The organism is Nocardia amamiensis, from assembly GCF_015477605.1.
GTDB lineage: Bacteria > Actinomycetota > Actinomycetes > Mycobacteriales > Mycobacteriaceae > Nocardia > Nocardia amamiensis_A.
In genome coordinates, this window is the sequence record NZ_JADLQX010000001.1 from 345,618 (window position 1) to 403,288 (window position 57,671).

At 69.3% G+C, this 57,671-nt stretch carries 46 protein-coding genes and 1 pseudogene (2 of these 47 cut by a window edge); 25 read left to right on the top strand and 22 right to left on the bottom strand.

The features are described 5' to 3' along the window. On the top strand, window positions 1-1,264 hold the 3' portion of the coding sequence (locus IU459_RS01590; protein ID WP_228837170.1) for an NTF2-like N-terminal transpeptidase domain-containing protein. The gene continues 365 nt to the left of window position 1, outside the view; only the last 1,264 of its 1,629 coding nucleotides appear in the window; its start codon lies off the left edge, out of view; its stop codon occupies window positions 1,262-1,264. Here the strand turns inward: IU459_RS01590 and IU459_RS01595 are convergent. Genes IU459_RS01595 through IU459_RS01605 form a run of 3 tightly spaced genes read right to left on the bottom strand, consistent with a single transcriptional unit; the run spans window position 1,235 to window position 4,281 of the window. Further along, entirely contained in the window at window positions 1,235-1,636 is a 402-nt protein-coding gene (locus tag IU459_RS01595; RefSeq protein WP_195127608.1) for a DUF3054 domain-containing protein, read from the bottom strand. The two genes, IU459_RS01590 and IU459_RS01595, sit on opposite strands and share 30 nt — an antisense overlap. Window positions 1,637-1,667: 31 nt before the next feature. Then, window positions 1,668-2,756: a lysylphosphatidylglycerol synthase transmembrane domain-containing protein gene (locus IU459_RS01600; RefSeq protein WP_195127609.1), complete on the bottom strand. Its 1,089-nt coding sequence runs from the start codon at window positions 2,754-2,756 to the stop codon at window positions 1,668-1,670. A gap of 4 nt (window positions 2,757-2,760) precedes the next feature. Then, window positions 2,761-4,281: an adenylate/guanylate cyclase domain-containing protein gene (locus IU459_RS01605; protein ID WP_195127793.1), complete on the bottom strand. Its 1,521-nt coding sequence runs from the start codon at window positions 4,279-4,281 to the stop codon at window positions 2,761-2,763. Between the two features lie 197 nt (window positions 4,282-4,478). Here IU459_RS01605 and IU459_RS01610 point away from each other — a divergent pair, with 197 nt between their 5' ends. From IU459_RS01610 to IU459_RS01625, 4 genes are all read left to right on the top strand, one after another. Beyond that, window positions 4,479-5,744: an AI-2E family transporter gene (locus IU459_RS01610; RefSeq protein WP_324198709.1), complete on the top strand. Its 1,266-nt coding sequence runs from the start codon at window positions 4,479-4,481 to the stop codon at window positions 5,742-5,744. Next, entirely contained in the window at window positions 5,722-6,897 is a 1,176-nt protein-coding gene (gene macS / locus IU459_RS01615; RefSeq protein ID WP_195127611.1) for a MacS family sensor histidine kinase, read from the top strand. Before IU459_RS01610 ends, macS begins: the two co-directional genes overlap by 23 nt. Window positions 6,898-6,916: 19 nt before the next feature. Then, window positions 6,917-7,582 carry a response regulator gene (locus IU459_RS01620; RefSeq protein ID WP_195127612.1) on the top strand — a complete coding sequence of 222 codons (666 nt, stop codon included), beginning with the start codon at window positions 6,917-6,919 and terminating at the stop codon, window positions 7,580-7,582. Window positions 7,583-7,731: 149 nt separating this feature from the next. Next, entirely contained in the window at window positions 7,732-8,376 is a 645-nt protein-coding gene (locus tag IU459_RS01625; protein WP_195127794.1) for a DUF1707 SHOCT-like domain-containing protein, read from the top strand. Window positions 8,377-8,628: 252 nt separating this feature from the next. Here the strand turns inward: IU459_RS01625 and IU459_RS01630 are convergent, their stop codons facing one another. Beyond that, a complete protein-coding gene (locus tag IU459_RS01630; protein WP_195127613.1) occupies window positions 8,629-9,819 on the bottom strand; it encodes a helix-turn-helix domain-containing protein in 1,191 nt (396 codons plus the stop codon). A 374-nt stretch (window positions 9,820-10,193) separates the two neighbouring features. Between IU459_RS01630 and IU459_RS01635 the strand changes: the two genes are divergently transcribed. Further along, complete coding sequence (locus tag IU459_RS01635) at window positions 10,194-10,646, top strand: hypothetical protein (protein ID WP_195127614.1); 453 nt, start codon at window positions 10,194-10,196, stop codon at window positions 10,644-10,646. 161 nt (window positions 10,647-10,807) lie between these two features. Next, the gene (locus tag IU459_RS01640) at window positions 10,808-13,015 is read left to right on the top strand and encodes a DUF2339 domain-containing protein (RefSeq protein ID WP_228837172.1); all 2,208 of its coding nucleotides are present in this window, start codon (window positions 10,808-10,810) and stop codon (window positions 13,013-13,015) included. Window positions 13,016-13,196: 181 nt separating this feature from the next. On the opposite strand, the gene IU459_RS01645 is transcribed toward IU459_RS01640, so the two are convergent. Genes IU459_RS01645 through IU459_RS01660 form a run of 4 tightly spaced genes read right to left on the bottom strand, consistent with a single transcriptional unit; the run spans window position 13,197 to window position 19,136 of the window. Further along, a complete protein-coding gene (locus IU459_RS01645; protein ID WP_195127615.1) occupies window positions 13,197-16,193 on the bottom strand; it encodes an MMPL family transporter in 2,997 nt (998 codons plus the stop codon). Next, window positions 16,193-16,921, bottom strand: coding sequence for an NYN domain-containing protein (locus IU459_RS01650; protein ID WP_195127616.1), 729 nt, complete (start codon window positions 16,919-16,921; stop codon window positions 16,193-16,195). Before IU459_RS01650 ends, IU459_RS01645 begins: the two co-directional genes overlap by 1 nt. Beyond that, a complete protein-coding gene (trmB, locus tag IU459_RS01655) occupies window positions 16,918-17,730 on the bottom strand; it encodes a tRNA (guanosine(46)-N7)-methyltransferase TrmB (protein WP_195127617.1) in 813 nt (270 codons plus the stop codon). Before trmB ends, IU459_RS01650 begins: the two co-directional genes overlap by 4 nt. A gap of 59 nt (window positions 17,731-17,789) precedes the next feature. Then, the gene (locus IU459_RS01660; RefSeq protein WP_195127618.1) at window positions 17,790-19,136 is read right to left on the bottom strand and encodes a lipase family protein; all 1,347 of its coding nucleotides are present in this window, start codon (window positions 19,134-19,136) and stop codon (window positions 17,790-17,792) included. Window positions 19,137-19,284: 148 nt separating this feature from the next. On the opposite strand from IU459_RS01660, the gene IU459_RS01665 reads away from it, so the two are divergent. The 4 genes from IU459_RS01665 to IU459_RS01680 all read left to right on the top strand — a co-directional run bounded on the left by IU459_RS01665 (window position 19,285) and on the right by IU459_RS01680 (window position 24,944). Then, complete coding sequence (locus IU459_RS01665) at window positions 19,285-20,067, top strand: SDR family oxidoreductase (protein ID WP_195127619.1); 783 nt, start codon at window positions 19,285-19,287, stop codon at window positions 20,065-20,067. A gap of 64 nt (window positions 20,068-20,131) precedes the next feature. Beyond that, complete coding sequence (locus tag IU459_RS01670; protein ID WP_195127620.1) at window positions 20,132-21,265, top strand: hypothetical protein; 1,134 nt, start codon at window positions 20,132-20,134, stop codon at window positions 21,263-21,265. Between the two features lie 106 nt (window positions 21,266-21,371). Next, a complete protein-coding gene (locus tag IU459_RS01675) occupies window positions 21,372-22,892 on the top strand; it encodes a hypothetical protein (protein WP_324198697.1) in 1,521 nt (506 codons plus the stop codon). Window positions 22,893-23,111: 219 nt separating this feature from the next. Then, complete coding sequence (locus tag IU459_RS01680) at window positions 23,112-24,944, top strand: phosphoenolpyruvate carboxykinase (GTP) (protein WP_195127621.1); 1,833 nt, start codon at window positions 23,112-23,114, stop codon at window positions 24,942-24,944. Window positions 24,945-25,047: 103 nt separating this feature from the next. Here the strand turns inward: IU459_RS01680 and IU459_RS01685 are convergent, their stop codons facing one another. After that, a complete protein-coding gene (locus IU459_RS01685; RefSeq protein ID WP_195127622.1) occupies window positions 25,048-25,800 on the bottom strand; it encodes an HD domain-containing protein in 753 nt (250 codons plus the stop codon). A gap of 115 nt (window positions 25,801-25,915) precedes the next feature. On the opposite strand from IU459_RS01685, the gene IU459_RS01690 reads away from it, so the two are divergent. Beyond that, window positions 25,916-26,866, top strand: a complete 951-nt coding sequence (locus IU459_RS01690; protein WP_195127797.1) for a GlxA family transcriptional regulator — start codon at window positions 25,916-25,918, stop codon at window positions 26,864-26,866. A 334-nt stretch (window positions 26,867-27,200) separates the two neighbouring features. Continuing rightward, a complete protein-coding gene (locus IU459_RS01695) occupies window positions 27,201-27,404 on the top strand; it encodes a hypothetical protein (protein WP_195127813.1) in 204 nt (67 codons plus the stop codon). Here IU459_RS01695 and IU459_RS01700 read toward each other — a convergent pair whose 3' ends face one another. Further along, entirely contained in the window at window positions 27,405-28,850 is a 1,446-nt protein-coding gene (locus tag IU459_RS01700; RefSeq protein WP_195127623.1) for an aldehyde dehydrogenase, read from the bottom strand. Window positions 28,851-29,060: 210 nt separating this feature from the next. Here IU459_RS01700 and IU459_RS01705 point away from each other — a divergent pair, with 210 nt between their 5' ends. After that, window positions 29,061-29,363, top strand: coding sequence for a hypothetical protein (locus tag IU459_RS01705; protein ID WP_195127624.1), 303 nt, complete (start codon window positions 29,061-29,063; stop codon window positions 29,361-29,363). 5 nt (window positions 29,364-29,368) lie between these two features. On the opposite strand, the gene IU459_RS01710 is transcribed toward IU459_RS01705, so the two are convergent. Then, window positions 29,369-30,154, bottom strand: coding sequence for a class I SAM-dependent methyltransferase (locus IU459_RS01710; protein ID WP_324198710.1), 786 nt, complete (start codon window positions 30,152-30,154; stop codon window positions 29,369-29,371). Between the two features lie 112 nt (window positions 30,155-30,266). On the opposite strand from IU459_RS01710, the gene IU459_RS01715 reads away from it, so the two are divergent. Beyond that, a complete protein-coding gene (locus IU459_RS01715; RefSeq protein WP_195127626.1) occupies window positions 30,267-31,439 on the top strand; it encodes a glycosyltransferase family 4 protein in 1,173 nt (390 codons plus the stop codon). A gap of 73 nt (window positions 31,440-31,512) precedes the next feature. On the opposite strand, the gene IU459_RS01720 is transcribed toward IU459_RS01715, so the two are convergent. Next, window positions 31,513-33,393 (bottom strand): hypothetical protein, encoded by a 1,881-nt coding sequence (locus tag IU459_RS01720; RefSeq protein ID WP_324198698.1) that lies wholly within the window; start codon window positions 33,391-33,393, stop codon window positions 31,513-31,515. 510 nt (window positions 33,394-33,903) lie between these two features. Between IU459_RS01720 and IU459_RS01725 the strand changes: the two genes are divergently transcribed. Together IU459_RS01725 and IU459_RS01730 are read left to right on the top strand one after the other, a co-directional pair. Continuing rightward, window positions 33,904-35,079 carry a polysaccharide biosynthesis protein gene (locus IU459_RS01725; RefSeq protein ID WP_228837251.1) on the top strand — a complete coding sequence of 392 codons (1,176 nt, stop codon included), beginning with the start codon at window positions 33,904-33,906 and terminating at the stop codon, window positions 35,077-35,079. A 25-nt stretch (window positions 35,080-35,104) separates the two neighbouring features. Beyond that, window positions 35,105-35,218 (top strand): annotated as a pseudogene (locus tag IU459_RS01730) (VOC family protein); the annotation flags it as partial. A gap of 95 nt (window positions 35,219-35,313) precedes the next feature. Here IU459_RS01730 and IU459_RS01735 read toward each other — a convergent pair. Next, window positions 35,314-36,465 carry a DUF3068 domain-containing protein gene (locus IU459_RS01735; RefSeq protein WP_195127628.1) on the bottom strand — a complete coding sequence of 384 codons (1,152 nt, stop codon included), beginning with the start codon at window positions 36,463-36,465 and terminating at the stop codon, window positions 35,314-35,316. A gap of 203 nt (window positions 36,466-36,668) precedes the next feature. Between IU459_RS01735 and IU459_RS01740 the strand changes: the two genes are divergently transcribed. Continuing rightward, window positions 36,669-37,865: an acyltransferase family protein gene (locus IU459_RS01740; RefSeq protein WP_195127629.1), complete on the top strand. Its 1,197-nt coding sequence runs from the start codon at window positions 36,669-36,671 to the stop codon at window positions 37,863-37,865. A 14-nt stretch (window positions 37,866-37,879) separates the two neighbouring features. Here the strand turns inward: IU459_RS01740 and IU459_RS01745 are convergent, their stop codons facing one another. The 5 genes from IU459_RS01745 to IU459_RS01765 form a co-directional block, all read right to left on the bottom strand. After that, window positions 37,880-38,380: a DinB family protein gene (locus IU459_RS01745; RefSeq protein WP_195127630.1), complete on the bottom strand. Its 501-nt coding sequence runs from the start codon at window positions 38,378-38,380 to the stop codon at window positions 37,880-37,882. Between the two features lie 223 nt (window positions 38,381-38,603). Continuing rightward, complete coding sequence (locus tag IU459_RS01750; RefSeq protein WP_440446450.1) at window positions 38,604-42,980, bottom strand: alpha-(1->3)-arabinofuranosyltransferase domain-containing protein; 4,377 nt, start codon at window positions 42,978-42,980, stop codon at window positions 38,604-38,606. After that, complete coding sequence (locus IU459_RS01755) at window positions 42,961-43,131, bottom strand: DUF2613 domain-containing protein (protein ID WP_084496880.1); 171 nt, start codon at window positions 43,129-43,131, stop codon at window positions 42,961-42,963. The genes IU459_RS01750 and IU459_RS01755 overlap by 20 nt, the downstream gene beginning before the upstream one ends. 172 nt (window positions 43,132-43,303) lie before the next feature. Further along, window positions 43,304-44,398: an isochorismate synthase gene (locus tag IU459_RS01760; RefSeq protein WP_195127631.1), complete on the bottom strand. Its 1,095-nt coding sequence runs from the start codon at window positions 44,396-44,398 to the stop codon at window positions 43,304-43,306. A 70-nt stretch (window positions 44,399-44,468) separates the two neighbouring features. Continuing rightward, a complete protein-coding gene (locus IU459_RS01765) occupies window positions 44,469-44,942 on the bottom strand; it encodes a universal stress protein (protein WP_195127632.1) in 474 nt (157 codons plus the stop codon). Window positions 44,943-45,612: 670 nt separating this feature from the next. Here IU459_RS01765 and IU459_RS01770 point away from each other — a divergent pair. The 3 genes from IU459_RS01770 (at window position 45,613) to IU459_RS01780 (ending at window position 48,957) form a co-directional block, all read left to right on the top strand. Further along, complete coding sequence (locus tag IU459_RS01770) at window positions 45,613-46,773, top strand: glycoside hydrolase family 3 N-terminal domain-containing protein (protein WP_195127633.1); 1,161 nt, start codon at window positions 45,613-45,615, stop codon at window positions 46,771-46,773. A 209-nt stretch (window positions 46,774-46,982) separates the two neighbouring features. Continuing rightward, complete coding sequence (locus tag IU459_RS01775; RefSeq protein ID WP_195127634.1) at window positions 46,983-47,582, top strand: TetR/AcrR family transcriptional regulator; 600 nt, start codon at window positions 46,983-46,985, stop codon at window positions 47,580-47,582. 52 nt (window positions 47,583-47,634) lie between these two features. After that, window positions 47,635-48,957, top strand: coding sequence for a DUF5685 family protein (locus IU459_RS01780; protein WP_324198699.1), 1,323 nt, complete (start codon window positions 47,635-47,637; stop codon window positions 48,955-48,957). A gap of 78 nt (window positions 48,958-49,035) precedes the next feature. On the opposite strand, the gene IU459_RS01785 is transcribed toward IU459_RS01780, so the two are convergent. Beyond that, the gene (locus IU459_RS01785) at window positions 49,036-49,926 is read right to left on the bottom strand and encodes a MaoC family dehydratase (protein ID WP_228837174.1); all 891 of its coding nucleotides are present in this window, start codon (window positions 49,924-49,926) and stop codon (window positions 49,036-49,038) included. Beyond that, window positions 49,923-51,281, bottom strand: coding sequence for a 3-oxoacyl-ACP reductase (locus IU459_RS01790; protein WP_195127635.1), 1,359 nt, complete (start codon window positions 51,279-51,281; stop codon window positions 49,923-49,925). The genes IU459_RS01785 and IU459_RS01790 overlap by 4 nt, the downstream gene beginning before the upstream one ends. Before the next feature lie 209 nt (window positions 51,282-51,490). Here IU459_RS01790 and IU459_RS01795 point away from each other — a divergent pair, with 209 nt between their 5' ends. Continuing rightward, window positions 51,491-52,813 (top strand): acetyl-CoA C-acetyltransferase, encoded by a 1,323-nt coding sequence (locus tag IU459_RS01795; protein WP_195127636.1) that lies wholly within the window; start codon window positions 51,491-51,493, stop codon window positions 52,811-52,813. 85 nt (window positions 52,814-52,898) lie between these two features. On the opposite strand, the gene gnd is transcribed toward IU459_RS01795, so the two are convergent. Beyond that, on the bottom strand, window positions 52,899-53,927 hold the full coding sequence (gene gnd / locus IU459_RS01800; RefSeq protein ID WP_195127637.1) for a phosphogluconate dehydrogenase (NAD(+)-dependent, decarboxylating): 1,029 nt from the start codon (window positions 53,925-53,927) through the stop codon (window positions 52,899-52,901). A 476-nt stretch (window positions 53,928-54,403) separates the two neighbouring features. Between gnd and IU459_RS01805 the strand changes: the two genes are divergently transcribed. Both IU459_RS01805 and IU459_RS01810 read left to right on the top strand, forming a co-directional pair. Next, the gene (locus IU459_RS01805) at window positions 54,404-56,173 is read left to right on the top strand and encodes a VanW family protein (protein ID WP_195127638.1); all 1,770 of its coding nucleotides are present in this window, start codon (window positions 54,404-54,406) and stop codon (window positions 56,171-56,173) included. 329 nt (window positions 56,174-56,502) lie between these two features. Further along, window positions 56,503-56,700, top strand: a complete 198-nt coding sequence (locus IU459_RS01810; protein WP_195127639.1) for a hypothetical protein — start codon at window positions 56,503-56,505, stop codon at window positions 56,698-56,700. Window positions 56,701-56,813: 113 nt separating this feature from the next. Here the strand turns inward: IU459_RS01810 and IU459_RS01815 are convergent, their stop codons facing one another. Continuing rightward, window positions 56,814-57,071, bottom strand: coding sequence for a helix-turn-helix domain-containing protein (locus tag IU459_RS01815; RefSeq protein WP_195127640.1), 258 nt, complete (start codon window positions 57,069-57,071; stop codon window positions 56,814-56,816). A gap of 360 nt (window positions 57,072-57,431) precedes the next feature. Between IU459_RS01815 and IU459_RS01820 the strand changes: the two genes are divergently transcribed. Next, on the top strand, window positions 57,432-57,671 hold the 5' end (the start) of the coding sequence (locus IU459_RS01820; RefSeq protein ID WP_195127641.1) for an alpha/beta fold hydrolase. Its footprint extends 675 nt past the window's final position; only the first 240 of its 915 coding nucleotides appear in the window; its start codon is at window positions 57,432-57,434; its stop codon lies off the right edge, out of view.

The window sequence follows — 57,671 nt, forward strand, 5'->3', positions numbered from 1 at the left end:
CATGCCGCAGCTGGCGCACAACCGGACGGTCCGGTTGGTGCGTACCCTGCCCTCGCCCGCCCCTCGGGTCAACGACATGGTCGGTGAGCCGCTGATGACCGAGCAGATCATCAACGTCATCAAGCTCGACCCCGCGAAGATGCCCGACCCGGTGGCCTCGACCGATGCGCTGGCCAAGGCCATCGCGCCGGTCGCGCCACTGATCACCGGGCCGTCGCTGATGCAGCAGCTGGCCACCTCACAGGGCAAGCCGATCATCGCGGTGAACCTGCGCGAGGGTGATTTCGCCATTCTGGAACCGCGCATGGCGCCGATTCCCGGCGTGGTCATGGAGAAGCAGCCGCGGCTGATCTCGGCCGACCGCAGGGTCTGGTCGCCGATGCTGGACGCGTTGCGCAAGGTGCAGCAGGAAAGCCAGGAGGCACACTCCGGCTGGGGTGTCCAGCTGTTCGAGCGGGACGGCCGGTTCATCACGCAACTCGCCGGCCAGCAGGGACCGCCGGGACCGGACATCGCGGGCACCATGGACCAGCGCTTGCAACGCGCCGCCGAGGACGCGGTGGTCAGCGTGGGCACGCCCGCCTCGATCGTGGCGATCCAGCCGTCCAGCGGGGCGGTGGTCGCGGTCGCGCAGAACAGCTACGCCAGCGAGCACGGCCCCGTGGCGTTCACCGGGTTGTATCCGGTGGGCGGCGCCATGGAACTGTTCCGCACGGTCGCGGCGGTGGCCAAAGGCAAGGCGCCGCACGAAGTCTCGGTGCAGGACGCGGCCGAGGCGGCGACCGCACTCGGGGTCGGCATCGACTTCAAGGTGCCCGGTTTGGACGAGGTGACCGGTCGCCTGGCCATAGCCGGCCGCAGCGCCGAGCAGGTCGTGCAGGGTGCCGGTTCCGACGCGGTGCTGGCCAGCCCGTTCGGCATGGCGATCGCCGCGGCCACGATCGCGCGCGGCTCGGTGCCGCCGCCGATGATCGAGGTCGCCCGGCCGAGCACCACCGACGCCCAGCTCGGCCCGCTGTCGCCGGAGACCACCGATCGGCTGCGCGGCCTGCTGCGCGACGCCACGAACGCGCCGGAGATGGCGAGTGTGCGCCGCTACCGGGACGTCAACGCGTTCGCCGCGATCGCAGGGCGGGACGGGTGGTTGATCGGGGCCATGGGCGATCTGGTCTTCGCCGTTCACATCAAGGACGTGGACAGCAGAGACGCGACCCCGCGCATGGCGGCCAGGATGCTACAAGCGCTGTCGACCCCGGAACCGTGATGCGCTCAGCGCGCCGAACGCGGCGCGCCACCCGAGCAGGAACAGCGCGAGCACGGTACCTGCGACCAGCACGAAGCTGACCGCCGTGCCCTGACCGCTGACCACGCGCAGCAGCATGCCGCCGACCAAGGTGCTGATCCAGACCACGATGCCGGTGGGCCACAGCGCCGTACCGTCGAACTCCGCCTGGCCTGCGCTGCGCCACCGTCGGCCGGACGCGACGATGAGCCAGCCCGCGGCCAGTCCGGTGGCGAACGGCCAGAAGGTGCGCAGCAGCCCGGCCAGGACGGCTTCGTCGTGGCTGCGCCTGCCGATCGCGCAGAAGACGACGACGAGCAGTGCATCCGTGACCAGCGGCAGCAGTTTCCTCACGCGGGCAAGCGTAGTGCGGCGATCAGGCGGCTCACAGCCGCCGCTGCTCGAATTCCTTCTCGAACTCCGCGTCCTCCGCCTGCCGTGTCCGGAACAGGAACAGGAACACGATCCAGCCGACGATGGCGACCAGGATGAAGCTCACCATCCGGTAGACGAACGCCGCGGCGACCGCCTGCGCGGCGGGCAGGCCCGCGGCGGCGGTGAGGCCGTAGATCAGCGTCGCGTCGACGTAGACGATGCCGCCGGGTGCGAACGGGATGGACCCGACCGCCTTGCCGATGGCGAACGCGAGCAACAGACCCGCGATCCGCGGATCGGCGCCGACCGCATAACAGGCCGCGCCGAGACAGGCCACGTCGGCGAACCGATGGACCAGCGCCCACACCGCCACCAGGACGCCGTCGCGCTTGCCGAGATCCACCGACTCCAGCTGCTCGAGCATGTCGGCGACCTTGTTCGCGCCCTGGTCCTGCGGGCGCTTGCGCAGCCGGTTGACCAGTGCGAGCTGCCTGCGCAGCAGCGCTTCGAGCGAACCGGGATTGCGCGAGACGTAATTGCCCGCCCACACCAGCGCCACGACGGCGGCCAGCGAGAGGATCAGGTTCAGCGGGCCGACGTTCCCGCCCGCGAGCAGCGTGCCGCCGACGCCGAGCAGCGCCAGCCCCACCGCGGCGACCACACCGGAGAACACCAGCTGCCAGGAGGCGACGATCGGACTCGCGCCCCACCGCCTGGTCTGCCGATAGGTGAACGCGGTGGAGAACACCTGGCCTGCGGGCAGGCTGACCGACATCGCGGTCGCGCCGTAGACAACCGCGACGGACTTCCGCTGACTGACCCCCACCCCGCCCGCGTTGAGCAGCTGTTTCTGCACTCTGGCGAAACCGCTCATGGACACCGCCTGCAGCCAGATCGCGGCCGCGAGCCAGCCCCAGTGGATCTCGGTGAGTTTGCGCCACGATTCGTGCAGCCGGGGCCAGAGGTACACGCCCTCAGCGATCAGCAAGGCCAGCAGGGCGGCTCCGAGCACCCATTTCAGCCACCGGAACCTGCCACGGCGGGAATCCGCCGTGGGCGGCGGCGCAGGTTCTCCTGCCAGTTCCCCGTTGGCCGTCACGCCGTCAGCCTAACGAACGCGCCGTTTCGGCATCGGTACCCTCGGGCGCGTCGGCCCGTTCCCGCGGCCAGGCCAGGAGCGTTTTCCTGCGTCTGCCGCGCAGCTGTACCTCGTCGCCGGTTTCCCACTGCTCCTGCTCGCTTTCCTCGGCGAAATACAGCGCGCTGCCCGACGCCAGTGTCCGGCCGGGCCGTTCTTTGGCCAGTTCGGTCAGCCGGGATGCCTCGTTGACCGGATCTCCGATCACCGTGTACTCGAAACGGTTCGCGGCACCGATATTGCCCGCGACGGCCAAGCCCGCCGAGACGCCGATTCCGATGTCGAGGCCGGGAACTTCCCGCAGGGTCTCGCGCAGTTCCCGGGCGGCGGCCAGTGCGGCGGTCGGCGCGTCCGGGCGGTCCAGCGGCGCGCCGAAGATGGCCAGCGCCGCGTCGCCGACGAATTTGTTCACGAAACCGTGGTGGCGGTCGATCACGTCCACCACGATGCGGAAGAACTCGTTCAGCAGGCTCACCACCTCGGTGGGCGGGCGTTCGGCCGCGGTCGCGGTCGAGCCGACCATGTCGACGAACAGCACCGCGACGAACCGGGTCTCGCCGCCGAGTTCGGTGCCGTAGTCCAGCGCCCGCCGCGCCACGTCCTCGCCGACGTGCTGGCCGAACAGCTCTTGCAGCTCGCGGCGCTTGGCGGCCTCCTCCATCATCCGGTTGAAGCCGACCTGCAGCAGCCCGATGACGCTGCCGTCGAAAACCTCGACCTGCACGTCGCGCGCGCCTGCTTGCACCCGGTCTATCGCCTGGCTGAGCTGGCGCACCGGGTCGGAGATGCTGGAACCGGTGAGCATGGACAACGCGAGTGCCTGCATGATCACCACACCGCACAGCAGCAGGATGGACAACGCCAGCGACTGGGCGGAGAACTTCACATCCGAGGAGATCTGGGTGACGCACAGCAGCACGATGGCGATGGTCGGGGCGAAGGTGCCCAATCCCCAGGTCATCGCCATTCTGGTGCCGATGCCGGGGGTCAGGGTGTGGTCGAAGGTCCCCTCGGTCAGCGCCTGGGCCGCGACCGGCCGCAGGATGCGTTCGCCCAGCATGTAGGTGAACCCGAAGACGAAGGTCGCGGCCATGCACTCGGTGACCACGACCGCGCCCGCCAGCGCGGGGGTGTCCTTGATGATCAGCGCGGCGAGGACGGCTCCGCCGGAGAACCACAGCGCGAGATGCAGGATCGCCTGACGCAGCGGGGCGTGCAGCGCGGCCATCTGCTCTTGCCTGCTGGGCGGTCCGCCCCGCATCTGCCAGCGCATCACCGGTCGCAGCATCAGGGCGGAGGCGGCCATGCTGAGCAGGCCGCCGGTCAGGAAGACCAGGGCCGGGATCAGCAGGCCGGTGCGCCTGACGCCGGAGGGCTCACCCTCCGGGACGGGCAGCCCGTACTGGATGAACGCCCATACCAGAACCGCGCCGAAAGCGTTCGCCAGCAGCATCGATGTCAGGTACAGCGGCCAGCGCGTTCGCATGGTCTGTTTGACCGCTTCCAAGGGCGCCGACACGAGGACCAATCTAGCGTTTCGACAAGTCGGCATGTCCGGGTGCCGATCGGCGGCACCGCTGAAGACGGACTACGTCCGACTGCGCCCCTTAAGCTCAGGAGGTGACCGAGCCGAAGTCGAGTCCAGAGCGGAAGATCAGCCTGTCGCGGCCCGCGGTGGAGACGGTGCACCCGGTCGTGCGCGTCGCCGCGGAGTGGGGCTGGCGGCTGCTGGTGTTGTTCGCGCTGGCGATCGCGATCACGGCGATCGTGCAGAAATTGGCCACGGTGGTCATTCCGCTCGCCATCGCGCTGCTCGCGGCGGCGCTGCTCGCACCTCTGGTGGACTGGATGCAGCGGATGGGGCTACCGCGCGCGCTGGGCGTCTTCGTCGCCCTGGTCGGGTCGCTCGGTTTGGTCGCGGGCATCATGACGTTCGTCGTCGAGCAGTTCGTCGCCGGCGTCCCGCAGCTGTCCGCCAAGTTCACCGACAGCATTCATCAGATCCAGGACTGGCTGATCAATGGACGGCTGCACCTGAGCAACGAGCAGATCCGCAACGCGGGCGACGCCATCGTCAAGGCCATCCAGTCCAATCAGGACAGCCTGACCAGCGGAGCGCTCACCACCGCGACCGTGATCGGTGAGTTGCTCACCGGCACTTTCCTCACCTTGTTCATCCTGATCTTCTTCCTCTACGGCGGGGATCAGATCTGGGAGTTCGTCACCAGGGTCGTGCCCACCGAGCACCGCGAACGGGTGCGCACCGCGGGGCAGCTCGGGTTCGGCACGCTGGTCGGCTTCGTCCGCGCCACCGTGGTGGTCGCCGCGGTGGACGCCATCGGCATCGGCGCCGGATTGGCCATCCTCGGCGTGCCGCTGGCGCTTCCGCTGGCCTCCCTGGTGTTCATCGGCGCGTTCATCCCGATCATCGGCGCGTTTCTGGCCGGCTTCATCGCGGTGTTCATCGCGCTGGTGACCAAGGGTTTGGTCACCGCGCTGATCGTGCTCGGCATCATCATCGCGGTGATGCAGCTCGAGGGCCATGTGCTGCAACCGCTGCTGCTCGGCCGGGCGGTCAGCATCCATCCCCTCGCGGTCGTGCTCGCCATCACCGCGGGGGTGGTGATGGGCGGAATTGCCGGAGGTCTGCTGGCTGTGCCGTTCGTCGCGGTGATGAACACCGCGATCCGGTCGCTGCTGGAAGGTCCCGAGGAGCTGTTCGAGGAGTTGCAGACCGGCGACGACCATCACAGGTTGTATTCGGCCGAACCGGACCGACCCGATCCCGGCCGGTTCGACGTGACGGCGACATTGGTCGAGGCGGCGCACCGGCAGGCGGCGGAGCGGAAAGCCGCCGGACGAGAAGCGGGGGAAACGGCGGGCACGGCGCGGCAGCGGGCGGAGTCCGAGGAGGGCGGGGAGTCCGATGACGGCGCGGCGCACCCCTGAATTGCGCTCGGCCGACGTGGCGACCACGCCGCTGTGGCGGGCCGCCCAGGCGCTGCGGCTGGTCACGCTGCTGTACGCGGTCGGTCAGCAGATCGCCTCGGCGCCGTACTACACCAACCAGCGGTTGAGCTGGGTGCTCATCGCGCTGATGGCCGTGTGGTCGGGGGCTTCGGCGATCATGTTGTCGCAGTGGCAGTTCCCCGGCGTCGCCCGGTTGCGCACCTGGGTGGTGATCGGCGATCACGTGGTCGTGATCGGGCTGATGGCCGCCACCAGGCTGGTCGCCGACTACGGCTGGTACCACGGACACCAGACACTGCCGACCACGCTGTGGGCCACCAACGCCGTGATCGGCGCGGCCATCCTGCGCGGGCCGATCGCGGGCGTGCTCTCCGGCGCGCTGATCGCCGCGGTGTCGCTGACCGTGCGCGACCAGTGGGGCGAAGACGTGTGGACGGATGCGACGGTGCCGGTGCTCGTCTCGGTGGGCTTGGCCTTGGGGCTGGCCGCGAACACCGCGCGCCGCGCACAAGACCAGCTCGAGCACGCGGTGCGCCTGACCGCGGCCGCCGAAGAGCGCGAACGTCTTTCCCGCGAGGTGCACGACGGCGTGTTGCAGGTGCTCAGTTACATCAAGCGCCGTGGCAGCGAGATCGGCGGCCCCACCGAGGAACTGGCGCTGCGCGCCGGCGAGCAAGAGGTGGCGCTGCGCGTGCTGATCTCCGAGCAGGCCGATCACCGAGACGAAGACGGGACCGAGGTGGACCTGCGTCCGCTGCTGACCGCGCAGTCCACACCGAAAGTGTCGGTGTCGACGCCCGGCGATCCGGTGCGGGTCGGGCGCTGGATGGCGAACGAGATCGCGGCCGCCGTGGCCACGGCCCTGTCCAATGTGGAGCTGCACGCCGGACCGGATGCGAAAGCGTATGTGCTGCTGGAGGACACCGGAGACGAACTGGTGGTCAGTGTGCGCGACGATGGTGTCGGCATCCCGCCGGGCCGATTGGCCGAGGCGGAAGCCGAAGGGCGGATGGGGGTGTCGCGGTCGATCGTCGGGCGGATCGCGGCGCTCGGTGGCAGCGCGGACCTGCTCACCGAGATCGACGGAGGCGTCGGTTTCGGCACCGAATGGGAATTCCGGGTGCCGAGATGAGTGCGGACGGGAGGCGCGGATGACGGACCAGGCGGCCGAGACCATTTCGGTGATGGTGGTGGACGATCACCCGATGTGGCGGGACGGCGTCTCCCGCGATCTCACCGAGGCCGGATTCCACGTGACGGCCACGGCCGACGGTGTCGGCACGGCGACCAGGCGAGCGGCGGCGGTGCGACCGGACGTGGTGCTGATGGACATGCAGTTCCCCGACGGCAACGGGGCGCAGGCCACCGCCGAGGTGCTGCGCGTCTCCCCGCGGACCCGGGTGCTGGTGCTCTCGGCATCGGCCGAGCGCGACGACGTCCTGGACGCGATCAAGGCCGGGGCATCGGGGTATCTGGTCAAGAGCGCGTCGGCGGCGGAGCTGATCGACGCCGTCCGCGCCACCGCCGCCGGCCAGGCGGTTTTCACGCCCGGACTGGCGGGGCTGGTGCTCGGCGAGTACCGGCGTATGGCGACCGCACCCGCGCAGCCCGACGAGCCGCATCGCCCCGCCCTCACCGAACGGGAGACCGAGGTGCTGCGGATGGTGGCGAAAGGACTGTCGGCCAAGCAGATCGCGGCGCGACTGGGCCTCAGCCATCGCACGGTGGAGAACCACGTGCAGGCGACGCTGCGTAAACTGCAGCTGGCGAACCGGGTGGAATTGACTCGCTATGCCATCGAGCAGGGGCTCGAGTAGTCCGGAAATGACGTCGGGCGGATTCCGGCAATCAGGGATCGCCCTGATGCGGCCGTGGCCGCGCGCTCGGTACTCTCGACTGCATGGTCGGCCCCGAATCGGTATCCAATGCGGTCGGCTCCGATGGCGGCAACCCGGCGGCGTCGACGGTGGGTGACCGGGAACTGCGGGTGTCGGACGCGGAGCGCGAACACGTCGGTCAGCTCTTGCAGCGCGCGGTCGGCTTGGGCATGCTCTCGCTCGGTGAGTTCACCGAGCGGATGGACACCGCACTTGCCGCGAAAACCCGCGGAGAACTGAACGCCGTGCTCATCGACCTGCCCGGCGTCCGCCTGATCGGCCGTCCCGCGGCCCCGCCGTCGACCTTCGTGAACTCCCCGCCCGCCTTCGGCAAGCCGGCGCCGCCGGTTCCCGGCTCGAACACGGCGGGCAACGTGATCCGCTCGCGTATGTCCGCAGTCAATCGCCGCGGCCCGTGGCAGGTGGCGTCCAGGCTGTATCTGAACAACTGGATGTCCGGGGTGACCCTGGACTTCACCGAGGCGATCATGTCGACCCAGGTGGTCGAGGTGCGCATCGACGACTACTGCGGTTCGGTCACCCTGATCGTGCCCGCCGAGGCGACCGTCGACCTGAACGCGCTGGAGCTGATCGGCTCGAGCGTGAACAACAAGGTCCGCACCGGACCGCCGCTCGGCCCGCTGCACCTGGTGGTGCACGGCCGGATGCGGCTGGGGTCGGTGACCGCCAAGCATCCGTTCATGGCGCACTGGCGCCGGTTGACGGGTCGCTGAGTCGACTCGAAAAGCGAGGTGGCGGATGCGGATGGCGGCTCCAACGAGTACGCCACCCCGGCGCTGGTCGCCGAGCTGCGGACCGAGCGGGAGCGAATCACCCGCACGATCGATGTCCTGGTGCGCTCATGCCTGCGCCTCGCTGACGCTCGACTCCGCCATGACGGCATTGGCGGCTGTGTTGACGGTTCGCTCGCTCACTAGCGAGGTGCTGGACGAGGTGATCGACCGGGCGGCTGAGTGTTCGGCGAGCTAGGTGTTGACCCCGATGCGGCGGGCGAAGGCGCGCAGCGGCACTCGCCGGTCGTGGTCGAGCAGTTCGGAGACGATATGCCGGGGCAGCGTCTGGTACTTCAGCCAGTCCGCTCCGCCCACCCGTTCCGCGGTCAGCAGCGCGTCCAGTGCGCGCTGGTGCTGGCCGGTGCGGGTCAGCGCGACCGCGGTGTCGGCCAGGTGGCGGGCCCGCGACGCCTGCGGGAGACTCCCGTTGACCGGCATGTCCTTGGCGGCGGCCAGCGCTTCCGGGTAGCGCTCGGAGGAGACGTTCACGTCGACGGTCTGCATGACCACCTGCGAAGGGCCGAAATAGGTCTCGTAATCCTGGCGATCACCGCCGATCCGCAGCGCGACCTCGCCTGCGGTCTCGACCAGCGACAAAGCGCTGTGCACATCCTGCGCCCGGCCCGCGGCGGTCGCGCCCTGCAACACGAGCGAGCCGTAGGCGGACAGGTGGGCGGACGTGACATCGCCGGAAGGCTCCAGATTCGCCGCCGCGTTCAACGCGACGCCGCGTGACTCGTCGTAGCGGCCCTGCACCAGCAGCTGCCAGGCGACCGAGCCGCGGATGGTGGCCAGCAGCAGCCGGTCGTTGCCCAGTTCGGCCGCGCCGAGCGCTTGGCGGATCGCCAGGAAGGCCGGATCGGTCTGGCCGAGATGCACCAGTGTGCAGCCGGTTACCCAGTACATCCTGGCCAGCAGCTCGTTGGCGGGCGCGACCGAACCGTTGCGAGCGGCGTGCACGGTGGCGCGCAGCTGGGTCAGCCCGGGCGGAAGGATGGAGGTCAGCAGCTCGTAGCGGCCCGACCAGTAAGCGCCCCAGGCGTACTCGACCGCGCGGCGACCGTCGTCGAGGCTGACCGCCGCTTCCTCCTTGGTCTCGCCGAGCATGTCGTCGACCGGCGTCAGCGCGCGGCGAATGGCGACGATGCCCGCGTCCGGGTTGGCGGACGGCACGCCGTGGCGTTTGCCGATGAGGTCGGCGATGTCCACGTCCAAGGCGCGCGCGATCTTCTGCAAGCTGGCGATCGAGGCGGTCTGGCGGCCGCCCTGCTCGAGCTTGCGCACCAGATCCACGCTGACCCCGGCCTGGTCGGCGAGCTGGCGCTGGGTGAGCGCCTTCCCGCGGAACTGGCGGATCCGAACTCCGATCGACGATTCGTCCATGTACCCAAGTCCTTTTGTTAAATCTGGGTTTCAGAGTACGACGCTATGCCATCGAACTCGACCGAAGTGGGACATTGCGTACGACTAGTTGGCTGCTAGTTGGAATACCGTTGCCTTTCTGCAACTTTGACAGCAAAGGGCGGCGGCAATGATCACCATGCCGAACAACACCGTGCAGGCCGGACGCGCCGATCGCGCGTGCGGGCTCGATGCACAGACCACGCGACCGGCGCGCCACAGCACCACTCGATCGGCACGCCTCGTCAGCGCCCTACCCGCGTTCCCCAGGCGGCGGGTGCGCGACCAGCAGGAGTTGCTATGCCGAATGTCCGTTGTCAGCACCGGATCCGGCTTCTTCGGAGCGGGGTAGGGGCATGTTCGAGCGCTGTCATTCTCCGAACGAAGTCGCGCACCTGCTGCGGCATACCTACGGGCTTCCGGTTCAGCTTCTCGCCGGACGCCCGATGATCACCACGGGTTCCATCATCGGCGCGATCGTCATGCCGCCGGAATTGGGCCGTAAGGTCCTGACCCAGCTGGAACGCCACCACACCGCACCCGTGGTCGCCGATCCAGGCGAACGCAACTGGACTTTTCTGGTCACGCCGCCGAGCCCCGCTCGGCCCGTGGAGGTACCGATCCGGCGCTCCCTCGCCGGTCACCAGGTCACCGTGGTCCCGGGCGGCCGGATCATCCTGCTCCCCAGTTCCGACTCACCACTCGGCTGGCACTGGGCAGGGGAGCCCGCGCCCGGCGTCCTGCGGATGCCGCCGCGTTCCGCGGTGATCGAAGCGGTACACGAGGTTATCGGCCTGCGCGCCTACTGACCATCTGGCGGAGACCGGCCCTCACTCGGCTGCCGGGTGGGGGCCGGTCGTGTGTGGGTGCGCTCGCAGCACCGGCGATCCGGCGCCGATCAGGTAGATATCGGCTGTCTACAGGGGTTACTACTCATGCCTGCGCGCGTGGTGGCAATCAGCATGAAGTCATGACTACCTCTATCGATCCGGCGTTGCTCGCGCGGCTCTCCGGCGAGTTCACCGCGGTGGGGACGCGGCTGGGTGCGCTCGGGCGTGATCTGGAGCTGCTGCGCGCGCAGGTCGCCGCGGATTCGCCCGCAGGTCAAGGGGTTGTCGGGGAGCCGGGACGGATGTCTTCCGCGGTACCGGGTGTCTCCCCGACGCCGGATGTTCTGCGGGCGAGCACCAGCGAGGGAGCGTCGATGTCCAGCGGACCTGGCGATCCGGCACAAAGCGGCTCGGTGCCCAGCGGGACAACGGCATCCGGCGGGCCCGGCGACCTGGCTCGTAGTGGTTCGGCACCACGCGGGACCGGCGATTCGGCTTCCGATTGGGCTACCGGATCGTCCGGCTCGGCGGCACCGCCTTGGCCCGCGCATTCCCCTATGACTGGTGCAATTCCCGCGCCGCAGCCCGCGTACGTGTCTCGTTTCGCCCCGCCCCCTAGCGGAGGATGGGGTGGAGGCGCGCAGTGGGCGCCGAACGCTCGGGGGCCGATGCCGGGAGTCGCGTCGCCGATGTCGCCGCCGCGTCCGCCCGTACCACCACGCGCGGCTGGTCCGCGGGTCCCGCACACGCCATGGTGGCAGCGCGACGGCGTGATCAGCCGGATCCTTGCGTTGGCCGGTGTCGCGGTGACGCTGATCGGCGTCGCGATGTTGCTGGTGCTGGCCGCGCAGGCGGGTTTCTTCGGTCCGGTGCCCAGGGTCGTCGCCGGTGGTGTGTTCTCGGCGGCGCTGGTGGGCGCGGGCGTGCGGGTCTTCGGACGGACCGGCGGACGGGTCGGCGGCATCGCCTTGGCGGCCACCGGCATCGCCGGCGCCTACCTCGACGTGGTCGCGGTGACCGCGATCTACCACTGGCTGCATCCGGTGCTCGGACTCGCGGTCGCCTTCGGTGTCGCCGCCACCGGAGTCGGCCTCGCGATGCGGTGGCGGTCGCAGCCGTTGGCCGTGCTGGTGGTGCTCGCCGTTGCGGCGCTGTCGCCGGTGCTGACCAGCCGCCTGGTGCTGCTCGGGTTCTTGATCGTGTTGCAGGTGGCCTGCGTACCGGTTCAATTGCCGCGGAACTGGCCATATCTGCACGCGGCGCGCACGATGCCCGCGGTACTCGCGACCTTCGTGTTCCTCGTGGGTGCCGTGCTCGGCACTCCCGCGGCGGGTGAGCGGGCCTGGTTGCTCGTCGCCGCGGCGGCGGTCGCGCTGGTCGGGCTCGCCGGGACGATCGTCGTCGTCCGGCATCGTCCCGCCGACCTCACCGCCGCGCTGACGATGGCGGCGGCGCTGGTCCCGATCCTGATCGCGCCCGGCATGTACGAGGACCGGCGCGCCGCCGTACTGGTGGCGTCGGTCGCCGCCGCGGTGCTCCTGCTCGTCGCCGCGGTGCCCATGCTGCCGAAACTGGGCGCGTACCTGCGGATTCCAGGCCATACCACCGTGGTCGCCGCCGTGGCGGGTTCGATCGCCTTGCTCGAGGCGTGCGTCGGCGTGTCGGAGACCGAGACGCTGCCGATCGCTCTGCTCATGGTGGCGCTGGCGTTTCTCGGCGTGGCGGGCCAGCAGCGGTCCCGCGTCGCGGCCGGAATCGGTGCGGCATTCGCCGTATTCGGTGGACTTGCGCTGCTGAACGTCGCGGGCCCGGATGTCCTTGCCGCGCAGGCTCGTTCCGAGGCGAATCTGGGCTCGGCGACCGTGCTCGGCGCGGTGCTCGCCCTCGGGGTGGTCGCGGTGGCACTGTGGTGCGCGCGACGGCTGCCCGGTATGGCGGTCGGCGGTGAAGTGCAGTGGATCGCCGCCAGCGTCGCGGGACTCTACGCGGTGACCGCCGCGACGGTGTCCATCGGCGTCGCGACCGGCGCCCGGAACGGGTTCCTCATAGGCCACAGCGCCGCGACCATCCTGTGGATGGCGGGCGCCACCGCTGCGCTCCTGTTCGGATTACGCAGGCTTGCAGGCGCACCCGCCGTGGCGAAACTCGCCCTCGGATCCGGGTTGCTGGTCACCGCGGCCGCTTTGGCCAAACTGTTCCTCTTCGACCTGGCCACCCTGGACGGGCTCGTCCGCGTCGCCGCGTTCCTGGTCGTCGGCATCCTGCTGCTCCTGGCCGGAACCCGCTACGCCCGCGCCTTCGCCGACTCGGGAGCGGACCGCGACCCCGGTGACCCGGCCGTCGGGTGACCGCGAAGGCTTCACACCAGCCGGTGCCGACCGAATGTCTCGAACCTCGAAGTCCACGGGGTGACAGGCATTCGGTACCCAGGCGACCGGGGACAAGCCGAGCGATCCGGCGATGCGCATATCGCACGGAACTGGGCGGCTCGGCCCGGATCAGGGAAGCTGTGGCCGAGTCGGCGGCCGCTCACTCGCGTTCGCGGCGGCGCAGCAGTTCGTTCACGCTGACCGTGCGGCCCTCGCTGTCATGGTGACGCCCCTCGCTGTGCCGCACGCTCTGACGGCGCGAGGACCGGAGTTCGGCCATCCAATTCTCGATGCTGCTGCGGTTGGTGTCCGGGCCGTTGTCCGGCTCCGAAGTCGGCCCGGTCTCGGGCGCGCGATGCGCGGGACCGCCCGTCTCTCGCGAGAGCGGCCGGGGTTCGGGCGGCGTCGAGGCCTGGTGGCGAAAATCGGTGGGGTCCTGCACTCCTGAGAGATGCTGCGGCTCCGGAGGCTGGATCGGGCGCGGCGGCGGAGTGACGGACGGGACGATAGGACGCGCGCTGTGCTCTGGCAGGGCCAGAGAGGTTGGCCCGGCGTGCGATCCGCTCGGATCCCGCGGCGTGCCTGCGGACGGAGCCGATCGAGGTCCGGCGGCGTTATAGGTCGTCGCCGACATCGGCTGCGGTTGCTGATCGGCCTGGTCCGGCGGGGGCGTGAGGTGTGCAGCCTTCGGGATCTGCGCGATCCGCCGCGGCCGGATCGGATCACCCTGCCGAGCGGCGGAATTCGTCGGCGGCGTAGGACGCCTCCTGGTCGGATCGTGCGGCGCTGGCGCAGGTGCGGGCTGCGGTACAGGCGACGGCGGTGGCGTGCGGTCCAGCCGCCGCGTGGGCGCCTCGGCCTCGATCTCCGCGACAGTGCGCGGCTTGCGCCTGCGTGGCACCTTGTTGGCGGCGGTGATCGCGGGGATCTGCATGGTCACCGGGTCGGTGACCGGCGTGGTCTTGACCAGGTCGACGACGTCGCCGCCGCCGGGGCGCTCGTCGTCGAGGATGGGCTCACCGAGGCCGATCTTCTGCTGAACCTTCTTCATCCAGGCGGGGGCCCACCAGCAGTCGTCGCCGAGCAGCTTCATGGTGGCCGGCACCAGCAGCATGCGCAGAATGGTCGCGTCGATGAACAGCGCCGCGATCAGGCCGTAGGCGATGTATTGCATCATCACCAGGTCCGAGAACCCGAACGCGCCGACCACGACGAGCAGGATGAGCGCGGCCGCGGTGATGATGCGGCCGGTGTGCGCGGTGCCCGCCCGCACCGCCTCGGTGGTGGAGGCGCCCATCGTGCGCGCCTCGACCATGCGGGACAGCAGGAAGACCTCGTAGTCGGTGGACAGGCCGTAGATCACGGCGATGATCAGCACCAGCACCGGCGACATGATCGGCTGCGGTGTGAAGTTCAGCAGGCTCGCGGCGTGGCCGTCCACGAAGATCCAGGTCAGGATGCCGAGCGTGGAGCCGAGGCCGAGCGCGCTCATGAGCGCGGCCTTGATCGGCAGCACCAGCGAGCCGAAGGTGAGGAACATCAGCAGCGTGGTCACGAGCATGACCAGCGCGATCATCGCCGGCATGCGGTCGAGCAGCGCGTCGATGCTGTCCTTCTGGATCGTGGGCTGGCCGCCGACGTAGAGCTGGACATTGTCGGGCACGTCGATCGAGCGCAGGTAGTCGATGGTCGGGTCGGCGTTTTCCGAATCCTCGAGCGTCGCGCTCGTCCGATAGACGTCGGGCTGGCTGTTGGATCGGCTGGGCACATCGAATTTGCCGGTGAGTCCGGGAGCCTCGCTGGCTTGCTTCCACACCTTGCCGACCGCGTTGCTGTCTTCGGAGACCATGACCAGCTGGACCGGATCGGTCTTCTTCAGCGGGAAGACCTCGTAGAAGTTCTCCAGAGCCACGCGGGTTTTGTTGTCCGGCGGCAGGTACCGCTCGTTGATGCCGCCGAAGGCCAGGTTCTTCACCGGGATGATGAGCAGCAGCAGGCCGATGCAGATCGGGACGGCGATCTTGAGCGGGTGCTTCATCACCCACTGCGTTATCCTGCCCCAGAAGCCGTTCTCGACTTCCTCCGCGGTCTTGGTCTTGCGAAACCTCTTCAGGCCCAGCATGTCCACGCGGTGGCCGAGGACGGCGAGCATCGCGGGCAGGATGGTGATGGCGGTCAGCGCGGCCAGCGAGACCGTCGCGATGGTGCCGTAGGCCACCGATTTCAGGAAGCCCTGCGGGAACAGCAGCATGCCGCCGAGGCTGGCGATGATCATCGTCGCGGAGAACACCACGGTGCGGCCCGCCGTCATCACCGAGCGGCGGACCGCCGCGCGGGTGTCGTAGCCCTCGGCCAGTTCCTCGCGGAAACGGCTGACGATGAACAGGCCGTAGTCGATGGCGAGGCCGAGGCCGATCATCGAGACGACACCGGAGACGAACGAGTTCACCTCGGTGAACTTCGTCAGGAACATGATGATGCCGTTGGCGCCGATGACCGTGAGACCGCCGACGACCAGCGGGAGGCCCGCGGCGACCAGTCCGCCGAAGATGAAGAACAGCAGCACCGCGACCGCCGGGATGGCGAGCATCTCCATGCGCTTCTGGTCGGCGGCCATGGTGTCGTTGAGCGTGCCTGCCACCGCCTGCAAGCCGGTGACCTGGACGTCGACGCCCGGAATGTAGAAGACGTCCTTCACTTTCCGAAAGTTGCGCACCATCTCGGTGTCGTTGTCGCCGACGATGGCGATCGAGGCGAAGGTGTACTTCTTATCCTTCGAACCGAAGAGCGAAGGAGATCCCGGCCCGGTATCGGTCTGCCAGTAGGCGCCGTTGACCTTGGCGATCTGGTCCGGGTGCTCCTTGGGCAGCCGGTTGAGGCTGTCGACGATCTGCTGCCGGAACGCCGGGTCATCGATCGTCTTGCCCTCGGGCGCGGTGTAGAGCACGATCACGTCGCTGCTGTGGTCGCGCCCGAACGCCGCGTCCGAGATCCGCGCCGCCTCAGCCGATTCCGAGGTCGGGTCGTCCCATCCGCTGGAGCTGAGGTGGTGTTCCAGGCCGAAGCCGTATCCGCCCAATGCCAAGAGGGCCGCGCTGACGATCCCGATGACGGCGAAGCGCAGCCGGTAGGCCAGATCGCCCCAGCGTGTGAACACTAAGCGACTCCTTGCGCAGGGCGAGAGGTGAGCAGTGCCGACAGCGGCCGGAACGGCTGCAGCCAGGCACCCTCGTCGGGCAGCGAGTCGAGGCTCACCCGGGGCAGTGGTTCACGGAATACGCCCGGGATGTCCTCGAGGTCGATGAATTCGAGAGTATCGGATGTGACGGCCCAACTCGCGTGCTCGCGGAAGCCGAGCACTTGCACCGGTACACCCTTGGCGGCGAGTGCTTCCAGCGGTTCGCGAAACGCCTGGCCATCGGCCGACGCGACCATGATGCCTGCCAAACCGGCGCCGCGGCTGCGCAACGCGATATGCGCCAGCATGTCGGCGTCGACATCGGAGTCGTCGTCGATCTTGGGTTTGGCGAAGACCGCGTAGCCGACGTTGCGCAGCGCCTCCACCCACGGCCGCACCACGTCGGCGGTGCCCGGCGCGATGTTGGTGAAGACCGTCGCCTCGGGTTCGACGCGATGCACGCTGCCCACCGACAACTCCGCGGTTCTGGCCAGCAGCCAGCGGCCGAGGGCATCGAAACGCGGGCGGTAGGCGGCGGTCGGCCGCCCGCCCAGGATGGCGCCGAGGCCCATGTCGAGGTTCGGGGCGTCCCAGACCAGCAGGACCCGGCGCACGTCCGGCGCCGCGCCGCCAAGGCCTTCGGTTCCGCCTCCGTGCACCTCCCCCGCAACATCGACCACCTCGTGGGCCATCTCACTGACGCTCATTGGTCGATCTTCCCCCATATGAGCTCGGTGATGGCGCTACCGGCGCGATGCGCCTTGCCTTCGAATTTCGTCACGGGCCTTTCGAACCCGATCGGCGCGGTCGCGCGATGCTGGACGCTGTCTCCGCCCGTGGTCTCGTTCAACCCTCTGAGCAGCGGTTCCGCCATGCCGACCTGATGAATGTGTTCGGCGTAACCGGCGTGGTCGGTGGCGACGTGCAAGACACCGCCCGGCTTCAGGCGGCTGGCGATCAACGCGACCGTCGCGGGTTGCAACAGCCGCCGCTTGTGGTGGCGCGCCTTGGGCCACGGATCAGGAAAGAATACGCGGACGCCGGTCAGCGACTCCTCGGCAATCATGTGTTCCAGCACGTCGACCGCGTCCCCGCGCAGCAGCCGGATGTTCTCGATCCCTTCGCGCTCGATGCGCTGCACCAGCTGCGCGAGGCCGGGCTGGTATACCTCGATGCCGATCAGGTTCAGATGCGGCTCGGCCTGCGCCATGGCGGCCGTCGCGGTGCCCGTGCCGCAGCCGATCTCGATGACCAGCGGCGCCTCCCGGCCGAACCAGGCGGTGGCGTCCAGCGGCTCGTCGCCCACCTCGCGACCGATCGTCGGCCACATCCGGTCCCAGGATTGCTGCTGGGTCGCGGTCAGTGCGCCCCTGCGCGACCGGAAGCTGGTGACCCGGGGGTACAGGCGGGAGCCGGTCTTGTGCCGAGGCCCGCCTTCGGCCGAGGCCGAAACTGTGGACGGCGGGCCCGGAACTGATTCGGCAGTGTGGTTCACGGCGTCGTTCACGGCGTCCATTGTCCAGCATCCGGCGATCCGTGCGGCAGGCGGTTGTGCACGGACCGCTGAGCGGGAGGTCAGGCGGCGCGTGCGGGCGCGATCCTGGCCGCGGTCGGTTGCTGCTGGCGCAGCGGACGGCCCAGCGCGACCTTGGCCGCGGTCACCGCCATTCCCAGCAGGCCACGCACCCCGGACGGCGAGGCGGCGACCGACCACACGGTCGTGTCGCCGACGTCGCTCACCGGTTGCCCGGCGAACCGATCGGCCAGCCAGTCCAGGCTCACCGGAGTGGACAGCGGCAGCAGTGAAAGGTGCTCGCTGAGCCGGTCGCGCACGTAGGTGACCATGGCTCCGCCCCGGCGGTAACGCTCCACTTGGCCGTCCACGGCCGCCACGTGGATGACTTGATCGTGCACGGGCTGCAGCACGAGCAGCGGGCAGGCCGGCGTCGCGTTGCCGAGACGCAGATCATCGAACATCGCGGTCAGTTCCGGCGTGTCGAGTACCTCGGTGAGCGGGCGGCTGAGGAAGTCGTCCACTTTCTTGTGGGCGAGGCCCAGGACCGCGCCGACGGGTGTCGCGTTCTCCGCGTGCACGACGAACCGATGGCCCTCGGGGCTGAGTTCGTGGTCGATCAGCCTGCTCAGCGCCGGATAGAGCCTGCGGAGGGCGGCGATCACGATGGCGGGCAGGCCCGCGTAGGCGGTGCCGTTGAGCCGGTCGAAGATCTGGCGCGGGTCGCCGACCGGGGCGCCGAGCACCGCGCCGACGATGTCGAGTTCGGGGGCGTACGTCGGCGCCATCTCGACCGTCCACGAGCTGGCCATGCCGCCGCCGGAGTAGCCCCACACCGCGACCCGGGTGTCGGGGGCGAGGCCGAGCGGGGCGAAGCGCAGGGCGGCGCGGATGCCGTCCAGCGCGCGGTAGCCGGGCTCGCGCGGGGCGCCGAAGTTTCCGTGCGGCCCCTCGTGGTCGGCGATGGTGACCGCCCAGCCGCGCCGCAGCACGTTCGCGACCAGCAGCCATTCGAACTGGGTGATCGAGCCGAGCGCACGGGCTCCGTAGCGCAACGCGTACGACGGCGAACACTTCTCGGTCACCGCGTCCATCGCGGTCTGGAAAGCCAGCAGCGGTCGGTCCTCGTCCGGTTCGGCGTCCAGCGGCAGCAGGACCGTGGTGATCGCCGCCTCCGGGGCGCCGTGCAGATCAGAGCTGCGATATAACAGCTGCCAGGCGGCGACTTGCTGTGGGATGACGCCGAACAGCGCCACGTCGATCTTCCTGCTGCGCAAGATGGTCCCCGGCGGCTTGGCCGCGAAGCCTTTGGGCGGGCGGTGGAACGGGTCGATGCTCGGAAGCAAGGGCCCGTGCTCGGGGGCGGGAACAGGCTCAGGATCGACAACGCAGGTGAATTCCGCGGTCATCGCAACCTCCGCATCGTTGTGGTCGTTGCCGATTCGAGACCTAACATTGCGTTTTGATAACGGTGCTGACCTCAAAGAGAGGGTAAATGACCAACCACAGGTCTGTGAACCCCCTGTTACCAGGACTATCGGTACTAGACTCCGCGGCATGAACAGACCGACCGTGTTCATCACCGGTGCGGCAGCCGGGATCGGTCGGGCCACCGCACTCCTTTTCGCCGCGCAGGGGTATCACGTCGGGGCCTATGACCTCGACGAGGTGGGTCTGACCAGGCTCGCCGCCGACATCACCGGCAAGGGCGGCAGCGTGCGCACCGGCGTGCTGGATGTGACGAACGACACGCAGTGGGCGCAGCGGCTCGCGGAGTTCGATGCCGAGAACGGGCGGCTGGACATCTTGGTGAACAACGCGGGCATCCTGCGCGCCGGGCCGTTCGAATCCATCGATCTGTCCGCGCATCGGGCGATCGTCGAGGTCAATCTGGTCGGCGTGCTCGCGGGGACGCACAGCGCGTTCCCCTACCTACGCGCCACCCCCGGCGCCCAAGTGGTCAACCTCTGTTCGGCTTCGGCGATCTACGGTCAAGCCGAGCTCGCGAGCTACGGCGCGACCAAGGCGGCGGTCAAGAGCTTGACCGAGGCCCTCGATCTCGAGTGGGAAGCCCACGACATCCGGGTGATCGCGATCTGGCCGTTGTTCGTCGCCACCGCGATGGTCGAGGGCGTGACCACCGGGACGACGAAGTCGCTCGGTGTGCGGTTGACTGCCGATGACGTCGCCGCCGGAATCTGGGCGGCCACCCGCAAGCGCGGCCGGCTGCCGAAGGTGCACTACGAGATCGGCGCGCAGGCGAAGGTGCTGGCCACGGTCGCGAAGTACGCCCCGAACTGGGCGGTGCGGACAGCGAACAAGTTCTTCAGCGGCAGCTGAACGGTCGAGCCTGTCCGGTGCCGCGACTTCTGACAGAATTGCGCACCGAACAAGGGGGTGCAGCATGCCGACAGCCACTGAATCCGACGGGCCACTGCGCGGGCGGGGCGTTCCCTCGCCCGACCACGATCAGCTCGACAAGCTGCTCGCCGAACTGCGTTTCGGGGCGGGCCGGGACCCGCAGATCGGCTATGCCGCCGCGGCGGCGGTCAGCGCTTGGCGCAAACCGCCGCGTATCCAGGTGACCGGGCGCGCCCACGCGGGACGGACCACGGTGCTGCACGCGCTCGCGCTGCTGTCCGCGGTGGAGACCGATCCGGTGGACGAGCCCGGGGCGCACGATCCGGAACTCGACGCCGACATCGTCGTCTACGTGTTGTCCGCCGCGCCGACGCCCGCCGACCGCAGAGTCTTGGCCACCCTGCCGCCGCAGGGCACGGTCGTGGTGCTGAACAAGGCCGACGCGATCGGCTCCCGCTGGGGCGACGCGGTGGCCGCGGCCGAACAATACGGCAGGGAACTGCGGGTTCCGGTCGTTCCGGTTGTCGCGTCGCTGGCGGTGCGCACCAGGGCGGGCGCGATGACCGGCGCCGACCTGGCCCTGTTGCGCAAGCTCGCGACCGAGGCGGATCCCGCGCTGGTTTTGTCGCCGGATCTGTTCGTCGCGCCGGGGCCGGATGTCGCCGAGCGCGAGCAGTTGCTACAGCGCTGGGACCTCTACGGCGTGGTCTGCGCCTGCACCGCCCTGCGCCACGAGCCGGAACTCGCGCCGCAGGCGCTGCTGCAGATCCTGCACGCCGCCAGCGGCATCGACGCGGTGCACCGGCTGCTGCACCGCCGTTACGAGCAGGTCTCCGCGCTGCGCGGCGGTGAGCTGCTCGACGAACTGACCCGGCTGGCCGCCCGCGCGGTCCCGGAGCAGGGCGGCCGTGCTCGCGACCTGCTGGAGGCCTATCTATACGGTGACGACGCTCTCTGGCTCGGGCTCTGCGCCGGCCTGGCCCGGCCCGAGGTCGCTCACCTCGCCGCGGGCTATCCCGCTCCGGCGCCCTCGGACGCCGACGACGCGATGTCCCGTGCCGTCCGGTGGCGCGCCGTCGTCACCAGCGACATGCCCCCCGCGGCCCGCCGCGCCGCATTACGCGTGCACAACGGCTACGTCCGACTATGGGAACGGATGAGCAGTGCCGGTCTCTGAGCCCTCGGATGGACCGTCGGAAGCTGCCGATGCGGCAGGTTCGGCGCCGGGCACCGGAACCGGCCGAGCCGCCAACCCGGGCTCACCGGCCGGCGGTGGGCCCGCCGTGGAATCCGAAACCGCGCGCGCCCTCTCTTCCGAGGTCGAGGCGGTGGTGGCGCGGTGGAACCCACAGGGTTTGGCACTACTGCGTGCGGTGCACGGATCCGGCGCGGCGAGGACGGTCACGGTGATCGGTCCTGCCGACGTCAACACCACACTGCTGCGGACCGAGCTGGCCCGGTTCGAGCCGCGCATCACCTTGTCCGAGCCGATTCCCGACGCTCGGGCGGCTGTTGAGACGACTTCGCCGTCCATCAGCGCGCCGTCGGCGCTGATTCTGCTCGACGCGGGCACCACCATCGGCGCGGATCTGCTGGACATGATCGGCAGAATGCGCGCGGACGGAACGCGCGTACTGCTCGCCATGAACGGCATCCACGCCTACCAGGACTGGCGTGCGGTGCGGGCCCGGAATCTGGAACTGCTGGCCGCCCGAGGCGCAGCCGACCTGCCCATCGTGCCGGTCTCGGCACGGCTCGCCGCGGCGGCCCGCACCGCGGGCGACGCCGGGCTGCTGGATCGCTCCGGTCTCGGCGCCCTGCACGCCCAGTTGACCGCGGCGGCCTCGGGCGCCTCCGCGTCGACCGGTGACCGGTTGGCGGCGGTCACCGGCCGAGTCCTGGACGACACGCGTCAGCGAGTGATCGAGCAGGTGGCCGCGCTGCGTTCCGGCGCCGAACTGGCACGGCTGCGTGAGGAACGCGCGGTGCTGCTCGCGGGCCGTGACGGCGGCCGCGCCACCGCCATGTCCACCCTGCGCGGGCAGCTGCACCTGGCCCGAGTCGACCTGATGACCGATATCGGCGCGCGGGTTCGCACGCTGCACACCACGGCTCGCGCCGAGTTGGATCGATTGCGTCCCGCCCAGCTCCGCGGCTATCCCGACCGGCTCCAGCAGGCCGTGACCGAGCTGACCGGCGCTGTCGACCACACCATCGACCACCGCTTGGCCCAACTCGGGGACCGGATCGAGGACGCGGACCGCGCGCTGCCACCGCGACGGCGTGATCCGGCGCCGCGAGTGGGCCCGGATCCGGAGCCGAGACACCGGGGTGTCGAAGATCACCTTATGATCGCGCTCGGCGCGTCGGCCGGTGTCGGCCTCGGTCGCTTGTTGGTTGCTCCACTGTCGCTGGTCCCCGCGCTCGATGTCGCGAGCGTCCCGATCACCCTGCTACTCGGCGGTAGCGTCGCGGCCTGGGTGGTGCGTGCCCGCGGGCAGCTGGCCGATCGAGCGCACATCCGGCAATGGGTGGCCGACGCGTTGGTCAATGTGAAAGCCCAGCTCGAGCAGCGGATGGCGACTGCGCTCGTGGAAACCGAGACCGCTTTGGCCGATATCGTGGTGCAGGCAAGCACGGCGCGAATGGTGGAAACCGATCGTCGCGTCGCCGAACTGGAGGCGAAGCTGCGCCGGATGGCGGCCGAACAGCCCGGTCAGCTCGCGGCGTGCGAGCGGGATATCCGGATCCTCGACCGTTGGATCTCCCCTGTTGAAACGAGCGACCGATTGGGTACACAGTGATGAACCCGATGCCGTACGGGTCGTCACATGGCGTTAACCTCTATTCAGGAACTTGGGCGTTCCGCTGAGTCCTGATCTGCCACCCGGTGAGGGTGCGCTGACGACCGGTCGGAGCGGGCGCCTTCCCGCCAACGGTGGCGCTGGGTGCATTCGCGCTGGTCATGGGCCTCGGGCCAGGCGGCGAAGCATCGAGTGGCCGCCCATCTCAGGAGAGTTTTCATGACGTCAGCGACCATTCCTGGTCTTCGTGGATCCGACGGCAAGGCGCCGACCGAGCACAGCGAACTACTCGCCTGGGTACAAGAAATCGCCGAACTCACCCAGCCGGATCGAGTGGTGTGGGCGGACGGCTCGGACGAGGAATGGGACCGGCTGACCGAGCAGCTCGTCGCGGCGGGAACGTTCAAGCGCTTGGACGAGAAGAAGAAGCCGAACTCCTTCCTCGCCCTCTCCGACCCCTCCGACGTGGCCCGGGTGGAGTCCCGCACGTTCATCTGTTCCAAGAGCGAGGCCGACGCGGGCCCGACCAACAACTGGGTCGACCCCGCCGAGATGCGCGCCACGATGACCGAGCTGTACCGCGGATCGATGAAGGGCCGCACCATGTACGTGGTGCCGTTCTGCATGGGCCCGCTGGGCGCCGATGACCCGAAGCTGGGCGTGGAGATCACCGACTCCGAGTACGTCGTCGTGTCGATGCGCGTGATGACCCGCATGGGCGCCGCCGCGCTGGAGAAGCTGGGCGCCGACCGTCCGTTCGTGAAGGCGCTGCACTCCGTGGGCGCGCCGCTGGCCGATGGCCAGGCCGATGTGCCGTGGCCGTGCAATGACACCAAATACATCACCCACTTCCCCGAAGACCGGGAGATCTGGAGCTACGGCTCCGGCTACGGCGGCAACGCGCTGCTCGGCAAGAAGTGCTACTCGCTGCGCATCGCCTCGGCGATGGCTCACGACGAGGGCTGGCTGGCCGAGCACATGCTGATCCTCAAGCTGATCTCCCCGGAGAACAAGGCCTACTACATCGCCGCCGCGTTCCCGAGCGCCTGCGGCAAGACCAACCTCGCGATGATCCAGCCGACCGTGCCGGGCTGGCGCGCCGAGACCCTGGGCGACGACATCGCCTGGATGCGCTTCGGCAAGGACGGCCGCCTGTACGCGGTGAACCCGGAGTACGGCTTCTTCGGCGTCGCGCCGGGCACCAACCGCAGCTCCAACCCGAACGCCATGGCCACCATGGAGGCGGGCAACACGGTCTACACCAACGTCGCGATGACCGACAACGGCGACGTGTGGTGGGAGGGCTTGGAGGGCGAGCCCGATCACTTGATCGACTGGAAGGGCAACGACTGGTACCACCGGGAGACCGAGACGCTCGCCGCCCATCCGAACTCGCGCTACTGCACGCCGATGGCGCAGTGCCCGATCCTGGCCCCCGAGTGGGACGACCCGCAGGGTGTGCCGATCTCGGCGATCCTGTTCGGCGGTCGCCGCAAGACCACGGTTCCGCTGGTCACCGAGTCCTTCGACTGGCAGCACGGCGTGTTCATGGGCGCGACGCTGTCCTCCGAGCAGACCGCGGCCGCCGAGGGCAAGGTCGGCACGGTGCGCCGCGACCCGATGGCCATGCTCCCGTTCATGGGCTACCACGTCGGTGACTACCTGGGTCACTGGATCAACGTCGGCAAGAACGCCGACGCCGCCAAGCTGCCGAAGATCTTCTACGTCAACTGGTTCCGTCGCGGCGACGACGGCCGCTTCCTGTGGCCCGGCTTCGGGGAGAACTCCCGCGTGCTGGAGTGGATCATCGGCCGTATCGAGGGTTCCGCCGAGGCGGAGGCGACCGCGATCGGCAACGTGCCGACCGCCGCCCAGCTCGACCTGGACGGGCTGGACGCCGACCCCAAGGATGTCGACGAGGCGCTCGCGGTGAACGCCGACGAGTGGCGCAAAGAGATCCCGCTGATCGAAGAGTGGTTCGAGTTCGTCGGTGACAAGCTGCCTTCCGGCGTGCGCGACGAGTTCGAGGCGCTCAAGCAGCGTCTGGGCTGACACTCCATCAAAAGTAGCACCGCCCGCACCATCTGGCCGATGGTGCGGGCGTTTTGCTTGCGCGCCAAGCCTTTTCCGCTCTCGAAGGTTCGCTCGGGCGGCGCTATTCGTCGAACGGCGCCATCCGGACCATCGTCAGGAAGCCTGCGCCGTTGAGCCAGCGCACCCTGCCCTCCGGCACGGCCTTCGCCTCCGCTTCGAAAGCGGCGATCACGTGCCGTTTGAGCTCGTGGCGCGGATGCCGTCGCAGCAGGTCGGCGACCCAGTCCCGGTCCAGTTCCGCCAGCCGCGCGCCGATCACGTCCACCGATGCGCCCGCGGAGACGAAGCCGCCCGGGTCGGTGAGATCGTCGGCGACGCCGGGCGTGATGTGGGCGGCGATGGCCGCGCCGATCGCTTCGGCGCGTGCGGGGTCGGCGCCGGCTTCCCGGGCGAACGCGGCGGCCCGCTCTGCGCCGGTCACCGCGAAACACCTTCCCGGCGTGGGGTGTTCGAGCTGGAGATCGTGCAGCAGGCACGAGACGTAGACGAGTTCGTCGTCGTAGCCGGCGCCGTCGAGGTCGGCCAGGACTCGCCCGAAGTAGTAGGTGCGCAGCGAATGATGCAGCACGTGGGCGGAAAGTGATTCGCGCGCTTCGGTTTCCGCCGCCACGGCCAGCGCCGAATCGGGCAGCCGCAGACCGGCGAGGTCCAGTTTGCCGCGTCCGCGCCGACCCAGCGCGAGCCGGACCCGGTTGGGCACCGTGGCGGGCAGTGTTCGCGCGGTCTCGACGGCCAGCGTGCGGCGTTGCTCCTTGGTCAGCGAGCCACCGGTGCGGGTGGCCCATTCCCAATCGATGCCCGTCGGTGCGGCCACGGTGTTCTCCTTCGTCGTCGAAACTCGCTGCGCGCTTCAGTGAAGCGCGCATCAGAGTCCGCGACGAGTGGCGGATACGACAGTAATGCTCGGATTCATGCCAAACTGGTCCATGATGAAGAAAGTGGTCGCGCTCGCGCTGGACGGCGTCATGGCCTTCGACCTGGCCTCCGCTGTGCAGGCGTTCCGGCACGGACCGGGTAGGACCGGCGAGCCGCGCGGGTTCGAGATGCGCACCTGCGGGCTGCGCCCGGGGCCGGTGTGGACGCCCAACGGCTTCGAATTGCGGGTGGGGCACGGGCTCGAGGCGCTCGCGGAGGCCGAAATCGTGGTCGTCCCCGGGATCGGCATTCCGACACTGCCGACTCCGCGGGAGGCGCTCACCGCGCTGCGGGAGGCGGCGGAACGCGGCGCGACGCTGGTGAGCATCTGCGTCGGCGCGTTCATCCTCGCCGAGGCGGGTCTGCTGGACGGGCGGCCCGCCACGACGCACTGGGCCTATTGCGACGAGTTCGCCCAGCTGTATCCCGCGGTGAAATTGGATCCGACGGCGCTGTATGTGGACGACGGCGACGTGCTCACGTCGGCGGGCCTCTCGGCCGGCCTCGACCTGTGTCTGCACATCGTCCGCAGGGAGCTCGGCGCACATGCGGCCGCCGAGCTGGCCAGGTGGAACGTTACTCCGCCGCACCGTGAAGGCGGTCAGGCGCAATACATTCCGGAGGGGCCCGGTATTCGCGGTGGCGATGGCGGCCTCGCCGCCACGCTGGCCTGGGCGGTCGCCGAACCGGCTGCGGCAGTTGATGTTTCGGCACTTGCCGCGCACGCGCTGATGAGCGAGCGCACGTTCATCCGCCGGTTCAAGGCGGAGGTGGGCACCACGCCGCGACGCTGGCTCGACGCCCAGCGCACCGCACGTGCTCGCGAGCTACTGGAAACTACCCGTTTGCCGGTCGAAGTCGTCGCGGCCAAAGCGGGATTCGGTAGCGTCACCGCCCTGCGGGTGCACCTCCGCGCGGCGACGGGAGCCACCCCGGCTGTGTATCGCCGATCGCTGGGTCGATGATCAACGCGCTACGCCGGGATTCGCGCGAATAGCCTTGTGGCCCCGTCATATCGGACGATTAGAGTGAAAGGCTTTGGCGCGCAGTAGGTCAGCGCCGGGCGCGGGATACCGAATTCACCCGCCCCAGTAGGTTTATCAACCGGCGCAATGGGGTAAGAATCTTGTCAAGAGATCTTATGTCGTCATAGCTTATGCTGGACGTGTTGTTCGTGCTACCTATACCAGCCTGATTACTGGCGGTTAACTGATCGACTGACCTACTTCCCTATCGACAAACGACCCGCGATCCCCGCGGTGCACGGCGAGATCGAGGCGCGAGAGAGGCGGTTGGAGCATGGCCGATCTGGAAACGACGGCGTCCATTCCCCGGATGGGTGCCGAATTCGAGTTCGCGACCGCGAGCACCCCGCTGCGCCGCGCCGCGGGACGGCTGCGGTCGGTGCTGCCGCCAGGATGGCGCATCGAGATCGTCGACGCGCCGACCAGGCGGTACGGCGACCGAGCGCCCATACTCCGGGTGGTCATGCCACCGGAATGATCACCCGGTCCAGCCGAGCGGCATGAGCAGCGACTTCTGCTCGCAGAACGAGTCGAGGCCCTCCGGGCCGTTTTCCCGTCCGAGCCCGGAGGCCTTGTAGCCGCCGAACGGCGAGGTCGGGTCGAACGCGTACCAGTTGATCGCGTAGGTGCCGGTGCGCACCCGCGCCGCGATCTCGGCGCCGTGCTCGATGTCGGTGGTCCAGACCGAACCCGCGAGGCCGTAGACCGAGTCGTTGGCGATGGCCACGGCCTCGTCCTCGGTCTCGTACGGGATGACCGACAGCACGGGGCCGAATATCTCCTCCTGGGCGATGGTGGACTTGTTGTCCACGTCGGCGAAGATCGTCGGCTCGACGAACCAGCCGCGATTCAGCCCCTCCGGCCGACCGCCGCCGAGCACCAGCCGCGCGCCCTCGGCCTTGCCCTTGGCGATGTATCCCTCCACCCGGTCGCGCTGGCGTTCGGAGATCAGCGGGCCCAACTGCACGGAGGGGTCGCTCGGGTCGCCGACCTTCATCGTCCGCACATGGTCGACCAGCGCGTCGAGGATTTCGTCGTACCGGCTGCGCGGGGCGAGGATGCGCGTCTGCGCGACGCAGCCCTGTCCGCTGTTCATCAGGCCGGAGAACGCGAGCACCGGGATGCCGGCCGCGACGTCCATGTCGGGCAAGAGAATCGCCGCGGACTTGCCGCCCAGCTCGAGCGAGACGCTCTTGAGCTGCCCGGTGGCGATCGCGCCGATCTTCCTGCCGACCGCGGTGCTTCCGGTGAAGGTCAGCTTGTCCACGCCGGGGTGGGAGACCAGGTACTCGGCCGCGTCGGGCTCGGCGGGCAGCACCGAGAGCACGCCTTCGGGCAACCCGGCCTCGGTGAAGATGTCCGCGAGCATATTGGCCGTGATCGGCGTCAGCGGGGCGGGCTTGAGCACCACGGTGCAACCGGCCAGCAAGGCCGGAGCGAGCTTGTTGGCCGCGAGGAACAGCGGGACGTTCCACGCGGTGATTGCCGCGACGACGCCGCGCGGCTCCCTGGTCACCCGCGTGGTGCCGAACCCGCCGACCCGTGTTTCCCGCCAGGGGAAGGACTCGGCCAGGGCGGCGCATGCGTCCAGCACGGCGACCGCGGGGATCTGGTTGAGCGTCATTGCGATCATCTGCGGTGCGCCCACCTCGGCGGTCAGCGCGGCGAGCAGGTCTGCGGAACGCTGCTCGATCAGCCGTGCGGCGCGGGTGAGCACCGCGGCGCGTTCCTGCGGCGGTGTGGCGGGCCATGGGCCGTGGTCGAAGGCGTGCCTGGCCGCGGCGACCGCGGCATCGACGTCGGCCCGGCTCACCGCCGGAACGCTGCCCACCGGCTCGACCGTGACCGGCGAGATGACCTGGACGCGCTCGGCGGTGGCTGGCGCGGTCCAGCGGCCGCCGATGAACAAGCTGTCGTAATGCATGAGAACACGTTACAGATTTCGCTCCGATTTGTCTGTAACCTGTTCTAATTTTGCCTCCCCCGGCCACCCGCGCGCGTGTGAATTCCGACCTCTCGGTTCGCTTTTCGCCGAACGCACTATTGCGTTCTGTTGCTGGAGCGGTCATGCTGTAGCGACAGATCAGCTCGCTCCATTCACCCAACCGTTACCGCAAATTGGGGAGTCCGAGTCATGGCGGTGCAAGTGATCGGCCGGTCGCTGATGACCAGTGATCAAACCGAGCATCAGGCGAAGTGTGTCGGCAGCGGAGGGTGGGTGGTCTCCTTCCTACCCGGTCGCACCCTGACAATCGAGCAGGCAACTGCGGCTATGCAGGCCGCCGAGGCTGTCGCCGCAGTCGGGATGCTAGCCGACCTGGTCGGTCTGACCACGCTGGAAACCGTCGGGCTTGCGATCCGGGAGTCCCCGTGGAGTGAGCCGGTGCACGCGCCGTGCGGCAAGCGGCACTGGCGTCGCGGATGGCTCGAGGCTTAGTTCAGCTAACTTTTAGTTGCCACAACGACCAGATTGCTCACAAGTAACTCCCGCACCACAGGTACCCGCACCAGCCACCAGGCCCAGCGCGGGTGGTACCGCGGGAAGACCGTGTGGACTTCGGCCGGAGTGCGTGCCGCCCAGCGCAATCCGTCCGCGGCGCGCACCGCGAACAGCGACCTGCCGAACCGGTTCTTGGGTTCCCGCCCGTGCTTGCGTCGATACCGGCGCGCGGCGTATTCACCACCGAGGTAGTGCCACGGCCCCGTCTCGTGCCCGCCGAACGGGCCGTGCCACACCGTGTACGAGAGCACCATGAGTCCGCCCGGCCTGGTCACCCGCACCATCTCGTCGGCCATCACCCACGGCTTGGAGACGTGCTCGGCGACGTTCGACGAGAAGCAGATGTCGACCGCGCCGTCGCGGAACGGCAGCGCCATCCCGGACCCGCGGACCGCACCGGCCACCGAAAGGCCCGCCGCGTGCATTTCCGACGGGTCCGGCTCCACCGGGATGTAGCGCGCGCCGGTGCGGAGGAACTCGTCCGCGAAGTAGCCCGGTCCGCCGCCCACGTCGAGAATCGTCGCGCCGTCCAGCGACCGGCCGGTGAGGTCGGCATAGAAGTCGGCGATCATGGCCGCGCTGTCGGCGGCCAGGCCGCCGTAGAACAGCGCTGGATCGGTCTGCTCGTACCGGAAACTGCCGAGCAGCCGCAGCGACCGGCGTAACGTCGCCCGCCGGGCGAACCGGGGCGAGCTGCTGCGTACGGGCGTTTTCTCGGCTTTGAGCACGGCGCCGAGTTTTCCATAGCCCTGATGCCGGGCGTGCTCGACGGGTGCTCGGTTAGGGTGTAGCGCGATATCCGACGTTCCCATCGGGACCACCGACCGAGAGAAGCTCCACGTGCGCGAAGTCCTCCTGCTCTGCTGGCGCGACACCGGGCACCCGCAGGGGGGCGGCAGCGAGCGGTACCTCGAGCAGGTCGGCGCACAGCTGACGGCCCGCGGCATCAAGGTCACCTTGCGCACCGCGGGCTACCCGGGGGCGCCGCGGCGGGAACGAATCGACGGCATCGACATCAGCCGGGCCGGCGGACGCTACACGGTGTACCCGCGGGCGCTGGCCGCCCTCCTGCTCGCGCGGATCGGCCTCGGCCCGCTGCGCGGCGTGCGCCCGGACGCGGTGATCGATACCCAGAACGGCATTCCCTTCTTCGCCGCCGCCGTCACCCGGGCGCCGTCGGTGGTGCTGGTGCACCACGGCCACCGCGAGCAGTGGCCGGTGGCCGGTCGGCTGGTCGGCCGGATCGGCTGGTGGATCGAGTCCCGGCTGTCGCCGCGCGTGCACCGGGACAATCAATATCTGACCGTGTCACTGCCTTCGGCCGAGGAACTGGCCGCGCTCGGTGTGGACCGTTCGCGAATCGCGGTGGTTCGCAACGGAGCTGAACCGGTTCCAGCCGACGCCCCGACGGGGGCCGCGGAAACGCGGACCGACGAGCCCACCGTCGTGGTGCTCTCCCGCCTGGTGCCGCACAAGCAGATCGAGGATGCGCTCGCCGCCGTCGCCCGGCTGCGCGACCGTATTCCCCGGCTGCGCCTGGACGTGATCGGCGACGGCTGGTGGGCGGACAATTTGAAGGACAACGCCCGCGAGCTCGGCATCGCCGACGCCGTCACCTTCCACGGCCACGTGGACGAACGCCGCAAACACGAATTGCTCGCCAGGGCGTGGGTGCACGTGCTGCCGTCGCGCAAGGAGGGGTGGGGTCTCGCGGTGATCGAGGCGGCCCAGCACGGTGTGCCGACCGTCGGCTACCGGAGTTCGCGCGGTCTGACCGATTCCATCGTCGACGGCGCCACCGGCGTCCTGGTGGACGACGTCGCGCAATTGGCCGATGCCGTCGGCGAGCTGCTGGACGATCCTGTGGCGCGGACCGTCATGGGCGAGAAGGCCCGCGCCCGGGCCCGCGAATTCTCCTGGGAGCAGACCGGAAACGGAGTCTACGAGGTGCTGGCGTCCGCTGCCCGAGGTGAGCACACCGCGGGCTTGATCACGGCGCGGCCGGTCGACTGATCCCGTTGTCCAGCGCTGGGTAGACCAGCCGCCACCGTAGTGTGGCGATCGATGCCCGAGGGGTTTCGGGTGGCTACCGCCGGGTCCTCCTCCGGGAGCGCACACGCATAGCGAGAACGACGATCGGCCCGGCGACAAGCATTGCGCCCCAGAGCAAATGGGCTGCGTAGGCGAACGCGCGCTGTTGTGTCGTCGATCCGCGTCGCTCGATGACGCCAGGCACGCGATACAGGGCGAGGTCGGCGTCCGCGTAGGTCGGCTCGAGTTGCGCTAGGGTGGCCGCCGATTCGCCGAGCGGACCGGGGGTCGTTCGTTCGACGAGCACCCATCCGACGCCGAGCCGCGCCAGGTCCACAGCCGGATCGCCATGTAGCAGAAGGGCTTCCACCTGTCTGGCGCGGGCTCCTTCGCCGGACACAGTTCGGCCGCGCACCGGGAGCTCACCGGTTTGCAATACGTCGCCGGGCAGCATGCGCGGCGCCGGGTCCAGTACCGGCGCGGCGCCGCTGTAGGGGAACTTGCGGAACATCCCGCCCGGCAGCACCGCGACGTCGGTGGAATCGTCGACTCGTTCCGCGACCCGTTGCCACCCGTCCGGATAGTGCACGGTTCGAACCGCTCCGCCGACTCCCCATGCGAGGTCGTAGAGCGGCAGCACCAGGAGCACGACGAAGACCGCTGCGACAGTGGATGTCACGGCTCGGTGGGCCGGCACAGGCCGGTCTGCTGCCGCGGGCCGGCGGACCGTGGAGAAGCGCCGAGCCAGCACGCCGCATCCGGCCGCGGCGCACAGCGCGTAGGCGGGCATGGCCAAGGCCACATACTTCTGGGTGTCGCGCAGCAGACCCGCGCCGGGCACGTGAGCGACCAGCCATTCCAGCGCCTGCATGCCCCACGGCGTCGCGCCGAGCGCGGGGAACAGGACCGCGATCGCCGCGAGTAGCAGCAACACGCGGCGGACGTGGCGACCGTCCGGGTCGCCATTGCCCGTCGCGACGGCACGCACCCCGAGCGCGACGATCGCGAGCAGCGCGACGGTGCCGATCGCGGCGAGCGGCGTGGTGCGCGAGTCCGGCACGGCCTCGGCGTTCCAGATCCCGCCCAGCCCGGCCAAGCTGCCCAGCGTGCCGAGACCTGGTTCGGCACGTGCGGCGAAGGCGGCGATGCCAGCGGGGTCCGAGGGTTCGCCGCCCGCGCCGGATAGCGCGGTCGCAGTCAGCCACGGCGCCGACGCGACCACCCAGAGGGCGACTGTCGCGGGCAGTTGCCGTACCCGGACGAGGGCGAGTGCGGTGCAGCCCGCCAGCAGCGAGCCGGTCGGCGTGAGCCCCGCCGCGGCCAGCGACCCCGCCAGCGCCGCCCACGCGGAGGTCGCTCCGCTATGCGCGGTCGCGATCTGCCGAGGGCCTTGTCCTGGCCCGCGGGTTGATGTGGTGCTGAGCGGGCGTCCGGCTGTGTCGGCTGTCCGAGCGCTGCGCGGATGCTGTGCCGCGGCAGCGCATCGGAGGCGATAGGCGGCCAGCACCGTCCACGGGAGGGCGGCATAGCCGGTGAGCAGACTCCAGTGGCCCTGCAAAAGGCGTTCGGCCACGTAAGGGTTCCACAGAGCGACCGTGGCGGCGACCAGTTGCGCGCCGAGCGGCGCGCTCAGCAGTTCGCGTACGAGGACAGCGGCCCCGTACGCCGCGGCCCACAGTGCGAGGACCAGGATCGCCTTGACGATCAGCCCGCCGTCCACGATCGACGACGCCGCGGCGAGCAACACATCCTGCGGCACCGCCCGGGGAGCCGCGTCGCCCAATCCGAGCGCCGAGTCGGTCGGATAGCCGCGCGGCGTGCTCACCGCATCCCGCAACAGCAGATATCCCGGTCTCAGCAGCGGCCCGGCCACGAGCAGCGCCCCGACCGCGCTGTATCCCGCGGCCACCACTCGATCCCGACGGCTCACACTCACGCCTGAGCACTGTACGTCGCGAACACCGCCGCAGCGGAGCCGAGCGGCGACCACGAAGTCCAGTTCGGTCGGTCCCGCGGATGCTCGTGCCGATCTCGCAGTCTGTTCCACGGCGGTCCGGCCGCTGATCCGGTCCGGCTCGGCATCGGCTGCGTGCTCGGTACGTCTCTCGCACGGCGGGAACCACTTGGCGAATCGGCGACGATCCTCGCTCAGCTCGAGCTGGCCTCCTGGGACGCCGACCTGACACTGTATTGTGTGCCGAGCGTCATCGAGTGCGGTGGTTCGACGACAGCGCAGCCGGCCGCCCTCGCGCACGAGTGGCTTGCGAGAACCTGACAACTGATTCCGTGAGCACCCAGAACAAGCGCGGACCGCAACGTAGGACCTGAACGCAAATCTTGCGTCACCCGACTAGTACGGCCTGAAGATTCGGAGAGGCGGGGGAGCGTGTCTGCTGTCCGTCGGTTTCTCGTAGTAGCGGATTTGACGTGGGTGACGGCCGGGGCGATGACCGCCAACGTGGCCGGGTATCTGCTGCAGCTGCTGGCCGGCCGGTGGCTGGGTGTTACCGGGTACAGCGAGTTCGCGAGTCTGCTTGCGGTGCAGTTGCTGTGCGCGGTGCCCGCGCTGGCATTGCAGAATGTGGTGGCCCGCGAGCTGGTCCGGGGTGCCGGTGTGGCGGCGCTGCGCGGACTGCAATGGCGGTGCGCGCTGATCGTCGCTGTCGTGGCGGCGGTGCTGGTGCCGCTGGTCTCCCTGACACTGAACGTCGGGGTGGCCGCCACCGCGGCGGCACTGGGTGCCGCGCCGGCGCTGGTGCTCTTGTCCGGCGAGCAGGGGGTCCTGCAAGGCAGTAAGCGCTTTCGGGCGTTGGGTGTGGTGCTCGGCGCGGCGGGAATCGCCCGCGTCGCGCCCGCGCTGGTGGTTCTGGCCCTGAGCGGCGGCGCGACGCTCGCACTGTGGGCCGCTGCCTGCGGGATCGCGGCGGCGGCGCTGCTGGCCAGGATGGTCGCCGGTTCGCCGTCCAAGTCGGTGCGGACCGAAATCGGGGCGGGCGAGATCGCGGCGGCCACGGGAGTGCTGCCGGTTCTGCGGGCCGCCCAGGTGCAAGCGGCGCTGATGGCGCTGCAGTCGGCGGACTTGATCGTGGTCCGGATCGTGCTCGACGACGTGGACGCCAGCCGCTACGCCCTAGGCACCATCGCCACCAAGATCGCGTTCTGGCTGCCGCAAGCGGTCGGCGTCGTGCTGTATCCGCGCATGGCGCAGCCGACGCAATCGGCGGGCGCGATCCGGGCCGCGCTGGCGGTGCTCAGTGGCATCGGTCTCGTCGCGGTGCTCGGAGCGGCGCTCGCCGCCCCGCTGGCCCCGCTGCTCGCGGGCGAGGACTACGCCCCGATTCAAGGCTTGCTGTGGGTGTTCGCACTGCACGGAGCGCTGCTGGCCGTACTGCAAGGCGCGGTTCTCTCGGCCATCGCCGTCGACCGCACCTCGCTCGCGCTGGTCACCTGGCTGGGGCTGGCCGTCGAAGTCACGTTGATGCTGACTTTGGCTCGTACGGTCCCGGCCCTGATCACAACGGCCGTGTCCGTCGCGGCCACGACCACTGTGCTGGTTGCCGTCATCGTCCTGCGGGCGGCCACGAGCGCGACACGCCCTGAGCCGCTGCGCCCGGTCGGTTGACGGACCCCTGCCTAGGATCGAGCCCATGATCACCGCGGTCCATACATTGGTCTACGCGGACGATCCAGACGCGGCCCGCGCGTTCTTCGGCGATGTTCTCAGGTGGCCGAACGTCGACGCCAACGGTGGCTGGCTCGTGCATCCTGTCGCGTATCCGCTCGCCTGACCCCTGCGAACGAATTCGGCTCCCCAGCCGGAAGGCGGGGGAGCCGAATCAGGTGGTGATCAGCCGGATCAGGGTTGTTTGTCGATCCGGATCTGCTCGGTGGGCGCGTCATCGCCGCCGCGACCGGCCGCACCCCGAGGGGCGGGGCCGCCAGGACGCTGGCCCGGGGCGCCGCCGGTGCGTGCGCGCGCCGGGGCCGGCCCGCCGCGGACACCGAGGAACACGCCTGCGATCAGCGCGATCACACCGAGGACGCCGAGGACGATCGGCATGATCCGGCCGTACAGCGCCAGCTTGTCGATGTTCTCCTTCGCCACCGAGGCCTGCGACTCGACGGTGTTCTCGTCGAACACGAGGTGCGACTTCAGCGCGGTGACTTCCGCCTTGTCCGCGGTGCGCGAGTAGTACAGGTGCAGCGCCTCGCCGCCCTTGACCACCGTGCCGGTCTCCGGCTCGACCCACAGGTCACGGGTGTTGGTGTAGTACCGGTACATGGTCACCGGCTCCTCGCCGCCCTCGACGCCCCACTTGGCGGCGGGCAGGCTCAGCCGGTTGGTCGGCGACTGGACCACGTCGTTCAAGTTGGTGGCGGGCACCGACATCTGGAAGTGGTAGACCTTCAGACTGTTGATCTCGGTCTCTTCGACGAAGTTGACGTCGTAGGTCTTGCGCACGTTGAGATCGAAGTACGGGTAGGTCTTCTTCTCGGTGCCGATCGGGAACCGGTACTGCAGGCCGGTGTGCTGCACCGGGTCGGCGATGCTCTCGCCTTCCTTGGTGGTGGTGACCGCGATGGAGCCGTTGGGCTCGGTGGAGACCGGCATGCCGGTCACCCGGTCGATGGTCACCCGGTCGATGGTGGCGGTCAGCAGGCCGGTGTCGCCCTGCTTGTCGATGCGCCGCAGCGTCTGGCCCGCCTGCACCGTCATCTTCTCGGCATCGGCCGGGTCCTCGACGGTGAGGAACCGCTGCGAGACGAGCGGGACGTTGGTGTCGACTTTGGCGGAACCCTCCGGCGCGGTCAGCGACTTGGAGTCGAGCACGAGGCTGTCCTCACCGGGCTGATTCGTCGCGATCGTGGTGATCTCCAGATCGAGGGGAGTCTTCGCCAGCTTGTCGACGGTGTAGGTCGGGATCATCAGTGCGGCGACGATCAGCAGCGCGCCGAGACCCACCAGCAGGCAGGCCACCGTCCTTCTGGTACCGGCACTCAGTGCCATGCAAACTCTCCTCGTCGTAGAACACAGGCCGTTCCGGTGAGCACTGCGGGCAGCCCGCGGCACTCGTGAGCCCCGACACTAACAGCCCGATGTCGTACCATGCGGCGTCGAGGCCGGAAACGGCCGAGAAATCGCCCGAGTTTAGCGCGAAATCTGAAACGTCGGGTTATCAACTGTGAATTCGCGAGGCAGACTGGAGCCTGATGACCGCGACGCTGCCCACTACCGCACCGGCAACCGAACGGGCCACCGAACGGGTGCGCCCGCGGGCGTTCGTTCCCGCGCTGGAAGGTATGCGCGGAATGGCCGCTCTCGGTGTGCTGCTGACTCATGTCGCCTTCCAGACCGGAGCCTCGGGAACGCCGGTGATCGGGCGGGTGTGGGGACGGTTCGACATGGCGGTCGCGGTGTTCTTCGCACTGTCCGGATTCCTGCTCTGGCGTCCGCACGCCGCGGCCGCGCGCGGCCTCGACACGGCCCCGCCAACCGGCTACTACCTGCGACATCGCGCCGCGCGCATCTTGCCGGCCTACTGGGTCGTGGTGGCTGTGGTCCTGGTGCTGCTGCCCAGTGCGGCGGGGACCGCTGGACTGCGGGTGTGGGTGTCGAACCTGGCGCTGCTGCAGGTGTTCGTGCCGCTGACGCTGACCGACGGGCTGACCCAGATGTGGAGTCTCTCGGTCGAGGTGGCCTTCTATCTGGTGTTGCCGTTGCTGGCCTTCGCGCTGGTTCGATTGCGCGGCGCGGCGGCGCGCTGGCGGATCCCCGTGCTGCTCGCCGGCGCCCTGATCAGTCTCGGTTGGAACTTCATTCCGGTGCCGACGCCGGACGCGATCCATGCCGACAACTGGCTGCCCGGTTATTTGCCGTGGTTCGCAGCGGGCATGCTGCTCGCCGAACTCGCCGACCATAGCGTTCGGCTATCACGGTGGTGGAAGGTGGCTGGGAATCAGCCGTTGATGTGGACGGTCGCGACCGTCGCATTCCTGCTCGCGGCGACTGATCTCGCCGGACCGGCCGGGCTGACCAGAGCCGAACCCTGGCAGTACGTGGTGAAGATGGGCTTGGGCGCGATCATCGGCTTCACCTTGCTCGCGCCGCTGGTGCTGCGGGACCCGGCGGCGCGGCCGCACCGCTGGCTGGAGTCGCCGGTGGCCGCGACGCTCGGGCGCTGGTCCTACGGCATCTTCATCTGGCATCTTGCGGTGCTGACGATCGTGTTCCCGGTGTTCGGCATCCTGCCCTTCTCGGGGGACTTCGTCTATGTCCTCGTGCTCACCGTCGCGATCACCCTCCCGGTGGCCGCAGCCAGCTACGCGCTGGTCGAGGAGCCGGTGCGGCGCTGGGTCCGCAAACGGGACCGGGTGAAGCGGGACGAACAGCCGCAGCCCGCACCCTGATCCGCGGCGCTGCGTCAGCCGTCCAGTTGCCGGTGCATGTCCAGCAGATGGTGGCGCAGTTCGTGCAAGGTGTGCAGCGCGAGCCAACGCAGCGAGCGATCCGCGGGCTCGGGATAGGGGAAGCTCAGGGTGCGTTCCCAGTCCTCGTCGCCGAGTCGCTCCAGCACGTTGGCGAACAGCAGCGCGGCGTCGCGGATCTGGCGGGCCACGTCCGCGGGAGCCTGCTCCGCGTAGCCGTCGTGCTCGACCCGCTCGTCCCGGCCCATCGGCGTGGCGACCGGATTTTCCGAGCGGCGCGCGCCCAGCACACGCTCGCGCTGGGCGAGCAGCACATCCCGCACATGGCAGGCGTATTCCAGCGGCGACCACACGTCGGGCTTGCCGCGCTGCCGTAACTTGCCGATATCCGCGCCGAGCAAGTCCGCGTACTCCACTGCGTGTTCCCGCGCCAGTGGCGGCACCTCGGCCGCCGAAGCCAAGTCGTAGACGAAACCGCATTCGGCACAGGTGTTCACGCGGGGTCACGTTAGCAACGACTGGCGTTGCGGCGCACGGCGAATGCGCGCCTTCGCGCGCGGAACCCCGACCGTGCGCCAGCGGTAAAGGCAGTGGTCCTCATCGCGGTGCGGCGCGATCTCCACCCATGTCCCGCGACAGGCGTCTACCAGCGACACGTGGATGCCCGCACGCGCCGAGCAAGCCCGGAGGGCCCGGTGACCGCACCCGATAGCCGGTCGATCAGTCGGGGGCCGGTCGGCTGATCTCGTTTCCGGACTCGGCCGACCGTCTCGTGTCCGGCCGGTTTTCGCGCTGAGGCAGCGCCGCGATTCCCACCGCGATGACCGCGATCAGCGCGGGCAGCTGCACCAGCAGGGACCCGCCCATATAACCGTCGGGTGAGCGCCATGGGCCGGTGGACAGCGCGGCGGCGGACAGCGCGGTACCCACTCCCGCCACGACGACGAGCGCTCGGGGGGCCGTGCGTGGCCTGAAACGCGTTGCGCCCAAGCCGATCACCGTGACAATCGCACCTACCGGGCCCGCGATCAGCGTGGTCGCACCGGCGAGCCCGGCCGCGCCCATCCACCTCCGGCCCCAAGTGGCCAGGGCTGAATCCGCAGGCGAGTTCTGTTGGGTGGCGAGCGCATCCGAGACCCTGCGAGTGTGCTCGGCCGCGGTGACATCCAGTCGCCTCGCCGTGCGCTCCCGACGTGGAGTGGCGAGAACGGCGAGCGGGATGAGCAGCAGCAGGCCGCCGAAGATGCCGAGGCGGTACCAGCGGTCGACCGGAAACGAGACGGTGACCGGGCCGGTGGCGTCGGCGGGCAGCAGCCAGGCTTGCTGCCAGCCGTCGGCCACCACCGGCTCGAGCACGCGCCCGTCCGCGGTGGTCGCATGCCAACCGACGTTGGTGCTCAGGGGAAGCACGAGCAACCGTGTGCCCGCGTCGGACAAGGGCGCGGGGGCAGGTTCCGTCCCGTTGCGGTCCAAGCGCAGACGGTCCACGACGAACAGATCGGTCGGCCCGACCGACACGTCGACCCGGCCCTGCGGCAGCGTCAGCTCGCCCGGCGTCTCGGCCGCGTCGGTGCAGACGCGAGCGGGAACCGGTGCGCCGGAGTGCAATTCGGCGGCGGTCGCGGTGACGGTGGTGGCCAGGATCCGGCCGCCGGCCTCGATCGTCGGTCCAAGTGCGCACGGGACGGTGAGTTCACGATCCAGCGGCGCGGGCTCGGGGTAGTCCGGTCCGAGCACCGTCACCTCCGCCAGGCCGGACGGTTGGGTCTGGGCGAATCCGAGCGCGGTCTGGTCCAGCACCGGTCGCCAGGTGCGCATGCTGAGTTCGATCCGGTCGGTCACGGTGGGGTGCAAAGAGACGCGCGCCGGCGTGCCCGGGTCGGCTTCTTCCAGCTCGCGCACCTGCGGGCCGTCGCCCAGATTCACCGTCACCGAGGTCGGGGCCGCGGGCAGGCCGCCGAGCGAGGGGGTCAGCTCCAACCCGGTCACCAGCGCTGGTTCGGGCAGCTCGATCGTGAGGGTCGGCCTGCCGCCGGTCGGATTGCGGACCGAGTCCTCCACCGCGGTCCAGCTCGTGCGTGGATCGCCATCGGTCGTGGCGAACGCGGCCCCGCGCAGGTCACCGACATCGGCCTTGCCCCTGGCTACCGGGCGGCCGCGGTCGGTCAGCAGCGCTTCCAGCGCGGGCCCCTGCCTGGTCCGGACGGTCAGCTCCGGAGTGACCGTCATCGGTTCGGGAACCTCGAGCGTGCGCTGGAACGTTCCCGGTTCCTCCGGCGCCAACGCGAGCCCTTTGCTGCACCGCACGCGGTCGGGCGCGTCGAAACAGGCGCTGCGGCCGGGGAATTCCTGGCCCAGATCCCACGCGCGCACCTGCGCGCCCACCGGAGTGGGCGGCAACACCGTCCGATGCCTGATATCGACGCGGACCGGCGCGTCACGCTCGGAATAGTCGTCCAGGGTCAGTTCGCTGATGCCGAATTGCCCGCCGAGAGAGCCGCCTTCGGTGCGGATGGCGGTGATGGTGAGCCAGTCGGTCTTGCCCGCGGGCAGCGAAACCGAGACCGGCGCACCGGGTTCGGGCACCCGGGCCGAGACGGTGCCGTTGGCGGTGCGCACCTCGATCCACTTGACCGGATCGCCGATGGCGGCCGAGCTGGTGGTCAGGCTCAGCTGCCCGGTCTCGAGCGGGCGATCGAGGTCGAGCCGCAGCCACTGTCCCAGCGCGCGCTCGATGCCGTTACTGATCCAGGCGGTGGCGGGATCGCCGTCCACGACAGCCGCGGTCGAGCTGCCTGGCGCCGCACCACCGAGTTGGGTGGCGTCCGCGGCCGAACTGGACGCGGTGATCGTCGCGCCGGACCATTCGCCGCGCACCAGCTCCGCGCCGGGCACCGGATAGTCCGGGACCAGGTTGTGCGTGCGGCGCGCGTCATCGGGAGCCCGCAGCGCCGAGTTGTGGTTGTCCACCCGGCCGAAATCGGCTTCCCGATCCATCGGGGAGTCGGTGACGGTCACCGGGCCGATGGGCAGCCCGGCTCGGGTCGCGTCGGCGGCCAGCACGGTGGGAGTCTCGGCGGCGGCGTGGTCGCGGTGCATTCGTTCGAGCACTTCCGGCCCGCCCTGCACGACCGGCACGTCGCCGAGCGGCACGGTGTACGCCCCGGGGAACGACTCCGGTGCGCCGGTGCCGCCGCGCACCTCGGCGGGCGTTCCCGGACCGCGTGCGTCCACCCGGTAGATCTCGACCGCCGGGTACGGCGGGCGCAGGTCGCCGTCGGCCACCAGGCCGTCGGCGATCACCAGCGATTCGATCGGGTTGCCGAACTCGGCGACCCTGGTGAGCCCGGGCGAGCCGTCCAGCGCTTGGTGGGCCAGCATCGGCCGCGTGGAGCGGGAGGTTTCCGGGTCCAGGTCGTTGCGCAGCACCACGATGCCGATGCCCTGGGCGGCCAGCGTCGGGGCCAGCCCGGTCGAGGGCCTGCCGTCGGCGATCAGCCGCTGCACCGAATCCATGGCGCGGATGGTGCCGGGCGGGTTCAGCGGCACCGCGTCGCGAACCGCCCACGGCGTGCCGGCCAGCGCTTGCAGGGGTTCGTCGCGGGTCAGTCCCCAGACCTGGCTGCCGAACGGAGCGCCTGGCACCACCAAGGCGCGGGTGTCGGCGGCATTGTCTCGCAGCCAGTCCGCGGTCTGCTGCCAGTAGGCGGGCACCCGGTCGTAGGCGCCGCGCGGCGCGAGCTTGCCGGTCCAGGCCAGCGACGTGGACAGGGCCAGCGCGGTGAGGATCAGGGCGGCGACCGCGACCGCGCGGTCCCGCTCCGGATGGGCGAACGCGCCGCGCCAGACCGGCATCGGCACCGAGCCCGGCAGCGGCACCCGAGCCAGCAGCTGAGCCAGACCGAGCACGAGCGGGATGCGGATCAGTGGCTCCAGCTTGTGCACATTGCGCAGCGGAGCGCCGCCGGAATCCAGGAAGACACGCACCGACTCGGCGAACGGCCCGCCCAGCTCGCCGACGAACCCCGCGCAGATGCCGACCAGCCCGACGCACAAGATCAGCGCGAGCCTGCCCCGGTACGGCATGGACCGCAGGGCCAAGCCCGCCATGCCCGCCGCCGCCACCAAGCCGGTCGCCAGGACCGCCGCGGGCTGGGTCACCAGCACCGCGCCCGCGATGCGCTCCGGCGAGACGAACGGCGTCCAGCTGTCGGTGCCGCGCAGCACCTCGCCGAGCGAGGCCCACTGCGTGGTCACGCCCGAGGATTCGATGTAGTCCAGGAACGGCGGACTCACCTTGCCGAGCAGCAGCAGCGGCACCGCCCACCAGAACGTGGCGAGCACGAGCAGCGGGAGCCAGGCCGCGGTGAAGCGCCACCAGCGCCGGTTCGGCCGGTAGGAGGCCCACCAGAGCAGCGCGGGCAGGAAGGCGGCCACCGTCGCCACCGCGTTGACCGAGCCCATCAGGGCCAAGGCCAGCGCGCTGCCCGCGGGCGACGTGGCTCCACCGCGCCGCCGGTCCCGCTGGGCGATGCCGAGGGCGGCCGGCGCGAGCAGCACCCATGGGGCCAGCATCATCGGCAGCGTCTCCGAGGAGATCGAGCCGAGCGTGGTCAGCACCCGCGGCGACAGCGCGAACGCGATCGCCGCGACGACGCGCGAGCCGCGCGTGCCGATGCCGAGCGTCTCGCACAGCCGGACGATCCCCCAGAATCCGGCGAGCAGCAGCAGCGCCCACCAGATCCGCTGGGTCACCCAGGCAGGGACGCCGAGCACGTGGCCCAGCGAGAAGAAAGCGCCATGCGGAAAGAAGTATCCGTAGGCCTGGTTCTGCACCTGGCCCATCGGCGCCTGGCTGCTCCACAGATGGCTCGCGCGTTCCAGGAAGCCGAGCGGATTCTGCGCAAGGTCGTACTTCGTGTCGGCGACCGTGTGTCCGGGTGCCTGTACGAAAGTCAGCAGGAACGCCGCGACGACCGTCGCGGCGAACCAGCGTCTACCGAGCGGCGCGGTGCTGTGCTGCCCCGGCGCCGCGGAAGATCCGAGCGAGTCGGCAGGTGAAGGGGAGGTCAGCGGGTCAGCGGCTGCCGTACTCAACGTTGTTCAGCAGCGAGGAGTCCTTGTCGCCGCTGCGGTCGATCTCCGGTCGCGTGTTCTGCTGCACGGCCATGGTGATGAGGAGAACACCGATCACGCCCAGCACGGCGCCCGCGACCGCACTCGCAACACCAGGGACAGCAAACTTCATCGGGGCACTCCAATACGTCGATGCAGGCACGTTCCCGGTCAACCTAGCAGGACGTCCGGTATTTGTATGCGTTCAGGCCGCGGAATTCGGATCGACTTGTCCCGCGGATCTACTCTGCCGACACGCTGACCTGCATGTGACCGGCCACACAGGTGCACAGGCATTCGGAAGATCACTTCGCGTGGAGCGTGCAGTGCAGCGCGCCGAGCAGGGTGCGCAACTTCGCGGTAGTCTCGTCCAGCTCCGCGTGCGGGTCGGAGGCCGCGACGATGCCGCCGCCCGCGTACGCGTGCACCGTGCGCCCGTCGGCCGAGAGTTCCGCACTGCGGATCGCGACCATCCACGCCCCGTCGCCGTCCGCGTCGCACCAGCCGACGGCTCCGCCGTAGAACCCGCGGTCTTCCTCGATGTGCGCGATGGTGTCCAGGGCGAGGTCGGTCGGGGTGCCGCAGACCGCGGGCGTCGGGTGCAGCAACACCGCCAGGTCGAGCGCGGTGATCGAGGTGTCGCGCAGGCGTCCGCCGATCGGCGTAGCGAGATGCCATACCTCCGGTGTGCTGATCAGCTCCGGGCTGTCCGGAATGGACAGTTCAGCGCAGATCGGCCCGAGCCGATCCCTGATCCAGTCGATAACGAACGCGTGCTCGGCCCGATTCTTGGTGCTGGCCAGCAGTTCTCGCGCCTGCGCTGCGTCGGCGTCCGGGTCGGGCAGCCGCGGCAGCGTGCCCGCCAGCGGACGCAGCGTGACCGTGTCGCCGTGCCTGGCGATCAGCACTTCCGGCGTGGCCCCGACCAGGGTCGCACCGGGACGTCCCGCGGGCGTCAGGTCGACGGCGAAGACGTTCGCGTGCGGGTGCCTGGTGAGCAGGTGTCCGGCGACGAGTTCCGGGTCGAGCGCGAATGCGGCCTCCAGCAGCACCGATCGCGCCGCGACGACCTTGCGCAGCGGTTGCGCCGGATCACCCAGTTGCTCGACAAGTTTCGTCACCCGCGCGACATGCTCTGCCGGGCTGGGTATTTCGGCGACCACCCGGACCGCGGGCAGATCGGGCAGCGCGGCGGGTCGCCACGGGCCGGCCGTGTGCTCGGCGCGTTCGGGCACAGTCAGGGCGGCGGGCCTGCGCGGATCGAAGGGCAGTGCGCCGACGACCAGCTCCGCGCTCCCGTCCCGCAGCGCCGCGGCCGCGCGCTGCGCGTCATCGAAGACGACCCGGCTCCCGTATCCCCGGACAACCCCGTCGGCGCGAGCAAGCAGGAACCCATCCATGGGACCAAACTAACCCCGTCATCGGTGTCCCATCGCCCTCGAGCGACCCAAGTCTCACCAGTCGCGCGGCTCAGGGATGCTTTCCGGGCGGGACGAGCAGGACGGGGCGGTGGCAGTGCTTGAGGACGGCATCGGCCACGCTGCTGTGCAGCAGCGCACGGATACCGGTGGCGCCGCGAGTGCCCGCGACGATGATGTCGACGTCCAGTGCGTCGGCGCAGTCGACGATGGCGTTCCAGATCGTCGAGGTGCATTCCGCGGTGCGCGCCTCGGCGTTCAAGCCCGCCAGCTCGGCAAGCCGCACGCCCTCGGTGTTGACGGCGCGTGCGTCGACGTAGGCGATGTCCTCGATCTCGTCATCGGGCACCCATTCCGGCTGCATGACACCCGACAGCCCAGAGAGCCGGGCGGCTTGACGCACCATCGGTTCCCACGCGGTCAGCACGATGGCTCGATTCGCGGTGAGGAACCGCCCGGCGTATTCGATGGCGCGCTTGGCGTTCTCGGAGCCGTCGTAGGCGATGAGCATCAGATCGCAGGGCACGGTGACCTCCTGAGGGAGACGCACGGCGATACCAAGAGACTACCCCGCCGGGCCGCCTCGAACCCGCCTGCTTCACCGCCTGGACCTGCATGAATTCGGCCGAGTCGCAGTGACTTGCCCCTCGGACGGACCGTATGACCGGCGGAGTCGTGAGCGAGCGTCGGCGAGTGAACCGGGAACACAGCGCGCCCTCGCGCACGGCGGAGCCGAGCGTCGGCGAGGTGGAGTCGTGAGCGAGCGTCAGCGAATGAACCGGGAACACAGCGCGCCCTCGCGCACGACGGAGCCGAGCGCCGGCGAGGTGGAGTCGTGAGCCGAGCCCGGGCAGCCCGGACTCCATGATCCGCGCCGCCCGATCGCGACGGCGTTTCGACCGACGGCTCGCTCGGGCGGCCGAGTCGAACCGGCTCCGGTCTGGTCGATCATGCGCCGTGTACCGGCTCCGGTCGGTGTTCACCCCGCGGCTCGGCCGTGTGGTCGCCGCTCGGGCCAGGGCGACAGGCACTTCGGCGGTAGCCGACGGATTCTCCACGACGCCAAGGGCATTGCCGTGCGTCGGACTCGCGCCACACGCGACTGGATCGCAGTTGCATTCGAGTCCGGGAGTTGCCCGCCCGGTAGGCCCCAGCGGCTGCGGTCGCCCACGCCGCGGCGAGTACGGTTGACCTCTATGCGGAAGACGCCTTTGCTCGTCCTCGCCATTCTCGCCGCCGTCGCGACCGCCTGCTCGAACGGCGGTTCCACCGATTCGGCGTCGCCGAGCACCACTACACCGGATGAGCCGACCGCCGCGGTCCCCGTCACGTCCGCGGCGCCGCCGGACTGCAACGCTGGGTACCTCGCGCAGTTCACCACCCGGGAGAAGCTGGCCCAGCTGCTGACGGTCGGCGTCACCGGCGCGGCCGACGCCACGAATGTGGTGCGCACCGAGCAGGTCGGCGGCATCTTCGTGGGTGGATGGACCGACCAGGCGCTACTCGGGTCGGGTGAGATCACGCAGGTCAAGGAGGCGGCCAAGGTTCCGCTGATGGTGACCATCGACGAGGAGGGCGGCCGCGTCTCCCGCGTTCGCGACCTTATCGGCGCTGCGCCGTCCGCGCGGGTGACGGCGCAGACCATGAGCCCGGAGCAGTTCTACAGCGCGACGCTGGCCAGGGGGCGTGCATTGAAGGACGTCGGCGTGACGGTGAACTTCGCCCCCGACGTCGACGTCAGCTCCCAGCCCGACGACACGGTCATCGGCGACCGCTCCTTCTCCGACGATCCCGCCGTGGTCACCCGCTACGCGGACGCGTACATCCGGGCGATGCGTGAGGTCGGTGTCGGCACGGTGATGAAGCACTTCCCTGGTCACGGCTCCGGCTCCGGCGACTCGCACACCGGCGCGGTCCGCACACCGCCGCTGGCGCAGCTGCAGACCGTGGACCTGGTGCCGTTCCGCGACCTGATCGGCTCGGGCGCGGCGGTGATGGTCGGCCACCTGGACGTGCCCGGCCTGACCACCCCGGATGTCCCGGCCAGCATCAGTCCCGAGGTGATGACGCTGCTGCGCGAGGGCACGGGGTACGGCGCCGCGCCGTTCCAGGGACCGATCTTCACCGACGACCTGGGCGGAATGGCGGCCATCACCGCGAGGATGTCGATCGAGGACGCGGTCGAGGCCGCACTCGTCGCCGGCGCCGACAACGCCCTGTGGATCACCACCGACGCGGTGCCGCGGGTGCTCGACCGGCTGGAGCAGGCGGTGTCGAGTGGACGCCTGCCGATGGCACAGGTGGATGCCTCGGTGCTGCGGATGGGCGCTTTCAAGGGGACGTTGCCGCGCTGCTGAGGCAGCCGCGTCAGGACTCTGCCAGGCGACGCCCGCCTACAGCCCCGGGCGTGCCGAGTGAAGGCCCTCTCACGGCGGTCCCTGGATGCACCGAGCCGAGCGAAGGCTCGAGGCAGCCGCACGGCCGAGTCGGGCGACCGGTGAGCAAATCGGACCACCGGAACTTACCTTGGAGTAATATATGAGGTTCACCTGTGGTAGGAGAGTGGATGGCAGGCGGAACGAAGCGACTTCCGCGAGCGGTACGCGAGCAGCAGATGCTCGACGCCGCGGTGGAGGTATTCTCGCGTAAAGGCTTCCACGACACCTCGATGGACGCGATCGCCGCCGAGGCGAAGATCTCGAAGCCGATGCTGTATTTGTACTACGGCTCCAAGGACGAACTATTCCGCGCCTGCATCCAGCGCGAGGGGATGCGCTTCATCGAATCCGTCGCACCGGCGGGCAACCCGTTGCTGTCGCCGCACGAGCAGGTCCGCACCGCGCTGGAGGGTTTCCTCGGCTTCGTCGACCGCAATCGCCGCTCCTGGCAGGTGCTCTACCGGCAGGCCATCGGTCAGCAGGCGTTCGCGTCGGAGATCGAGAACGCCCGCGAGCGCGTCATCGAATTGACCGCCAAACTGCTGGAGTCCAGCGCCAAGCACGCCGAACCCGGAACGAATTTCGATGTCGTCGCGGTCGCCGTGATCGGCGCGGGCGAGGCCATCGCCGATCGTTTGGCCAGTGGCCGGATCGAGGTCGCCGAAGCTGTCGACCTCCTGGACGACCTCGCCTGGCGCGGTTTGGCGGGCCGCAAGAAGGCCGAGTAGCCCGGCTTTTGCCCAGCCCGGTTGCTTCCGCGCCGCCCTCCTGCCAGAGTGCGTGAGTTCGACAAATGCGGACCGGCTCATTCGGTCGAGCCGGGAGAACGGGGCGGAAGTGTTCGGGTTGCTCAGGCCGTGCGCGCACGGCGCTCAGAAGTACGGCATCGATAGCACGGAATGGCAGGCGCATCTGTGCGGGTTGTGTCTCGGGTTGCGGGACGGGCATGGTCAGCTCGCGCGCGCCACGACCAACAAGGACGCGCTGGTGCTGAGCATGCTCACCGAGGCGCAGTCCGGTTCGGCGTCGCGCACCACGGCTGCACCGTGCCCGCTGCGCGGAATGCGGCGGGCCTCGGTGGTCAGCGCGGACGCGCCCGGCGTACAGCTCGCCACCACAGCCTCATTGCTGTTGGCGGCAGCCAAGATTCGGGATCACGTGGATGACGGTGACGTGGCGGCGCTCGCACGCCGACCGCTGGCGAAAGCGGCGACGCGGTGGGCGGGGGAGGCACGCGCGGGCGCCGCGCGGATCGGTCTCGACGTCGAACCGCTCGTCGCCGCGCTCGACGCCCAAGTGCGACTGGAGCGGGAGGCGAAAGGGTCGGTCGCCGTGGGCGGTTCGCGTGCCGCCGGGCCGCGGATGCCGGAATCGCTTGTCACGTCCCAACATTGGCAGTCGGCTATGGCGCCGTCGGCCGATCCGCTGGACCGGCTCACCGCACCCACTCAGCTGTGCGCGTCGGCGTTCTTCGCCCACACGGCCGTGCTGGCCGATCGCCCGGACAATGTCGAAGCCCTGCGCGAGGCGGGGTGGCAGTTCGGACGGATCGCGCACCTGGCCGATGCCGTCGCGGACTATGACGAGGACTTGTCTCGGGACAACTTCAACCCCCTCGCGGCCACCGGAACAACCTTGCCCGAGGCGTACGACCTGCTGCGGCAGTCGAATTCGCGCCTGCGCACCGCTATCGCGGCGGCCGAGCTGAGCCGGGTGCCGACCGTACGCTGGATGCTGCTCGATCCGCTGACCTCGGTGCTGCGGCGGATCGGCGGCGGCCTCGGGACATTGGCCGCGCACACCTGCTCGATCTCGCATGACACGGCCGGTCTGCCGCACGCCGAGGTCCGCCCGAGCATGCACCGCACCGGTCATCGTCCACCGACCCGCCGTCCCGGAATAGGTGAATCCCTCGCACTCGTCCTGGGCGGGTACTGCACCGGGTACGCCTGCTGTGCCGACCACACGCAACCCTGCACCGGCGAACGCAAGGACGCCTGGATCAAGAACTGCGATTGCAGCGATTGCGGCGAGTGCGATTGCGGCGAGTGCGATTGCGGCGACTGTGGCTGCTGCAACTGTGATTGTGGCTGCGACTGCTGAACGGGGCCCGAGACGAACACCGTGAAATAAGCGGAGCCGCTGCCGGATTCGCCTGAATCCGGCAGCGGCTCCGGTCGTTCAGCGAAGGGTCGCCGTCAGGTGCGGGTACCCCTTCTTCGGGTGGCGCAGCGCCAGATCCCAGCCGCCTTCGGCCTGGTCGGCGTACACGTTCACGGTGGAGGGCAGCAGGATCGGCTTGCCGAACTTGACCGTATACGTGGTCTTCTCCGGAATGCGGCCCTCGACCGAGCCTAGGACGGCGGCCGCCGACCACATGCCGTGCGCGATCGACCTCGGGAACCCGAATGCCTTGGCCCCCAGCGCGGACGTGTGGATCGGGTTGTGGTCACCGGACGCGGCCGCGTACCGGGTGATCATCTTCTGATCCACCCGCAACGTGCGCAGCGGCGGGGGCGGTACCTCCTCCGGCTTCGGCTCCGGCTTGGGCCCGCCCGACAGCGAGGTGCGCTGCTGGTGCAGGAACGTGGTGACCTGGTGCCACACCAGCTCCCGTCCCACCTTGACGTCGCTGATCGCGTCAACGAGCAGACCCTTCGGGTGCTCGCGCAGATTCTCGATGTGCGTGCGGATGTCCAGCGGCTCACTCACCGAGATGTCGCGACTGCGCTCGATGACATTCTCCGCGTGCACCGCACCTACCGCGACGAACGGGAAGTCCCGCGCCACCACCAATTGCATGGCAAGCGGGAAGGTGAGGATGAACGGATAGGTCAGCGGCAGCGCGTCGCCGAACCGCAGCCCGGTCGCCCGGCAGTAGGCGGCCAGGTGCTCCGGGTCGACCCGCAGCCCCTCCAGCTGAACGGCCCGGTCCGGCAGCGTCGGCTTGCGCGCCGACAGCAGCGGAACCGCGCCGAGCGCCGCCTTCGCGAACAGCCTGCTGTTCTTCGGCGGTTCGCGGAGCGTGATCACCTGTGTTTGTTCCCCCGCCGCTGCGCCGTTCGCCATCATGCTCCGATCAGGCTCTGCCCGCAGACCCGAACGACGTTGCCGGTCACCGCGTTCGAGGCCGGGCTGGCGAAGTAGGCGATCGTCTCGGCGACATCGACGGTCTGACCGCCCTGCTGCAACGAGCTCATCAACCGGCCCGCCTCACGGGTGCCCAGCGGGATGGCGGCGGTCATCGCGGTCTCGATGAAACCGGGCGCGACGGCGTTGATGGTGATCTTCTTCTCCGCCAGCTTCGGCGCCTCCGCGGCGACCATGCCGATCACGCCCGCCTTGGACGCGCCGTAGTTGGTCTGGCCGCGGTTGCCCGCGATGCCGGCGATCGAGGACACGTCGATCACGCGACCGCCCTCCTTCAGCGCCCCCCGAGCCACCAAGCCCTCGGTGATGCGGTGCGGCGCGGCGAGGTTCACGTTGATGACCGAGTTCCAGCGGCCCTCGTCCATGTTCGCCAGCAGCTTGTCGCGGGTGATGCCCGCATTGTGCACGACGATGTCGATGCCGCCGAAGCGCTCGGTGGCGAAATCGGCCAGCTTCTCCGCGGCGTCGGGGGCGGTCACGTCGAGCGCGAGCGCGGTGCCGCCGACCTTGTTCGCGGTCTGCGACAGTGCCTCGCCCGCGGCCGGGATGTCGGCCACGATCACCTGGGCGCCATCGCGGGCGAACACCTCGGCGATGGTCGCGCCGATCCCGCGCGCCGCGCCGGTGACCACGGCGACCTTGCCCTCCAGTGGTCGATCCCAGTCGGCGGGCGCGCTCGCCTCGTCCTTGCCGACGCGGATGACCTGGCCGTCGACGAACGCCGACTTGGCCGACAGCAGGAAGCGCAGGGTCGACTCCAGACCGGTCGCGGCGGCCTGCGCCTCGGGGTGCAGGTACACCAGCTGGGCGGTCGCGCCGCGCCGCAGCTCCTTGGCCACCGAGCGGGTGAAGCCCTCCAGCGCGCGCTGCGCGATCTGCTCGTCCACGCTGGACGCCAGCTCGGGCGTGGTGCCGATGACCACGACGCGCCCGGACGGGCCGATGCTGCGCATGGCGGGCTGGAAGAACTCGAACAGCTGCGAGAGATCCTCGATGGTGCCGATGCCGGTGGCGTCGAACACCAGGGCGCCGTACTTGGTTTCGGGGCTGAGCGCGTCGGCGAAGGTGTAGTCCGACAGCAGCGCGCGGACCGGCTCGGCGACCCGGCCCTTGCCGCCGAGCAGCACCGGACCGGGCAAAGGCGACTGGCCCTTGACGTAGCGGCGCAAGGTCTCCGGCTGCGGCAGGCCGAGCTTGCTGGCCAGGAACGCGCCGGGAGCGGAGTGTACGAACGATCCGTAGAGGTTGGGAGCACCCTTGTTCTTGCTGGCTGCCACTATTCCTACCTTTTCTGAGTTCTGTCTCTCGGGTTGGAGGTCGCCCCGGCGTGGTCTGCTAGCGCACTTTTGCGGGGTACGTGTCGACATTAAACTTACTCCAGAGTAAGTTTAATGTAAACAACCGCGACGGTGCGCCGATCTGCGTGGAGTCCGCCACGCCGAGCCGGGCCGCCGGGACATCCATCCACGAGACCTTGGAGACTCGAGTGACTAGCAAAGCCCGTTCGGCGAAGAGCACCGCCAAGACCGGTAAGACGACCCGCCCGGTCGCCATCGTGGGCGGCAACCGGATTCCGTTCGCTCGCTCCGACAAGGCGTACGCGCACGCCTCCAACCAGGACATGTTCACCGCCGCGCTGGACGGGCTGGTCAGCCGTTTCGGCCTGCAGGGCGAGCGGCTCGGCATGGTCGCCGGCGGTGCCGTGCTGAAGCGGGTCGGCGAGCACGGCCTGATCCGCGAGAGCGTGCTCGGCAGCAAGCTGAGCCCCTACACCCCCGCCCACGATCTGCAGCTGGCGTGTGGCACCGGCCTGCAGGCGATCGTCACCGTCGGTGACGCGATCGCCGCGGGTCGCATCGAGGCAGGCGTCGGCGGCGGCACCGACACCACCTCCGACGCCCCAATTGGGGTTAGCGATGCCCTGCGCGAGTGGATGCTGGACGCCAACCGTGCCAAGACCAACAAGGACCGTCTCAAGCTGGTCGGCCAGCTGCGCCCGAGCATGCTCGGCATCGAGATCCCGCGCAACGCCGAACCGCGCACCGGGTTGTCCATGGGTGAGCACGCCGCCATCACCGCCAAGGAATTCGGCGTCGCGCGCGAGGCACAGGACGAGCTGGCCTACCTGTCGCACACGAATATGGCGGCCGCCTACGACCGCGGTTTCTTCGACGATCTGATCACGCCGTTCCTGGGCCTGACCCGCGACGACAACCTGCGGCCGAACTCCACGATCGAGAAGCTGGCCACGCTGAAGCCGGTCTTCGGGGTGAAGGCAGGCGACGCGACCATGACCGCGGGCAACTCCACCCCGCTGACCGACGGCGCGTCGGCCGTGCTGCTGTCGAGCGAGGAGTGGGCCGCCGAGCGCAAGCTGCCGGTGCTGGCGCACCTGGTCGACAGCGAGGTCGCCGCGGTGGACTACATCCACGGTCCCGACGGCCTGCTGATGGCGCCGACCTACGCGGTGCCGCGCCTGCTCGCCCGCAACGGCCTGACCCTGCAGGACTTCGACTACTACGAGATTCACGAGGCGTTCGCCTCCGTGGTGCTGGCCACGCTGTCCGCGTGGGAGTCCGACGCCTATTGCAAGGAGCGCCTCGGCCTGGATGGCGCGCTCGGCTCGATCGATCGGAGCAAACTCAACGTCAACGGCTCATCGCTGGCCGCGGGCCACCCCTTCGCCGCGACCGGCGGCCGCATCGTCGCGTCCACCGCGAAGCTGCTCGCCGAAAAGGGCTCCGGACGCGCGCTCATCTCCATCTGCGCCGCGGGCGGCCAGGGTGTCGTCGCCATCCTGGAGCGCTGACCACGCCGAGCGTCGGGAATTAGCTGACGCACAACGAAACCGGCCCCCGATCGGAATTCCCGATCGGGGGCCGCGTTGTGCTCACCTACGTGCCGGGAAGCTCGTCGTGGCCGCCGAATGCCTTCCGCATCGCGGAGAGCACCTTGTCCGCGTAGAGCGCCTCGCCCCGGGACGAGAACCGCGCGAACAAGGCGGACGACAGCACCGGCACGGGTACGCCGGTATCGATGGCGGCGTCGATCGTCCAGCGCCCTTCGCCGGAATCGGACACCCGGCCGCTGTAGGACTCCAGGTCCGGGTCGGCGTGCAGTGCCGCCGCGGTGAGGTCGAGCAGCCAAGAGGCGACCACCGAACCCCGCCGCCACACCTCGGTGACCTCGGGCACGTCGATGTCGTACCGGTAGTACTCGGGATGCTCGAGCGGCGCCTCCTCCGCGGAGAACTCGCCCGCGTGCTCGGCGCCGTAATTGGCCTTGTGCAGGATGTTCAAGCCTTCGGCGTAGGCCGCCATCGCGCCGTACTCGATGCCGTTGTGCACCATCTTCACGAAGTGGCCCGCGCCCGCCGGTCCGCAGTGCAGGTAGCCGAGCTCGGCCGTGGACGGCTCGCCGGTGCGACCCGGCGTCCGCTCGGCCGCCGCCAGGCCCGGTGCGATGGATCTCAGCAGCGGGTCCAGGTACTTCACCTGCTCCGCCTCGCCCCCGATCATCAGGCAGTAGCCGCGCGTGCGGCCGAATACCCCACCCGAGGTGCCGACGTCCACGTAGTGGATGCCCTTGGGCCGCAGCCGCTCGGCCCGCGCGATGTCCTCGTGGTAGCGGCTGTTGCCGCCGTCGATGACGATGTCGCCGGGCTCGAGCAGTTCGGCCACCTGATCGATCACCGCGCTCGTGGCGCCGGCCGGGATCATCACCCAGACCACGCGCGGCGTCTCCAGCATGCGCACGAACTCGGCGAGGTCGGTGCTGCCCTGGAAGCCGTCCCCGAGCTCGGCGCCCAGTTCCTCGATGTGCTGTGCGCGACGCTCGCACCCGACGGCGGTGTGCCCGTCGGCGACGATCCGGCGCACGATGTTGGCGCCCATTCGGCCGAGGCCGATCATTCCCAGCTGCATGCCATCCATCTCCCTCGTGTGCGAAGTCTTGCGGCGTCCAGCGCGAGCCGCCTGTCCAGCGCTAGCCGCTCGGGGGTGGTTCCTCTCGATTCTCCCGCGTGGGTTCGATCACGGTCGTGCGGCGCTGTAACGCCGCGTGCGGTACGCCGATAAACAGGACGGCTCCGCGCAGTTGCCAGACCCCCGACCCGGCAACTGCGCGGGCCTCTTTGCGTGCTGTACCCGGCTCTTTTGCGCGGGATTTGCTGCTGATCCGTGCTGTGCCGACCCCGGTCGGCAGGGGCCACTATCGTTGGTGGGGACTCGTGTCGTTGCGGGTCCACAATTCAATCGAACGTGGAGGACGGTTCGTGACGAGCCAGCCGAGCACCGGAGACGTCGGCCCTAGAGCGGGTGGCGAAGTCGGATGGCGCCAGCTCCTCGGGGCGGATCGACCCCAGGAATCAGACCAATCGGTCGGGTGGCGTGGCGATGCAATGCCCACCCAGCCCATGCACACCGGCCCGCGGCGGCCGTCGCCTCCGCCGCCGCGCCGTGCACCAGGGCGCCGTCCGATCTCCAGCCAGCCGAAACGCGCAGAGAACACCGTGGTGCGCCGCGTGGGCATCGCGGTCGGCGCGGTGCTCGCCCTCGCCGGCCTCGGATACGTCGTGGACTGGGCGTTGTCCTCCGGCGAGGTGCCGCGCGGCATCGTCGTCGAGGGCGTCGACATCGGCGGCATGGACAAGTCCGCCGCCGACGCCCGCCTGCGCGCAGAGCTCGAGCCGAGAGCGAGCCGGGAACTGACGCTGCGCATCGGCGATGTGCAGACCGGCATCGTGCCGAGTTCCGCCGGACTCGCCGTGAACTGGGACGCCACTTGGTCGCGCATCGGCTCGCAGCCGCTCAGCCCCTTCACCCGGCTCACGTCCTTCTTCACCACCCGTGACGTCGCGATCGTCAGTGCGGTCGACGAACCGGCATTGGACCGCCAATTGTCCGAATTGCGGGTGCACGACCGCCCCACAGTCGAGGGCACCATCAGCTTCGACAACGCCAAACCCGTTGCGGTGCCGCCGGTCCCGGGTCGGGTGCTCGACGTCGGTCCCGCGCGTGCCGAACTGGTCGACAACTGGATCGGCGGTGGGCCACTGGATCTTCCGGTCGTGCCCGCGCCGCAGAGCGTACGCCCCGAGGCGGTGGACAAGGCGCTGCGCGAAATCGCGCAGCCCGCGGTGCAGGCGCCGATCACGTTCGCGGGCAAGGGCGCCGCCGCCAGACTCGAACCGGAACAGATCGCGTCCGTGCTCGCCTTCGCGCCGGATGGGCAGGGCGGTCTGGCCGTGTCGGTGAACCAGGATGCCGCGATCGGGCTGCTCGTCCCGCAGCTCGCGCCCACGGAAGTCGAGCCGAAGGACGCTACCTTCGCCGTTACCGGCGGTAGACCCGCGGTCGTTCCCGCGGTGGTCGGCGACAAGATCAACTGGCCGAAGACCTTCGAGCAGTTCAACGCGCTGCTGGTCGCCCAGGGCGAGCGGACCGGCCAGGCGGTCTACGAGCGAATCGAACCGAAAGTGACCACCGAGGCGGCGCAAGGGCTCGGCATCGTCGAGACCGTGGGTTCGTTCACCACCAGCGGCTTCAGCGGACCCTCCGGCGTCAATATCCGCACTGTGGCCAGGAAGGTCAACGGCGCGATCGTGCGGCCGGGAGAAACGTTCTCGCTCAACGAATTCACCGGTCCGCGCGGTACGGCGGAAGGATATGTCGAATCCGGCATCATCGACCACGGCCGCCCCAGCACCGCTGTCGGCGGCGGCATCAGCCAGTTCGCCACCACGCTCTACAACGCCGCGTACTTCGCCGGTTTGGAAGACGCGGGCCATACCGAGCACAGCTACTACATCTCCCGCTACCCGGCCGCCCGCGAGGCCACCGTCTTCGACGGCGCGATCGACCTCAAGTTCCGCAACAACAGCCAAACCGGCGTTTACATCGAGGCTTTCGTCACCGACTCGGAGGTGACCGTCCGCCTGTGGGGCACCAAGACGGTGGACGTCGAATCCATCACCGGCGAGAAGACCAAACCGACCGAGCCCAACACCATCACTTTGCCCAAGGGCAAGGACTGCATCGCCTCCGAAGGCGCTGCCGGTTTCACCATCTCCGACACTCGCGTCATCACCGACCGCAAAACCCGACGTGAAGTCTCCCGCACCACCCGCACGGTGAAATACGACCCGATTCCCATCGTCAAGTGCGAGTGAGGGGGTTTCACGGCTCCGGCGCATTCCTCGCAGTGCCACACCGCAGTGCGGAAGTCGCCGTCCTGAAACAGTGCGAATCGGACAGTTGCAGCGAACTTTCAGCTAGCGGATAGCGGGGGCGCCGTGGAGCGTCTCACCTGCGAAAGATCGTGTAGCAGGCGCACTTTGGCGCGCTTCATGGGCGTTGATGGGATATAACTACCGTGATTCTGGGACGCGAGTTCGACCTTCGTTTCAGAGTCACGCTCGAGGTCAGAGCACTGATATGAAGGGGAACTGTGGTCGTGGACCGAATCGGCTCGGTAACGGAGTTAGTAGCGGTGCGGAGTATGGGAGCCGCGGCAGCGCTGGGGGTGGCAATCGGTGACGAGGCGGCACACCGAATCCTGCATGGCACCGCGACATTGTGCGATGTAGTCCTGACTTCCTGGGCCATGGGGGTGGACACTGTGCAGGCAGTCGTCGAATACGCCGAAGTGGCGATCGAATCCGCGGTCAAGGGTTCGGCCGGTTCGCGCTGCGCGTGAGTCACCGTTCGCGGGTCCGCTGGACCCAGGGGAAACCGTTCGTGTAGAGCAGCTGTCCGGGACGTCGGGCTCGGCTGCGGATGCAGTCGATCGCATCGACCGTGCCGGGCTGCTCAGCCCTCCGGCCGCTCGATACCTTTCAAGGCTAGGGTGACGAACTCCCGCATGGGAATCTCCAGCGCCTGGCACAGCGCATGCAGCTGCTGCATATCCGGTGACCGTTCACCGTTCTCGAAGCGCTGGATCGTGCTGACGGCCAGGCCGGTCAGCCCCGCCAGCTGCTGACGGGTCAGATCCCGTCGCGCTCGAGCGGCCCGCAGCTCGTTGCCGACCGCACGGTTGATGCCCGAAGCCGTCTCTTTCGCACCCATATGGACCATTCTGAGGTCCGAACGGCTACCTGGCAAACGACATGCCGAGTGTCGGTTTCGGCGACGCGCGGGGCGACACCCGGCGCGGGCAGCAATCCATTCGGGGTTGGCAAAGGTCCATACGGACCTTAGAGTGCTCCGTATGGATCATTTGGACTTAATGGTTGCGGAGCGTGTGCGATGCGCTCTCGCACGAGGGGGTATCGGCCTAGATGACCTGGTCAAACACACTGGAATACCGGCAGCAACCCTGCGACGCCGGTTAGCTGCGCGAAGTTCGTTCACTCTCTACGAACTGGCTCGCATCGCGACGCTGGTCGGCTGCCGCACCGTGGACCTGCTCCCGCGGACGGGGGAGTGATGACGACATCATGGGGATGGTCGCCGCGGGCGGCCGCCAAGGGGTTCGCGGACAGTCCTTCTCAAACTTTATGTGACAGAAATCATATCGATTCCGCGATCGGGACCGCGCACTCGGGCGATCGATCAGCTACCGCGGCGTCGGTATCGAAGTCGGCGCGCAGCCCGGAGCGCATCGACGTCCTGATCGTCGGCGGTACCTGGAATCCCCACGGCGACAACGTCACCGCCGCCTTCGCC

Coding starts and splice junctions, on each gene's coding strand:
- IU459_RS01815 (WP_195127640.1), bottom strand. CDS start 57,071: ATGGGTGCGAAAGAGACGGCTTCGGGCATCAACCGTGCGGTCGGCAAC.
- IU459_RS01700 (WP_195127623.1), bottom strand. CDS start 28,850: ATGCATTACGACAGCTTGTTCATCGGCGGCCGCTGGACCGCGCCAGCC.
- IU459_RS01635 (WP_195127614.1), top strand. CDS start 10,194: ATGTTCGAGCGCTGTCATTCTCCGAACGAAGTCGCGCACCTGCTGCGG.
- trmB (WP_195127617.1), bottom strand. CDS start 17,730: ATGGACGCCGTGAACGACGCCGTGAACCACACTGCCGAATCAGTTCCG.
- IU459_RS01775 (WP_195127634.1), top strand. CDS start 46,983: ATGGCAGGCGGAACGAAGCGACTTCCGCGAGCGGTACGCGAGCAGCAG.
- IU459_RS01725 (WP_228837251.1), top strand. CDS start 33,904: ATGACCGCCAACGTGGCCGGGTATCTGCTGCAGCTGCTGGCCGGCCGG.
- IU459_RS01770 (WP_195127633.1), top strand. CDS start 45,613: ATGCGGAAGACGCCTTTGCTCGTCCTCGCCATTCTCGCCGCCGTCGCG.
- IU459_RS01735 (WP_195127628.1), bottom strand. CDS start 36,465: ATGGCACTGAGTGCCGGTACCAGAAGGACGGTGGCCTGCCTGCTGGTG.
- macS (WP_195127611.1), top strand. CDS start 5,722: ATGACGGCGCGGCGCACCCCTGAATTGCGCTCGGCCGACGTGGCGACC.
- IU459_RS01695 (WP_195127813.1), top strand. CDS start 27,201: ATGGCCGATCTGGAAACGACGGCGTCCATTCCCCGGATGGGTGCCGAA.
- IU459_RS01705 (WP_195127624.1), top strand. CDS start 29,061: ATGGCGGTGCAAGTGATCGGCCGGTCGCTGATGACCAGTGATCAAACC.
- IU459_RS01785 (WP_228837174.1), bottom strand. CDS start 49,926: ATGATGGCGAACGGCGCAGCGGCGGGGGAACAAACACAGGTGATCACG.
- IU459_RS01620 (WP_195127612.1), top strand. CDS start 6,917: ATGACGGACCAGGCGGCCGAGACCATTTCGGTGATGGTGGTGGACGAT.
- IU459_RS01640 (WP_228837172.1), top strand. CDS start 10,808: ATGACTACCTCTATCGATCCGGCGTTGCTCGCGCGGCTCTCCGGCGAG.
- IU459_RS01660 (WP_195127618.1), bottom strand. CDS start 19,136: ATGACCGCGGAATTCACCTGCGTTGTCGATCCTGAGCCTGTTCCCGCC.
- IU459_RS01690 (WP_195127797.1), top strand. CDS start 25,916: ATGAAGAAAGTGGTCGCGCTCGCGCTGGACGGCGTCATGGCCTTCGAC.
- IU459_RS01630 (WP_195127613.1), bottom strand. CDS start 9,819: ATGGACGAATCGTCGATCGGAGTTCGGATCCGCCAGTTCCGCGGGAAG.
- IU459_RS01740 (WP_195127629.1), top strand. CDS start 36,669: ATGACCGCGACGCTGCCCACTACCGCACCGGCAACCGAACGGGCCACC.
- IU459_RS01810 (WP_195127639.1), top strand. CDS start 56,503: ATGGGAGCCGCGGCAGCGCTGGGGGTGGCAATCGGTGACGAGGCGGCA.
- IU459_RS01650 (WP_195127616.1), bottom strand. CDS start 16,921: ATGAGCGTCAGTGAGATGGCCCACGAGGTGGTCGATGTTGCGGGGGAG.
- IU459_RS01680 (WP_195127621.1), top strand. CDS start 23,112: ATGACGTCAGCGACCATTCCTGGTCTTCGTGGATCCGACGGCAAGGCG.
- IU459_RS01665 (WP_195127619.1), top strand. CDS start 19,285: ATGAACAGACCGACCGTGTTCATCACCGGTGCGGCAGCCGGGATCGGT.
- IU459_RS01605 (WP_195127793.1), bottom strand. CDS start 4,281: ATGCGAACGCGCTGGCCGCTGTACCTGACATCGATGCTGCTGGCGAAC.
- IU459_RS01670 (WP_195127620.1), top strand. CDS start 20,132: ATGCCGACAGCCACTGAATCCGACGGGCCACTGCGCGGGCGGGGCGTT.
- IU459_RS01760 (WP_195127631.1), bottom strand. CDS start 44,398: ATGGATGGGTTCCTGCTTGCTCGCGCCGACGGGGTTGTCCGGGGATAC.
- IU459_RS01755 (WP_084496880.1), bottom strand. CDS start 43,131: ATGAAGTTTGCTGTCCCTGGTGTTGCGAGTGCGGTCGCGGGCGCCGTG.
- IU459_RS01805 (WP_195127638.1), top strand. CDS start 54,404: ATGCCCACCCAGCCCATGCACACCGGCCCGCGGCGGCCGTCGCCTCCG.
- gnd (WP_195127637.1), bottom strand. CDS start 53,927: ATGCAGCTGGGAATGATCGGCCTCGGCCGAATGGGCGCCAACATCGTG.